This is a genomic window from Candidatus Omnitrophota bacterium (assembly GCA_040755155.1).
GTDB lineage: Bacteria > Hinthialibacterota > Hinthialibacteria > Hinthialibacterales > Hinthialibacteraceae > JBFMBP01.
In genome coordinates, this window is record JBFMBP010000149.1 from 1 (window position 1) to 57,671 (window position 57,671).

40 protein-coding genes (1 of these 40 running past the window's edge) are annotated in these 57,671 nt (G+C 51.4%); 12 read left to right on the forward strand and 28 right to left on the reverse strand.

Features of this window, described 5'->3' with window-relative positions; genetic code table 11:
* The 3 genes from AB1656_22630 to AB1656_22640 all read left to right on the forward strand — a co-directional run.
* Window positions 1–956: hypothetical protein (locus AB1656_22630; GenBank protein ID MEW6238195.1), on the forward strand; the 956-nt coding region annotated here is incomplete at its 5' end.
* A 28-nt stretch (window positions 957–984) separates the two neighbouring features.
* Window positions 985–1,602: a hypothetical protein gene (locus AB1656_22635; GenBank protein ID MEW6238196.1), complete on the forward strand. Its 618-nt coding sequence runs from the start codon at window positions 985–987 to the stop codon at window positions 1,600–1,602.
* Between the two features lie 33 nt (window positions 1,603–1,635).
* Complete coding sequence (locus tag AB1656_22640; protein ID MEW6238197.1) at window positions 1,636–2,388, forward strand: hypothetical protein; 753 nt, start codon at window positions 1,636–1,638, stop codon at window positions 2,386–2,388.
* A gap of 110 nt (window positions 2,389–2,498) precedes the next feature.
* Here the strand turns inward: AB1656_22640 and AB1656_22645 are convergent, their stop codons facing one another.
* The 18 genes from AB1656_22645 to AB1656_22730 form a co-directional block, all read right to left on the reverse strand.
* Window positions 2,499–3,956 (reverse strand): hypothetical protein, encoded by a 1,458-nt coding sequence (locus AB1656_22645; GenBank protein MEW6238198.1) that lies wholly within the window; start codon window positions 3,954–3,956, stop codon window positions 2,499–2,501.
* On the reverse strand, window positions 3,946–5,559 hold the full coding sequence (gene groL / locus AB1656_22650; GenBank protein MEW6238199.1) for a chaperonin GroEL: 1,614 nt from the start codon (window positions 5,557–5,559) through the stop codon (window positions 3,946–3,948). The genes AB1656_22645 and groL overlap by 11 nt, the downstream gene beginning before the upstream one ends.
* 280 nt (window positions 5,560–5,839) lie before the next feature.
* Window positions 5,840–6,628 carry a tetratricopeptide repeat protein gene (locus AB1656_22655; protein MEW6238200.1) on the reverse strand — a complete coding sequence of 263 codons (789 nt, stop codon included), beginning with the start codon at window positions 6,626–6,628 and terminating at the stop codon, window positions 5,840–5,842.
* 342 nt (window positions 6,629–6,970) lie between these two features.
* Window positions 6,971–8,791 (reverse strand): BatD family protein, encoded by a 1,821-nt coding sequence (locus AB1656_22660; GenBank protein ID MEW6238201.1) that lies wholly within the window; start codon window positions 8,789–8,791, stop codon window positions 6,971–6,973.
* A 14-nt stretch (window positions 8,792–8,805) separates the two neighbouring features.
* Window positions 8,806–9,636: a tetratricopeptide repeat protein gene (locus AB1656_22665; protein ID MEW6238202.1), complete on the reverse strand. Its 831-nt coding sequence runs from the start codon at window positions 9,634–9,636 to the stop codon at window positions 8,806–8,808.
* A gap of 407 nt (window positions 9,637–10,043) precedes the next feature.
* Window positions 10,044–11,093: a VWA domain-containing protein gene (locus tag AB1656_22670; protein MEW6238203.1), complete on the reverse strand. Its 1,050-nt coding sequence runs from the start codon at window positions 11,091–11,093 to the stop codon at window positions 10,044–10,046.
* Window positions 11,090–12,106, reverse strand: coding sequence for a VWA domain-containing protein (locus AB1656_22675; GenBank protein MEW6238204.1), 1,017 nt, complete (start codon window positions 12,104–12,106; stop codon window positions 11,090–11,092). Before AB1656_22675 ends, AB1656_22670 begins: the two co-directional genes overlap by 4 nt.
* A gap of 43 nt (window positions 12,107–12,149) precedes the next feature.
* Window positions 12,150–13,562: a BatD family protein gene (locus AB1656_22680; protein ID MEW6238205.1), complete on the reverse strand. Its 1,413-nt coding sequence runs from the start codon at window positions 13,560–13,562 to the stop codon at window positions 12,150–12,152.
* Between the two features lie 124 nt (window positions 13,563–13,686).
* Window positions 13,687–14,961, reverse strand: coding sequence for a peptidyl-prolyl cis-trans isomerase (locus AB1656_22685; GenBank protein MEW6238206.1), 1,275 nt, complete (start codon window positions 14,959–14,961; stop codon window positions 13,687–13,689).
* 355 nt (window positions 14,962–15,316) lie between these two features.
* Complete coding sequence (locus AB1656_22690; GenBank protein MEW6238207.1) at window positions 15,317–16,192, reverse strand: DUF58 domain-containing protein; 876 nt, start codon at window positions 16,190–16,192, stop codon at window positions 15,317–15,319.
* Window positions 16,189–17,091 (reverse strand): glycosyltransferase, encoded by a 903-nt coding sequence (locus tag AB1656_22695; protein MEW6238208.1) that lies wholly within the window; start codon window positions 17,089–17,091, stop codon window positions 16,189–16,191. The genes AB1656_22690 and AB1656_22695 overlap by 4 nt, the downstream gene beginning before the upstream one ends.
* A 263-nt stretch (window positions 17,092–17,354) precedes the next feature.
* A complete protein-coding gene (locus tag AB1656_22700; protein ID MEW6238209.1) occupies window positions 17,355–18,359 on the reverse strand; it encodes a MoxR family ATPase in 1,005 nt (334 codons plus the stop codon).
* Between the two features lie 450 nt (window positions 18,360–18,809).
* Complete coding sequence (locus AB1656_22705; GenBank protein MEW6238210.1) at window positions 18,810–19,793, reverse strand: BatD family protein; 984 nt, start codon at window positions 19,791–19,793, stop codon at window positions 18,810–18,812.
* The gene (locus AB1656_22710) at window positions 19,762–20,190 is read right to left on the reverse strand and encodes a hypothetical protein (GenBank protein MEW6238211.1); all 429 of its coding nucleotides are present in this window, start codon (window positions 20,188–20,190) and stop codon (window positions 19,762–19,764) included. The genes AB1656_22705 and AB1656_22710 overlap by 32 nt, the downstream gene beginning before the upstream one ends.
* A 140-nt stretch (window positions 20,191–20,330) precedes the next feature.
* Window positions 20,331–20,636, reverse strand: a complete 306-nt coding sequence (locus AB1656_22715; GenBank protein MEW6238212.1) for a zinc ribbon domain-containing protein — start codon at window positions 20,634–20,636, stop codon at window positions 20,331–20,333.
* A 223-nt stretch (window positions 20,637–20,859) separates the two neighbouring features.
* The gene (dnaK, locus tag AB1656_22720) at window positions 20,860–22,794 is read right to left on the reverse strand and encodes a molecular chaperone DnaK (protein ID MEW6238213.1); all 1,935 of its coding nucleotides are present in this window, start codon (window positions 22,792–22,794) and stop codon (window positions 20,860–20,862) included.
* A gap of 17 nt (window positions 22,795–22,811) precedes the next feature.
* Window positions 22,812–23,552, reverse strand: coding sequence for a nucleotide exchange factor GrpE (grpE, locus tag AB1656_22725; GenBank protein ID MEW6238214.1), 741 nt, complete (start codon window positions 23,550–23,552; stop codon window positions 22,812–22,814).
* A 27-nt stretch (window positions 23,553–23,579) separates the two neighbouring features.
* The gene (locus AB1656_22730; protein MEW6238215.1) at window positions 23,580–24,953 is read right to left on the reverse strand and encodes a trypsin-like peptidase domain-containing protein; all 1,374 of its coding nucleotides are present in this window, start codon (window positions 24,951–24,953) and stop codon (window positions 23,580–23,582) included.
* A 458-nt stretch (window positions 24,954–25,411) separates the two neighbouring features.
* Between AB1656_22730 and AB1656_22735 the strand changes: the two genes are divergently transcribed.
* Entirely contained in the window at window positions 25,412–30,565 is a 5,154-nt protein-coding gene (locus tag AB1656_22735) for an alpha-2-macroglobulin family protein (protein ID MEW6238216.1), read from the forward strand.
* 95 nt (window positions 30,566–30,660) lie between these two features.
* Here AB1656_22735 and AB1656_22740 read toward each other — a convergent pair whose 3' ends face one another.
* From AB1656_22740 to AB1656_22755, 4 genes are all read right to left on the reverse strand, one after another.
* The gene (locus AB1656_22740; GenBank protein ID MEW6238217.1) at window positions 30,661–32,700 is read right to left on the reverse strand and encodes a hypothetical protein; all 2,040 of its coding nucleotides are present in this window, start codon (window positions 32,698–32,700) and stop codon (window positions 30,661–30,663) included.
* Window positions 32,701–32,911: 211 nt separating this feature from the next.
* The gene (locus AB1656_22745; protein ID MEW6238218.1) at window positions 32,912–33,076 is read right to left on the reverse strand and encodes a hypothetical protein; all 165 of its coding nucleotides are present in this window, start codon (window positions 33,074–33,076) and stop codon (window positions 32,912–32,914) included.
* Window positions 33,077–33,101: 25 nt separating this feature from the next.
* Entirely contained in the window at window positions 33,102–34,028 is a 927-nt protein-coding gene (locus AB1656_22750) for an ABC transporter ATP-binding protein (protein ID MEW6238219.1), read from the reverse strand.
* 208 nt (window positions 34,029–34,236) lie between these two features.
* Window positions 34,237–36,951, reverse strand: coding sequence for a hypothetical protein (locus AB1656_22755; GenBank protein ID MEW6238220.1), 2,715 nt, complete (start codon window positions 36,949–36,951; stop codon window positions 34,237–34,239).
* A gap of 186 nt (window positions 36,952–37,137) precedes the next feature.
* On the opposite strand from AB1656_22755, the gene AB1656_22760 reads away from it, so the two are divergent.
* The 4 genes from AB1656_22760 (at window position 37,138) to AB1656_22775 (ending at window position 44,151) form a co-directional block, all read left to right on the forward strand.
* Complete coding sequence (locus AB1656_22760) at window positions 37,138–39,027, forward strand: ABC transporter permease subunit (GenBank protein MEW6238221.1); 1,890 nt, start codon at window positions 37,138–37,140, stop codon at window positions 39,025–39,027.
* An 87-nt stretch (window positions 39,028–39,114) separates the two neighbouring features.
* Window positions 39,115–40,995, forward strand: coding sequence for an ABC transporter permease subunit (locus AB1656_22765; protein MEW6238222.1), 1,881 nt, complete (start codon window positions 39,115–39,117; stop codon window positions 40,993–40,995).
* A 66-nt stretch (window positions 40,996–41,061) separates the two neighbouring features.
* Complete coding sequence (locus AB1656_22770; GenBank protein MEW6238223.1) at window positions 41,062–41,697, forward strand: lysophospholipid acyltransferase family protein; 636 nt, start codon at window positions 41,062–41,064, stop codon at window positions 41,695–41,697.
* Between the two features lie 165 nt (window positions 41,698–41,862).
* Complete coding sequence (locus AB1656_22775) at window positions 41,863–44,151, forward strand: 30S ribosomal protein S1 (GenBank protein ID MEW6238224.1); 2,289 nt, start codon at window positions 41,863–41,865, stop codon at window positions 44,149–44,151.
* A gap of 195 nt (window positions 44,152–44,346) precedes the next feature.
* On the opposite strand, the gene proB is transcribed toward AB1656_22775, so the two are convergent.
* Both proB and obgE read right to left on the reverse strand, forming a co-directional pair.
* Complete coding sequence (gene proB / locus AB1656_22780) at window positions 44,347–45,510, reverse strand: glutamate 5-kinase (protein MEW6238225.1); 1,164 nt, start codon at window positions 45,508–45,510, stop codon at window positions 44,347–44,349.
* 40 nt (window positions 45,511–45,550) lie between these two features.
* Window positions 45,551–46,636, reverse strand: a complete 1,086-nt coding sequence (obgE, locus tag AB1656_22785; GenBank protein MEW6238226.1) for a GTPase ObgE — start codon at window positions 46,634–46,636, stop codon at window positions 45,551–45,553.
* A 234-nt stretch (window positions 46,637–46,870) separates the two neighbouring features.
* Between obgE and AB1656_22790 the strand changes: the two genes are divergently transcribed.
* Window positions 46,871–47,980, forward strand: coding sequence for an NAD-dependent epimerase/dehydratase family protein (locus AB1656_22790; protein MEW6238227.1), 1,110 nt, complete (start codon window positions 46,871–46,873; stop codon window positions 47,978–47,980).
* 1 nt (window position 47,981) lies between these two features.
* Complete coding sequence (locus AB1656_22795) at window positions 47,982–48,608, forward strand: methyltransferase domain-containing protein (GenBank protein ID MEW6238228.1); 627 nt, start codon at window positions 47,982–47,984, stop codon at window positions 48,606–48,608.
* A 58-nt stretch (window positions 48,609–48,666) separates the two neighbouring features.
* Here the strand turns inward: AB1656_22795 and AB1656_22800 are convergent, their stop codons facing one another.
* The 4 genes from AB1656_22800 to AB1656_22815 form a co-directional block, all read right to left on the reverse strand.
* Complete coding sequence (locus tag AB1656_22800; protein MEW6238229.1) at window positions 48,667–49,014, reverse strand: hypothetical protein; 348 nt, start codon at window positions 49,012–49,014, stop codon at window positions 48,667–48,669.
* 1,543 nt (window positions 49,015–50,557) lie between these two features.
* Complete coding sequence (locus tag AB1656_22805) at window positions 50,558–51,502, reverse strand: UDP-glucuronic acid decarboxylase family protein (GenBank protein MEW6238230.1); 945 nt, start codon at window positions 51,500–51,502, stop codon at window positions 50,558–50,560.
* 250 nt (window positions 51,503–51,752) lie between these two features.
* On the reverse strand, window positions 51,753–52,904 hold the full coding sequence (locus AB1656_22810) for a tetratricopeptide repeat protein (protein ID MEW6238231.1): 1,152 nt from the start codon (window positions 52,902–52,904) through the stop codon (window positions 51,753–51,755).
* Between the two features lie 128 nt (window positions 52,905–53,032).
* The gene (locus AB1656_22815) at window positions 53,033–54,688 is read right to left on the reverse strand and encodes a CRTAC1 family protein (protein MEW6238232.1); all 1,656 of its coding nucleotides are present in this window, start codon (window positions 54,686–54,688) and stop codon (window positions 53,033–53,035) included.
* A 404-nt stretch (window positions 54,689–55,092) separates the two neighbouring features.
* Here AB1656_22815 and AB1656_22820 point away from each other — a divergent pair, with 404 nt between their 5' ends.
* Together AB1656_22820 and AB1656_22825 are read left to right on the forward strand one after the other, a co-directional pair.
* Window positions 55,093–56,493, forward strand: a complete 1,401-nt coding sequence (locus tag AB1656_22820) for a hypothetical protein (protein MEW6238233.1) — start codon at window positions 55,093–55,095, stop codon at window positions 56,491–56,493.
* 32 nt (window positions 56,494–56,525) lie between these two features.
* Window positions 56,526–57,671: the 5' portion of a hypothetical protein gene (locus AB1656_22825; GenBank protein ID MEW6238234.1), read on the forward strand. 462 nt of this gene lie beyond the right edge of the window; 1,146 of the gene's 1,608 nt are visible here — the first part of the coding sequence; it begins with the start codon at window positions 56,526–56,528; its stop codon lies off the right edge, out of view.

A 57,671-nucleotide genomic window follows, 5' to 3' on the forward strand; every position in this document is an offset into this window, starting at 1 on the left:
TCGCCGAAGAGCCGTATGCGTTCTATCGCGGCGAGCAGGAGGACTTTTTCATCTTCATCACGCTGCTGAAACTGATGAAGAGCGACAATGCCGGAGCGATGGCGATGGATTCTGTCTATCGTCCGCTTGCGCCGTCCGCCAAGCATCCGCAAGCGCAAATGATCGCGCGGGCGCTCTGCTTGGCGAATGATGGCCTTTACGCCGAAGCGGTAAGCGCGCTGCAAGAGGCCGACGCCGAGTTGGCGCAGGGACGCGAGGCGCGGCAGGACAAGAGCCTGGACGAATACCGTAACGTCCCGCTCTATCTTACGTCCGCACGGCTGGGAATGGGGGATACAGTCGTGGCGGGAGCCGATTTTACCGAATTTATGAAGCGCAACGCCGGCGACTGGAAATACATCTACCCCCGCGCCATGCGCGTCGTGCGCGACCTGGAAATGGATGTGCATCATGACCTACCCAAAGCGCAAGTCATCACCAAACAGCTGCTGGACAGCGACATGATTACGAACGAAGAGATCAAAGCGCAATTTTCCGCCGACGATATCGCCGGACTCTACGACTTACATCAACAAAGTATGGCTTGGGGCGTCGATCTGGACGGCTCGGCGAAAATCTGCAAGTTCGTCATGGACAATTATTATCCTCAGACCTTAGCGGGCGCCGATTGCGCGATGAACTGGGCGAGATACATCTCCGGCGTTGAAAAGAGAGTGGATGAAGCGGAACAAATATTGTTGGGAATCCTCGAAAAATCCCCATTCTCAGAAATAAGACCTTGGACGTACTTCAGCTTAGCGGAGATTGCGGTTTACAAAAAGCAGCCCTACGCCGCGCTCAACTATATTTCCGAAGTCCTGAACCTAATCACGAAAGACGCCAAAGGCGCAGTAGTCCGCGTCCGCGAAGTTTCGCTGGAATTAAGAGACAAAATCCTCAACTCCGAAGCGTACTAAACAAAAACCCCATTGAAAGGAGGAATCAATGATGGCAAAATTATCTAAAGACAAACGGGAAATGGTATCTTTTGTTTCCGTTGTGATAATGTTAGGAATAATGATTGTCTGGATGTTTATGATGCAGGTTGACGATAATCCCAATATGTTGGCGTACGCGACGGGAGCGAATCCGACGCCGACAGTTACGCCTTTACCTACGCCAACATCTACGCCAAGGCCATTTAATTATTGCTGTCAAAAAGCTGTTGAAGATTTTAACTTTGATAACTCACATGGAGCATGGTACTATTGTGTATTTAATTCATCTGACTGCACAACTACTGGACAATGTGCTGAAGCAAAGTGGATTTTAAATCCAAATGCCCAAGCTCTTGCAGATCAAATATCTAAAGACTGGGATAAAAATGATGCATTAAGACATACAATTTGGTCATTAATGATGACTGAAGCATTTAGTTCTTGTACTGCAAAGCAAATAGCCGATGCATATGAAGTGGATGAACCCAATGCTTGTAATGAAATGTACAAAGATCTATATAATAATCAAGTGGGAAGAAGTCTTGCTAATCAACCTGGTACAATAGAAGAGAGGGTAAGGAATGCACTAAGTAGTGGTTTAATACATACAGTTGAAGGTTGTTAATATAATTTAAATATGTGAAAGGAAAACATAACCATGAATAAAAAATATTCGAAAATTTTATATTATCTTTTTGTTATAATTACAATACCGATAAACACTTTTACGAAAAATAATATGGATCAAATAAGTAAAATTGTTTATCTTGGTGATATTATTCCACCATTTTCATGGATATCCAAAGAAGATTATGAAATAATTAAGGAATTATATATTGGTATGAATCACGATAAATTTGTCAGTATTACGAAAAATATTCATAATTTAAGGAGTAAATATCATCGCATATCTTTTGATGCTGAATTACCACCTGAAATATACATAAAGAAGTATGACAATATTACTGATTCGCCAAGTATAAATTTAGTTTTCAGAATTGATGATAATTACATTATGAATGGCATAGATTTTTATTATAAGGACTTATATTCTTCAAAAATAAACGCATCTCGCAGTAACATAGTACATTCAATACATTTACTTTTAAAAAATTTAGGAGAACCTACGAAATATTTCCATACAATTCTTAATCCAGAACATAGAAACATAAGAGAGTCATTGGTAGTTATGGAATGGGATGTTAATGCGTTGGTTAAATTAGTATATTCATTTTCTCCAATAGAAGATTTACAAGGTAATCCATTATTAATTAATATTCAAGTATCTCCTATTGAGAAAGAATATATTTCAACGAAAATGCATAAAAATATTATTAATGGTAAAGACACTCCTTATAAAACGTATATTGAGGAAGCAAGAAAATTAGTCAAAGAAAGTAATAAGCAGTGAAATATTTCATATAGATAATTTGAATTCATATATCAATTTAATGAGCTGAGCGGGCAACAATGGTAAGTTTTTTTTGCCCTTGAGATTTCCCCATTCAAAGTCGAGATGCTCTAGGGCGTGTTGTCATTCGGCGAAATGCTTTCTGCCCCTCCATCGGGAGACGCCGCGCTCTTCGGAACGATCGAACCTCGTCCTTGATTGGGACCGATGGCAAGCGATATCTCCGTCGTCTGGCCGGGAACGACGGCAATACAGAAATCGTGCACCCGCGATTCGTCGTTGTTGATGAACTTCGCGATGTAAACGCCTTCGCGGATGGCGGGTATCGTAAGGTCTTTCTTATGCCCGTTGAGGGTAAAGTTATTGACGACGGCTTTGGATGGCTTTAATTCGACGCCGCCGTACCCCCGCTGGTAAAAACGAGCTTCCGCAAGATAGGAAGAATAGACAATCAGCATGGACGCCGACGCCGCAACGGCTAGCGCTGTCCACCGGAACGAGGAGTCGAGAAAGACAGGAAGGTACGTTAACAATAAGAGCAGGCAAGGCGCCGCCTCGATGGCGAACAAATCCCAATCCTGCCCCATTCCCAAATTTGGATGCCAGACTAAAGTAAAAACCGTGAAGCAAAGCGTATACGCCAGAAGAAAAAGGCGTGCGGGTTGGCGCAGGCTGGAAAAACCAAACGCGGCGATCGACCAGAAAATCGCCGGCCAAAAAATCCACGACCGCATGATCCAGGCATAGAGAATATCGGCGAGATGCCCCCATTCGAACATTCCATAAAATTGCGCTCCGTCCGGCTCCAAAACCAGGGGAACGAAATTACTCTGCGGCGATAAGCCCAGCACGGTGATTTTCAACAGAGAATCGAAGCGTTTCACGATATAAGCGATTAGCGTAGGAATTTGTCCCCGCATCAAGGGGCCGAAATCCCTCGGTTGTCCCTTGAGCCAGGGGAGAATCAGCAAGGAAGGCAGCGCGAACAAGATGCCCAAGTGCATCCACAAGGCGGCGGAAAAAGCCAGCGAAGCGTGAAGCATGGAAAACCGCCCCCGCAGATATCCTACGCCCGCATATCCATAATAGAACAGCGTCATGAGAAAAAGAGTGTAATACTCCGTATGCCCATTGCAAAACAAAGCCAGGCCGGAGGAAAAGAATAGCAGCAGCGTCCATAGCGGATCGGCGCTGACGAAAAAGAGGCTGAATTTCAACAAGACGTATACCGATATCGCTCCGGCGGCGCTGGAAACGAGATTCATCACGCTCAATCCGTCCCATCCCCAAGGAAAAAGCAGCTGGTAGACGAGTTTAAAAACGGCCTGGGACGCCAATTCGGTCTGCACCAGCCAAACCGCCGGTTCCCGGCTCTCGATCATCCGGCTCAATTGATCACCGTCGCCGGAATAATATTGGGAGCGATAGACCCAAAAAAACAAGAAGAAAACGGCGCCCGTCATAACAGGATGGCGGGAAATAAAGCAGCCCGTGGAACTCCACGGGCTGCCAGGGGCTTGCTCGAATGATTTCGTCTCGGAGCAAGAAGAAAGGATATTAATGGGCATGGCTTGCAGCGCCTTCGGCTTCTTTATCCTTCGGAAGTTCATAGACGATGGATTCGGTGGTGAGAAGCAGGCCCGCGATGCTGGCCGCATTCTGCAGAGCCGTCCGCACCACCTTGGCGGGATCGATGATTCCCGCCGCGGACAAATCTTCCATTTCGCCAGTTAGGGCGTTGTAGCCGACGGCGCCTTTTTCCTTCAGGATTTTCTGAACGATCACTTTCCCTTCGGCGCCGGCGTTCTGAGCGATATTCCTCGCCGGTTCCTGCAGCGCGTCCTTCAGAATTTGCCCGCCCACCGCTTCGTCGCCGGTCAACTTGAGTTTATCGATGGCCGAAGAAGCCCGCAACAGCGCCACGCCGCCGCCGGGGACGATGCCTTCTTCGATCGCGGCGCGGGTGGCGTGCAAAGCGTCTTCCACGCGGGCTTTGATTTCCTTCATCTGCGTTTCCGTCGCCGCCCCGACGCGGATGACGGCGATTCCGCCCGCCATCTTCGCCAGGCGTTCCTGGTATTTCTCGCGGTCGTAGTCGGAAGTGGTCTCGATGATCATCGTCCGCAACTGATCCATGCGGTTCTTGATTTCTTTGGGTTTGCCCATCCCCTCGATGATCGTGGCGTGATCTTTGTCGATGACGACTTTCTTGGCTTCGCCAAGATCTTTGAGCGAAAGACTCTCCAACTTGATGCCCAATTCTTCCGATACCACTTGGCCGCCGGTGAAGACGCCGATATCGATCAACATGGCCTTGCGCCGATCGCCGAAGCCGGGCGCCTTGATGGCGGCGACGTTCAACATGCCCCGAATGCGGTTGACGACGAGGGTGGCCAACGCTTCGCCTTCTACATCCTCCGCGATGATGAGCAGGGACCGGCCGCTCTGCGCCACGCGCTCCAACAGGGGAAGAAGATCGTTCATCGAGGAGAGTTTCTTCTCGTGCAGCAGAATCAGCGGATTTTCCAGTATGCACTCCATCCGCTCCGCATCGGTGACGAAATAGGGAGAAAGATAGCCCCGGTCGAACTGCATTCCTTCCACGACAGCCAGTTCCATCTCGATGCTTTTGCCTTCTTCGACGGTGATGACGCCGTCCTGGCCCACTTTTTCCATCGCATCCGCGATGAGATCGCCGATTTTATCCTCGTTGTTGGCGGAGATGGAGGCGACTTGGGAGACTTCATGTTTATCCTTCACGCGCTTGGCGGAAGAAAGAACTTTATCCACAACGGCTTCGACGGATTGATCGATGCCCCGCTTCAAAGCCATGGGATGATGTCCGGCGGAAACCATGCGCAGTCCGTTGCGGTAAATCGCCTCGGCGAGCACCGTCGCCGTCGTGGTGCCGTCACCCGCGATGTCGCTCGTCTTGGAAGCGACTTCCCGCACCAGCCGCGCGCCCATGTTCGCCAACGGGCATTCCAATTCGATCTCCTTGGCCACGGTAACGCCGTCTTTCGTCACAGTGGGCGAACCGAACTTTTTTTCGATGACGACGTTGCGGCCTTTAGGACCCAGAGTCGCTTTGACGGCCTGCGCCAATGTTTCTATTCCCTTGAGAAGGGCCAGCCGAGCCTCTCCTTCATATATGATGCCTTTTGCTGCCATATCCGTTTGGCTCCTTTATAAAGATATAATGAATAACTGCGTAGGGCGTGCTTAAAGCGAAGCGCAGCCCGCCATTTTCTTGACTTATGATTCCCTCGCCCTCTGGGAGAGGGTTAGGGTGAGGGTATTATAAGTTTAATATTATCAACCCTCACCTAACCTCTCCCATCTTGGGAGAGGGATTTTAAAAGCGACAAATTCAAATATGATAGGTATCAAATATCCCAACAAAAAACATATAAATTAATCAAAGGCGCCGCGAACCGCCAAAAGCGATTCTCTATATTGTTTCTATCGCCTCTTTGAGCAGCCAGCCGTTGAAAGCGGAATTTCCCGGCAGCGATATGCGCGCCCAACCGCCTTGCTCCCGCAGTACGTCGACTTTCGTTCCTTCATGCAGCGTAAACGCCGTCTTCATATCTGCGTTCGGACCCGTTTTAATGTCGACGGCTTGCGCCATCACGATCGCTTCAGCAGACCGTTCGTAATCGTAAATTTTCCAACTCGCAGACAAAGAAAGTAGTATAAACGCAATACCCAACGTCCAGCAAGGGATTCGAAGCCAGCCTCGCGCCGTTTCCGTCCGCACTTGCCAAAGCAGAAGGAGGGAGAGCGTCCATAACCAGAAGGCGGCCAAAGCGCAGAGAAGGCTTTCCCTCATATTCAAGTAATGATGGATGCTGCGCAGCATATCCACGGTTCCGCCATACTTCGCCTGTTGAAATTCCTCATCGGCGAGCTGGTTGCGCGCATAGACGTAATTCACAAACAAATCGCGATGGCGGGGCAGCAGCCGCAACGCCCGTTCGTACCATAGAATAGCGTCGCCGAGACGGCCCAAGCGAAAATGCGTATTTCCCAAATTGTAATAAAGATATCCGTTGCGAACGCCCAATCCCAACAAATATAAATACCCATCCAACGCCTTAATCAACTCCCCCTGGGTATAATGTTCATTGGCCTGCGACAGCACTCCGTTGAGGTCCAGTCCCGTATTGTATCCTTCCGGAAGCGCCGGAGCCGCCCCCTCGCCCCGGCACAGCGAGGGAGAGACGAAGGACAACATCATAAGCATTCCAAGAATTGCTCGGCGCCGCCGAGGCATTTTATTTTCTTTTATCATTCGTTGCGCCATTCTTCCCTGTATAATGCTTTACGCGAATTCAAGCCTAATCCCGCCGTTGAAACGGCGGGCTATTACCGTTTGCCCCTTTAAAGGGGCATTTGGCAATAGCCCAGCCTTTTAAGGCTGGGAGAAGAAATTTCGCGGCTTTCGATTCTTTTCGCGTTTCGATAGAGCAATAATTATGGAAGCCTCAACGTCTCTTTTGAAAGATATTTCCAATGGCCTGAAAGTATTTGTTGCGTACCATGAGTTGAGAATATTAAGTACTCACTTTCCGGATGAACCTCATCTCTGCTTCATCATCTCGCTTAAAATCCGTTCGGTTTTGAAAAAGTCCGATTGCATCCGCCCGGAATCCCGAGCGGCGCCGGAAAAGCGCGCGGCGTCCAACTCTTCTAACGCTAGAATCACCCGCCCGGCGCAATCTTCCTCCACGCCGCGTCCGCAAAGCGTTTGCTTGATCTCCAGGCTTGTCATCCCGGCGCTGGAGAAATTCCAGCGGTGGGAAATATAGTCCGTAATCGCTTTTCCCAGATGAGAATAAAGGCGCTCCGGATCGCCGCCCGACAGCGCTTTCCGCGCATCCGCCAGCAGTTTTCTCGCCAGGCGCGGCGCTTTTTTGCTTTTGACGACGTCGGGATTGCCTTCGAGATACCGCCGGCGATTCTTTCTATAATGTCCCAGCGCCAGCAGTAAAATGGGAAGGATAAGCGCCATCCAGAATTTCCGCCTGCGGTAGATGGGCATATAAACGATGGAAAGCGCCAAGGGCGAGGTTTCGATGTATCGAAAATCGTCGCCGACGCGGTTGATGATCCGCCGGTCGTTCAAGAATCCCCCGCCCCGCTGTCCGCTCACAGCCTGGATGTTCAAATCGATAGGCTGGGTTTGGAGGACGAAATATTGCTTTTTGGCGGGATCGAAATAGGCGAAGCGTATGGGATCGATATGGTTCGCGTTCGCATCTCGGGGCATGAGAACATAGGTATATTCCACTCTTCCGCTCGCCCCGTCTTTCGTTACGCGGATATCTTCTTTTTTCGTGGAAGGAAATTCGTCGAATTTCGTCAGGTCCGGCAGTACGGGCGACGGCGCGTTGCGGATGTTTCCCATTCCTTCCAAGGCGACTTTCAAGGTAACGGTGTCCCCGGCGCGGATGTCCGTATTCTCCGCGCGTCCCGTCAGTTTGAACGTCCCCACGGCGCCTTGAAAGATATCCGGCTTGCCTTCTTCCGGCAGAGGAATCGCCTTGATCTTCACTTCTCCGGAAGCGACGGAGACTCGCTGCGTCCTGCCGAAGGGAAATCCGAAGACGTCGCTCCTCTCCGGAACCTGGCAGATTAACGACAACGGCTCGATACTCTGTTCGCCGGGCTTCAGCGGATAAAGGATATAGACGATCAGGGGCAGGCGATCGGCGATAGTATTGTTGGCCAGCCGCAATCGTTGGATGTTGCGGTCCTGGCCGTAGTCGAAGATTTCCGTCCAAAAACCTTGAAACTGGCCGCGCCGGTCTTCCAATTTCTCGGCGCGAATGTTCCGGTTGGAAGGAAAATAAGCGTCGTAAGAAAGAATGATTTCCTCGCCCACATAGGCTTCCTTTTTCGAGCATTCCGCCGTAATGAAGATGCCGTAAGGATTCGTTTGAGGAGCGGAAGCCGCGCCGGGCTGCTGCGTTGGCGTCGGCGCGCCGGGCGCCAGCACCGTCAGGATCAGCGGCTGCGCGCCGCCGCCTGCGCCTGCCGATTGAACGTTGGCGATGGAATATTTCCCTTCCGCCAGCGCGATCACTTCGTATTCCCACTCCAAAGAACGGGAGGAAGTCATCTGTCCGTTAATCCAGGAAAAACTGCTTTCGTTTTTTGTTTGTCCCAGATAATTGATGCTCAAGCCATTGATTTGAGAAAATTGCGGCGGATTGAGTTCCTCTCCAGCGTTGGAATTGGCGCTGACGGTCAGCCGCGTCGTCTCGCCCGCGCGGATGACGTTCTTTTCCAAGCTCGCCGTATAGGTCGCCGCCGCCTGGCTCAACGGCGCGCTCAGCGCCAGCCAGAGTACGATTCCCAGCAAGCCGCCGTAAAATTTCCTGCGGGACGACGCCTTCACAATCCGCTCCCCCCTCACCAATCCTTATCGACTTTCGCCTGGCCGGAGGACGGATGGCGCTGGAATTTCTTCCTTTGCTCTTTCTCGTCTTCTTCCAGGTTATTCAATAGTTGCATCGCCTGCTCTTTGGACATTTGTTGATCGAGATTTTCTTCCTGTTTCGCTTGTTCTGGCTGTTGTTCTTGTTGTTGATCTTCTTTAGGCTTCTCTTGTTGTTGTTGCTGTTGGTCTTTCTTTTCTTGATCTTTCTTCTCTTGTTCCTGTTGATCCTGTTGCTGCTCGTTTTGTTTTTGTTGATCCTGCTTTTGTTGATCCTGATTTTGCTGCGATTGTTGGTTTTGCTGTTGATCTTGCTGCTGTTGTTGTTGATTTTGTTGTTGGTCTTTATTTTTATCCATCTGATCTTTCAACTTGCGGCGGGCGACTTCGAGGTTGTATTTGGCGTCTTCATCGTCGGGATTGAGTTGCAGAGAACGGATATAGGATTCAATGGCTTTGACATAATCGTTTTTGCGAAAATGGCTGTTGCCGATGGAATAATGGGCTTTCGCCGCCAGTTTCTCGTCGGGAGACCCAATGGCTTGCTGGTATTCCTCCACAGCCTTTTCGTAGTTTTCCTGGCGGAAATAGGCGTTGCCGATGTTGAAACGCAGTTCTTCCGATTCCGGCGCATACGTCGCGGAGATATCCGTATATTGCTGGATGGCTTTTTCGTAATCGCCGCTTTCGTAGATTTTATTGGCGGCGGCGACCTTGTCGCGCAAGGGATTGAACAATCCCATCTGGAATACCGAAACCACGGCAAGCAGCGTTAATGCAATCCTTTTATGGTTCAACATCTTCATGAGATATTTGCCTTATCCAAACACATTCAAGATAACTTAACGAGAGCTTCGCTTTTAGCCCACCCTACTATTCTTTGAGCCTACCCTACCATTCAACATTCCTAAGAAAACAGAAAGCTGGCAGGCTCATCACGGCTCTGTCATGCTGCGACTCTGTCATTTCGAGCGATAGCGAGAAATCCTTCCACACGCGGATTGAAGATTTCTCGGTCGCTGCGCTCCCTCGAAATGACATGCCGCGATGCCGGACACAGGGGGAAAAACGGAGATTCGCCCTCCCGCAATTCACCTTCGAACAAGAAGAGAGGGCGAGGCTCCTGCCGAGCCAAGGCTACTCTGTCCTTTTTCTTTCTGCTATCGCTGAATTCCTCGGTGTGGCGGCTCATCATTCATCATTCATCATTCGACTAGGATTGTATCTCGTTTCTCCGGTATCCGCCCACGGTACGCTTCGGGGCGCGCTTCCGGTCCGACAGCAGCATCTCCGCAATCAAGAGAACCAGCGCCGGGAGCAGGAAAAATTCGAAACGCTCCTCGTATTGAGTAACGAACCGCGTCTCCAACAGTTTCTGCTGGCGGCGCTGTTCCATGTGCTCGTAAATTTTATTCAAGCCGAATTCCACAGAGCGTACGGGATAGTAAGCCCCGCCCGTGGTCAAGCAGATGTTTCGCAGCGATTCTTCGTCCAACTTGCTGGTGATGACGTTGCCGTTCTTATCTTCGACGTAGCCCTGCAGATCGCCTTTTTCGTCCCGGAGAGGAATCGGCTGCCCCATCGGATCGCCGATGCCGATGGCGTAGATGAGCACCCCTTCCTCCGCCGCCATCTCCGCCGCCTTCTTGGGGTCCTCCACCGTATCTTCTCCATCCGTAATCAGGATGACCACCCGAGATTCCCTATCGCCAGGCGGAAAAGAATCCAGCGATTTCTCGATCGCCTTGGAAATGGCCGTGCCGGGAACCGGGATCGAACCCACTTCCACTTCGTCCAGTAAAATTTTTGCGGCGGCGTAATCCAGCGTCAATGGACACTGGACGAAAGGCTCGCCCGAAAAGACAACCAACCCGATGCGGTTTCCTTTCATCTTGTCGATCAGGTTGGATATTTCGAATTTGGCCCGCGTCAGCCGGTTGGGCTTGATGTCTTCCGCCAACATGCTGCGGGATACGTCCAAGGCGATGATAATGTCATGGCCGCGCGACAGCAGCATTTGTTCCTTTTGGCCCCACATCGGGCGCGCTAAAGCGGCAAGCGAGAAGGCGAAAACGAAGAAAAGCAAGACGAGCTTCGACTTCTGATTCTTGCGGCTGACGCCTTCCATCAGCCGTTCGATCAATTCCAGATTCCCGAAGCGCCGCAGCGCCGATATCCTCCGCTTCCACGCCCAGCGCAGAAAGAAATAGAGCGGAATCAGCAATAACAATAAGTTTAATGTTTCGTACGAACCGAAGATCATGGCAGTTTTCGGAACCTTGTCTGCGATAGAATCATCTCAATCAACAAAAGGACCAGCGCTGGGATGAGGAAATAGGGAAACAATTCCAGGAAACGGCGATGGCCTTCGGAGAGAACCTTCGTTTTCTCCAGCGAATCGATCTCTTTGAAAATATCCAAAAATCCTTGCGTATCCGTAGCCCGGAAATATTTCCCCTGCGTCGTTTCCGCCATCTTGCGCAAGGAAACTTCGTCCACGCGCTCCGCATCGGGATAAGGAACCATGTGCTTGCCGAAGATGTCCTCCCGAATGATGAACGGCGTTCCCAGGCCGCCCACGCCGATCGAATAGATTTTCGCCCCCAGCGCCTTGGCCATTTCCGAGGCGGTGAAAGGATCGATCTGGCCCGCGTTGTTGGCCCCATCGGTGATGAGAACGATGATTTTGCTTTTCGCTTCCGTAAAGCGCAGCCGATTCAGCGCGGAGGCGATGGCGTTTCCGATCGCCGTGCTGCGCTCATCGATCATGCCGATATGGACGTCGTCGAGAAAATTCTTCACGATCCCGTAATCTACCGTCAGAGGGCATTGCAAAAACGCTTCCGACGCGAAGACGGTCATGCCGATGCGGTCGTTTCGCCGTCCGTCCACGAAGGTCTTGACGGCTTCCTTGGTCACTTCCAGGCGAGTACGCTTGTTTTGCACGTCCAGGTCGATGAAATTCATGCTGCCGGATACGTCCACAGTCAGCAGGATGTCCACGCCTTCCGTATAAATTTCGCTGCTCGTCAATTCCGCCTGCGGACGGGCGATGGAGAGAATGAAAAGGGTCAAAACCGCCAGCCGCAAGCCGAAGAGAAAATGGCGGATGGCGTGGGAGGCGGGGGGCCGCGTTCCTTGAACGCCGAAGACTTTCTTGATCCGGCTGATGTCGGAATAAAGCAGCGGCGCCGATCCCTTCCAATAAATATAGCGCCAGATCAGGAAGGGAACGAATGCAATCAACGATAAGTACCAGTAATAAGCGAAACGCATTTTGAACCAACAGCCCCTTTTATCTCTATCCCGGCGATGGGGATCAATGAAGATCGTCCCAATTCAAATAAGCGAATACGATCGGCGTCGCCAAAAATAGCATGACGGCGCCTAGCAATAGAAAACTCTCGAAACGAAAACCGTTCCACCATATCAACGCCAACCCGATGCAGGAAAAAACGGCGTCTTTGGCGATGTAGGAAACCGCGATGCGGTATCCAAAGCTCAATCCCCGCCCAAACCAAAAAAGGAAAAGCCCCAAGGCGGCCTGGACGATTCCCGTCCAGTCGCGAGAGGAGATGGCGGATGCGATTCCATTCAGAACGAGAAACAATGCGGCGGCTTGCGCCAGCGCTGCGCCGATCTTGACCTCCGCCGGAGTTTCCAAAGCGCCCCAGAAAGAGGAAAACAGAGACGGCGGGCGTTCGTCTTTCGGTTTTTCTTCCACTGGCCCGGCGGATTCTTCTCCTTCTTGCAACTTCGTCTGTTCGACGACGGCTTCGGCGTCTCGAATCAGCTTTTCCAATTCCTCCACAGGAGGTTCGTATTTGGCGAATTTGATTAAGTCGCATTCTTCAATGACGTCCTGAAACAAATCGAGAGCGGGTTTCTCCAAAGCGACGCCCCGGAGTTCGCGCAGGATTTCGCTAGTCGTAAAGTCCATCGCCAAAATGCTCCAACGCCGGTAAATGTAGAGGCGAACGATATCGCTTAGGATCGTAGAAAATTCCTTGCATTTCCCTTGTTCGATCAGTTCCTTGTTTTGGCGCAGTTTCCCCAGCGCCGCTAAAGCGCGCTCATGCGCCTGCCCCGGCGGGACATATTCCACAACCTCCCGCTTAGGATAAAGCTGACGCAGAAACCGCCAACAGAAAACGAGAATGAGAATGAGATCGAGCGCACCCAACGCGATCAGCGAGAGTAGCAGCATCCTTCCCGGCGTTTCGATGACTACCGGCGTCTTGATGTCCCGGATGTCGAGACCTTCCGACTCCTCCGGCGTCAGGCTGCGCACGTTGATCTTGATGGACGGCGTATCGATCTCGCCGATCCGGCCGTCTTCCGTTTTGAATCGGAACGCGAAGGAGGGAATGGTGAACTCGCCGGTGAAATAAGTGGAAATCACGTATTCGATGGAACGCCGTTTCTTGCCGTCGGCTAAAGTCTCTTCCTTGGCGGGATTGACTTCCTTAAGTTCGAACTGGCCGAGATTGAGCGCCTCGTTCCGCTCCAAAATCGAGACGGAGGGATCGTGAGTGATGGACACCGCCAGCCGGATATTGTCGCCGATGAGGATATCGTTGCGATCCACGCGGGCTTCCACGTCGGGCTTCAGCGAATCTTCAATTTGCGAAGAGGATGCAGATACAACCCTCGCAGCGGCGAAAGGCGCCGGCGAGATGGCGGAAGTGGAATCGATAGCTGGCGCCGCCGTAGCCGCCCATATCATGGTCATCGAATAAAAAATCGCTCCAGTCATCATTTTCCTATATATATGGGGATATTGCAGTCCTGTAGGGTAGGCTCAAAGCGAAGCGCAGCCCACCAATCTCTCTTTTCATCGTAGATAAGCGAATTCGCTATTTCTTCTCTTGCGGCTCCGTCTTCGATTCCTCGCTGGGAGCGGATGCGCCAAAAACCTGGTCATTGATCTTAACGTTCTCGGCTTTCAGCAATTCGTCCAAAAGTTGCTGCTGTCTCTCCTGTTCTTTCATGGAGCGTACGCGCGCCTCCACCTGAGATTTAACCTCTTCCAAAGGGCGCTGCCGTTCCGGCGTCTTTTGCGCGATGCGGAAGATGTGATAGCCGGACGGCCCTTTCATCGGCGCGCCGACGGCGCCTTCCTCCATCTCCAGCAACGCGCTGGCGATTTCCGGCGCCTTGCCCAAGCGGGGAACGCTATCCACGCCTTTGCGAACGTCGCCCAAAACGCCTCCCGCATCCTTCGTACTGTTATCGGTGGAAAACTCCTTGACCGCTTTTTCGAATTCCATTCCCTCGTCCAATTTTTTCTTCGCTTCGTCCGCTTTTTCCTGTGAATCGAGTTGGATATGCGCAATTTTCACGGTCAGTGGATCGATGTAATCTTCTTTGTGGGCTTGATAATAGAGATCGATGTCGCTGGGAGAAACGGCGACTTTTTCGCGCACTTCCTCCTCGTATATTTTCGAAGCCAAAAGGCTTTTTTCCATTTGCCGCAGTTGCTTGCGTACTTCCGCATCTTTGTTGTATTCCTTGCGCAGAGCTTTGTCGTAGAGCAAATCCTGAAAGATTTTGCTGCGCAGATATTCTTTCTTCTTTTCCGGCGACTCGTAATTCTTCCGCATATAGTCGGGCATCTGCGCGATTTCGCGTTCGATCTGATCGAGGGTGATCGTCTTCTCCCCGATTTGAGCAGCGACGGGGCCGGTTCCCGGCTTCTCTTCCGGTTCCAGATCAGTAACCTGTTGCAACTTTTTCTGAGCGTCGAAGCCGCGCTTAAGCGCTTCGTAGCATTTCACCATTCGCTTCTCCGCCGTTGGCGCCGCCTTGGTCTGCGGGTAGAGTTGGCTGATTTGCAGAAACGTTCCCAACGCTTTTTCGTATTGTTCCAGATTGTCCAGATAGATGTTCCCGATCGTGTAGAGAATATTCGCCCGTTGTTCGACGGGAATCTTGGCGACGTTCAAGTATTGTTGGTATTCGTCGATGGCTTGTTCGTAAAGTCCCTGGCTAGAATATGTCGCCGCCAACTCCCGCATCTTTTCCACGGGAATAGGAGAAGGAGCCTCTTTTCCTCCCATAGAAAAAAGCAGTAGAAAAACAATAAAAATCAATAAAACAAGGTTAAGCGCTGAAAAGACAATATCACGCATTATTCAAACTCCAAAATTCGAACTGTCTCTGGTGGGCTACGCTTCGCTTTGAGCCCACCCTACACAACTTTTTTTAAACCCTCACCCTAACCCTCTCCCAATGGGCGAGGGAATGGTTTTACATGAGATTCATCACTCCTAAGAAAACACTTTGTAAGTCGAATAAAATGTGCTATATACGATTATTACTATTCTCTCAATTCATGCCACCTTGATCCCACAGTTTTCTTCCTGCAATCGCCGAGAGCCTTTCCTCGGTAGGGCGGCTCATCACTCATCACTCATCACTCATCACTCATCACTCATCACTCATCACTCAAAACTCAAAATTCAAAATTCAAAATTCAAAATTCTTTCAAAACCTTCTTGCCCGCAATTGGAAAAACCGCACTAAGGGATCGACGGCGGATTGATCCGTGCGCACGGGCACGTGATCCACCTTCATCCGCTTGAACTCGTAAGTCAGCCGCTCGATGTCCTGCGCGGCGGCGTCGGAGAAGCGGCGGCGCACTCCGGCGTCGTAAGTGTCGATGATGACGATCTCGCCCGTTTCCGCGTCCTGCAATTCGAGAAATCCAATGGGAGGCATTTCCACTTCGCGGGGATCGGTAATGCTGATCGTTATCAAATCGTGCTTCTTATTGGCCACCCGCAACGCATCGGCAAAGCCGCTGCTCATGAAGTCGGAGAGAAGGAAAATTACGCTTTTTCTCGTAAGGACGTTGCCCAAAAAATCCAGCGCCGCCTTGATGTCCGTATTTCCTCCCGCCGGTTCGAACATGAGCAACTCGCGAATCAACCGCAGCACGTGCTTCTTGCCCTTTTTGGGCGGAATGAATTTCTCCACGCGATCCGTAAAGAGCATCAGTCCTACGCGGTCGTTGTTCTTAATGGCCGAGAAGGCGAGTACGGCGCTCAGCTCCACCGCCAGCTCGCCTTTCATCTTCTCCGCCGTGCCGAACAAACTGGAGGAGGAAGCGTCGACCATCAGCATGACGGTCAATTCGCGCTCTTCCCGGTAGCGCTTGACGAACGGTTCGCCCATGCGGGCGGTGACGTTCCAATCGATGGTGCGGATATCGTCGCCATGCTGGTATTCCCGCACCTCTTCGAATTCCACGCCCCGCCCTTTGAAGACGGAATGGTATTCGCCCGCCAGCACGTCGTTGACCATGCGGTTAGTTCGAATCTCGATGCGCCGGATCTGGCGGATCAACTCGCGGGGGATCATGATGGCTTCTCCCTGCGCAGCAGGCTGTTTTCCCGCTGCAACTGCAAAATGATTTTTTGGGCTTCCGCCAGCTGGATTTGCAAATGATTGGCCTGGCGCAGCAGCTGCTCGAATTGCGCCTCTCGTTGGCGGATTTCCCGCTGCTGCTGAAACGTTCTTTTAAATATCTCGTCGAAGACGCCGTCGCGTTGGTCGCGGTAGCGCCGCTTCACGACTCGTTCGTTGATGGGGTAACTCTCTTGTTCGAGAATATTGGAATTGTCGTCACGTCGGCGGTATTCTCCCGTAACGGCGCGCACATGCTTAAAGGGAAACATCTGCGAAAGCCGGATGAGAAATTCCCAGTCCTCGTAAATCGAAAGCGATTCGTCGAAGGGGCCGGCGGCGTCGAAGCAATCCCGCCGGATCAACAGGCAGTTGATGGGAATGTAATTCGCCAAGAGAAAATTGTTGCGCTCGAAATCGAAGGAATAGATCAGCTGCTCTTTCACTCGCCGCCACGCCTGCGTCCGGGGATCGCGCTCGAAGGTAACGTTGAGCACGTCGGAATAAACGACGGGCAGCCCTTGCGGCGCCGCCGCTTCCACCAACGTCCGGATGTGATGGGGAAGCGCGCCGTCGTCATCGTCCAGAAAAGCGATATAATCGCCCTTCGCCGCTTCGACGCCGATATTCAACGCCGCCGTCCGCCCCATGTTTTCGGGATTGCGAATGTACCGATAATCCAATCCGCCCAGTTCCACCGGCAGCAGATGTTCGACGTCCGCGCCGCCGTCGTTGACAACGACGATTTCGATCCGCCGATAGTCTTGCTTTTGCAAGCATTGCAAACATTCCTGCAAGCGCTCCGGCCGGTTGTAGGTTCGAACGATTATGGATACTAGCGGTTGTTCGTTCATTCCAAATCAATGTTCGCTTCAATTCTCATTTATTAACCTAATATTTGTAGGATGGGCTACACTTCGCTTCGATCCCACCCTCCCCAGCTCGCGAAAAAATCAAAGGCAAGCTACGCCTTGCCTTTGCCACCCCGACATAGGATGGGTTGCATCGTTTGATCCATCACTCTTCCAAAACACCTTCAGAAGGGGTTGGTGGGCTATGCTTCGCTTTGAGCCCACCCTACGAATCTCATTCATCATTCATCATTCATCATTAAATATTACGGCACTTCGACGTGATCGAAGATGCGCTGAACTACCTGTTCGGAAGTCATTTCCTCCGCCTCTGCTTCGTAACTAAGAATGACGCGATGCCGCAGCACGTCCATACCGATCGATTTCACGTCTTCCGGCGTTACGTAGCCCCGCCCTCGGATGAAGGCGTGCGCCTTCGCCGCCGTAGTCAGGTAGATCGAGGCGCGGGGCGAGGCGCCGTATTCGATCAGCTCGCCGATATCGAGGCCGTACAGCTTCGGCTCACGAGTGGCGAAGACGATGTTCACGATGTAATCGCGCACTTTGCTGTCCACGTAGACCTGGCGCGCAATGCTCTGCGCCCGCAGAATCTGCTCAGGATCGAGGATGGCGTCGGGTTCGGCGACCTTGTCGCCGGTCATGCGGTCGAGAATCTCCCGCTCTTCCGTTTTCGAGGGATAGTTCACTTTCAACTTGAGCATGAACCGGTCCACTTGGGCTTCGGGCAGGGGATACGTGCCTTCCTGCTCGATGGGATTCTGCGTCGCCAAGACCAGGAACGGCGCGGGCAGGGGATACGTTTCGCTGCCGATCGTAACCTGCCGCTCCTGCATGGCTTCCAGGAGCGCGCTTTGCACTTTCGCCGGTGCGCGGTTGATTTCGTCCGCCAGAATAATCTGCGCGAAGATGGGGCCTTTTTTGGGGACGAATTCGCCTGTCTGTTGGTTGTAAATCATCGTGCCGATTAAATCCGCGGGTAACAGGTCCGGCGTAAATTGAATGCGCTGGAAGGAAGCGCGGATGGTCTTAGAGAGCGTGGACACGGTCAGCGTCTTCGCCAAACCCGGCACGCCTTCCAAGAGCACATGGCCTCCCGTGAGCATCCCGATTATTAGGCGCTCTACCATATAATTTTGACCGACGATCACTTTTTCGATTTGTTTCAATAGCGAGGGAATGAAAGCGCTCTCTTCTTTTATGCGCTCGGAAATCGCTCGAATATCCTGACTGGGGGCGGCTGCCTCTAACACGAATCCAAACCTCCTTCATTAAGTAAAAGTTTCATATAGGAAAAATGGTTAAATGAATTCACTCCAGTTACGCGCAATGGGAAAATAGAGGAATTTATTTCCCTTCTCGATTGAATCACGAAAACGCGAAAGGAAAATGAAATCCGCGAAAAAGGAATCCATTCCTAATCCCGCCGTTGAAACGGCGGGCTATTATCGTTTGCCCCTTTAAAGGGGCATTTGGCAATAGCCCAGCCTTTCAAGGCTGGGAGAAGAAAATTCGCAGTTTTCGACTCTTTTCGAGTTTCAAAAGAGTGATAATCATGAAAGCCTCAAGGTCTCTTTTGAATGATATTTCCAATGGCCTGAAAGTATTTGCTGTGTAACATAAGACTAATTAATTTGTTTCAAAAGCCTCGTAAAAATGGCTAAATGAATTCATTTCCGAGGAAAAACCTCAGGATGCTTTTCCTATTTCCCCGCCAATCGTTTCGCATCGTCCCATATTCGGTCCAAAGCGTCGGGCGAGGGAGCCGAGGGGGCGTATTTCATCTCTTCGCAACGTTCTCCAAACCGTTTCAAAACCGGTTGCAATTCCTGTTCCACGAGATCGAGATACGTTATCAACTGTTCTCTTCTCTCCGCGGGAAATCGTTCCTGAAAACGAATCCATACTGCTTGCTCAAGCGTCCGGATGCAGTTGGGGATTTCGCCTTCGATCCGGCGGCGGCGCGCCGCTTCGAACATCTCCTCCACGGGATCGGTTTTCTCTTCCGCATCTTGCGAAACCAAACTTTTACGCGAACGTTTTCGATAAATTAGAGTAACGCAGGCGAGGATAAAAATCAGTACAATCGCTATCCCCCAAAAATAAGAATTTTTTACGATTTTTTTTAGAAACGGCTCCCAGCGGAATGGGACGGGCGCCGCCGTTATCGCCGTGGAAGCTGTGGGAATCGTCTGTTCCGTTTCCTCTCCCGCAATGGTATAAGCGACGACGGCGGAACCGATATGGGCTTCGCCTTCGGCGTTGGCCATAAGGCGATAAGAAAAGATCATATCGGAATATCGGCGTCCATCCTCGCTGCCGGTGCGGATCGTGGTGGAAGGCGCCAGCACTTGCAAACCATCGAAGGCGGGGGGCTTCTTCAACGAGGGAGAAACCTTTTGCATTTCGCCGAACCAGCGGATGGCGATGCGCCATTCGAAGGGAGACTGCGCATAGACTTTTTCCGGAAAAGGCCCTTCCGTCCGCACTGTGATTTCCAGGTTGGCCTTCTCGGAACCGGAAGTATCGGCGAGAGGCTGCGTCTGAGCGAGAGAATATGCGGAAACAATGGCGGCAATAGCCAAAGGCAGGAACAATAAAACGAATCGATATTTTTTTAACGGACGGCGGACGGTGTTTTCAAAGAATCGAATATTAGGATCGAACTCCATTATTCTGCGCCTCAATCCGCGTCATCCTTTCCTCGATCGCCCGCAGCGATTCTCGATAGGGTTGATAAAAGGAGCGGATGGAATAAAACGCGGCTTGCGCGTCCCGCAACGCCAACTCTTCTTCGGCGGTTTTCCCTTCCGCACGATAGGCGTCGATCAATCCCAGCGATTTTTGCGCGGACCAATAGGAATAAGGACTGCCGGGGTAATAATTTTTTATCGCCTCATTATACGATTTCAGCGCGGTCTCGTAACGTCCGTTTTTTTTCGCCGCTTCCGCATCGCGATAATGTTGGGCGGATAGAACCGTCAAACGGCCCAGCAGCAGTAGAATGGAAATCCCCGCAAAAAGAACGGCGTTCCGAAAAACGCGCCTCCACCCCATTTGAGCCGTTGCGCCATCCGAGAACATAGCTGTCTTCCATAAAAAACGTTCAGGATCGCAGGATGGTCGCGTTGTTTAACCCATCGATAATTACATCTCATAAATGATGATGGGTCAAAAAACGCGACCTATCCTACTTTTCTCATCATTCATAATTAAAAATTCATTCACGCCGCCGCTTCTTTGGCTTTCTTCTCCGTTTTCTTTCCAGCGCCGGAATCCGCAGCGGACGCGGCGGCGGGGATAGACTCTTTTTTCGTTTCCTTATGAGAGGTTCCCGAAGCGGATTTTCTCTTATAGTCCGTCTCGTAGAAGCCGGAGCCTTTAAAAATAATCCCCGCGCCGTTGCCAATCATGCGGCGTACTTTGTTGGCTTTGCATTCGGGACATTTCTTGATTGGCTCATCCTTCATGGATTGAAAAAGTTCGAATTCATGACCGCACTTATCGCAAACATATTCATACGTCGGCATTCGTTGGCGACCTCCCTTTTTTTATAACGAAACCTATCCACCTTACGCTCCATTCCCTCAACGATCAAGCGCCTCGCGAATGGTTTGACCTCTTTGGAAACCGCTTGACTCCTCCCCCAAGTTTTGGGGGAGGTTGGGAGGGGGTTGTCGGCGCGCTCTATCAACCCCCACTGTATCTCCCCCATCTTGGGGGAGAAAAAGCGTCCAGACGCCTAATGAACTATTATTTTTCCACGGTATATTCCGCGTCCACGACATCTTCGCCGTCGGCCTTTTTCGACGGCTCCGGCCCTGGCTCGCCGGAAGGCTTCGCCCCGGCGTCTTTCGCACCGGCGGCTTGGCTGGCGGCCTGCTGTTTCGCCAGGTGTTCGTAGATGGCTTGTCCCACCTTCTGGCCGGCCGTTTCCAGCGCTTCTTTCTTTTTGCGAATCGTTTCGATGTCGCCGCCTTCCAGCGCTTTTTTCATTTCCTGGATGGCGGTTTCGACGGCGGCTTTGTCTTCGGGAGAGACTTTATCGCCGTATTCCTTAAGGGATTTCTCCGAAGCGTAAACGAGGGAATCCGCTTCGTTTTTCAGCATCGATTCTTCTTTTTTCTTCTTGTCTTCTTCCGCATGCAATTCAGCGTCTTTTACCATCTTTTGGATATCGTTTTCCGACAATCCGCTGGATGATTCGATCCGGATTTTCTGCTCCTTCCCCGTTCCCAAATCCTTAGCGGAAACATGCAGGATGCCGTTGGGATCGATATCGAACGCCACTTCGATCTGCGGCATTCCGCGCGGCGCCGGGGGAATCCCCACCAGGTCGAAGCGTCCGATGGTGCGGTTGTGGGAAGCGATTTCCCGCTCCCCTTGCAGCACGTGAATCGAAACCGCCGGTTGATTGTCCGCGGCGGTGGAAAAGATTTGGCTCTTGCGCGTGGGGATGGTGGTATTGCGTTCGATCAACCGCGTGAAAACGTCGCCCAGCGTTTCGATGCCCAGAGAGAGCGGCGTTACGTCGAGCAGCAGAACGTCTTTCACTTCCTTGCTCAAAACGCCCGCCTGGATAGCCGCGCCGATGGCCACGACCTCGTCGGGATTGACGCCCTTATGCGGTTCTTTGGCGAAGAGGTCTTTGACGATCTTCTGCACCATGGGAATGCGCGTCGAACCGCCGACCAAAATGACTTCGTCGATCTCGGAGGGTTGCAGTTTGGCGTCGGCCAAGGCTTTCTTGCAGGGCATGATGGTGCGCTCCATGATCGATCCAGCCAGCTGTTCGAATTTCGAGCGCGAGAGTTTCATCTGCAAGTGCTTCGGTCCCGAAGCGTCGGCGGTGATGAACGGAATGTCGATCGAAGTCTCCATCGTTGTGGATAGTTCGCATTTCGCTTTTTCCGCCGCGTCTTTCAGGCGCTGCAACGCCATCGGGTCTCGGCGGATGTCGATGCCCGTATCCTTCATGAATTCCACGGCGAGATAATCGATGAGCACCTGGTCGATGTCGTCGCCGCCAAGATGCGTATCGCCGTTGGTGGATTTCACTTCGAAGACGCCTTCGCCCAGTTCGAGGATGGAGATGTCGAAAGTGCCGCCGCCGAAATCGTAGACGGCAATCTTCTCGTCCTTCTTCCGATCCAGCCCGTAAGCAAGCGCGGCGGCCGTCGGTTCGTTGATAATGCGCAGCACTTCCAAACCCGCGATCCGGCCCGCGTCCTTCGTGGATTGCCGCTGGCTGTCGTTGAAATAGGCGGGCACGGTGATGACGGCCTGCGTCACTTTCTGGCCGAGATAGTCTTCCGCCGTCTGCTTCATTTTCTGCAACACGCGCGCGGAAATTTCCTCTGGTTTGTAAGATTTTCCGTCGATCTCGAACATGGCGGCGCCGGTGTTGTCGGGGACGACTTTATAGGGAACTTTGGATGTTTCGTTCTTTACTTCGCCGATTTTATTGCCGATAAAACGCTTGGCGGAAAATATCGTGCGTTTGGGATTGGTGATGGCCTGGCGCTTGGCGACCTGCCCTACCAGCCGCTCGCCGCTGTCGGTGAACGCTACAACCGATGGCGTAGTACGGGCGCCTTCGGAATTCGTAATAACGATAGGCTCTCCGCCTTCGATCACCGCGACGACGGAATTGGTGGTGCCCAAATCGATGCCGATGACTTTTCCCATGATCCGGTCTCCTATGGTTATAGACTCTTATCTATATTCCTTTTTATAAAATGTCCGAACGGCGGACGAAGGTTCTTCTCCTCGCTGATGGCGTCGCCGTCCTCTTTCGCTTCTTTATCCTTATTCGCCGGCTCGCAAGCCGCCGCCACTTGCACCTTGGGCGCCCGCAAGACGCGATCTTTCAACCTATAACCCGGCGAGATTTCCGCCAGAATGATTCCCGGCTCGCGCTCCGCCGTTTTCACTTGCGAGATGGCTTCGTGAAAATGGGGATCGAACTTCTCGCCCACCGTTTCCACCCGCGTCAATCCATAATCCTTCAATACCCCCAAAAATTGTTGATAGACCATCCGCACTCCCGCTCGATGCGATTCCGCATCGACGGCGTGGTTTTGCGGATTTAGTGCGCGCTCCATATTTTCCGCCACATCCAAGAGACGGACCAGGAATTCCTGCAAGAGATATTCCCGCATTTCCGTCCGTTCTTTCAGAACGCGCTTGCGGTAATTGTCGAACTCCGCTTGCAGCCGCTTCAAATGATCGAGATACTCGTCTCTTTCCGCCATAACGTTTTGAATTTCAGCGGAAAGCGGCGCCTCCCGGCCTTCGGGAGCTTTTTCAATTTCCGTGCGATCTTCGCTTGGCTCGGTTTCGGATTCCTTTTCCCAAAGCTCCTCCAAAGCGAGTTTGACCTCTTTCTGTTTCTGTTCCTTGGATTCGGGGGAATCGAAATCCGGAAACGATGCGCTTTCAACCATTTTCAACTACCTGCTTTTATCCTTTTTTTAAATTGAATCCGTTCGTAAACGGTATCGCCGGATTTTTTTATCCACCCGGCTAATCACGTCAATGAGGACAAAATCCACGCGCCGAAGAGATTTTCTTGCCTCGTTGAGTTGCTCCAACGTAGAAACGTAGGTCATATTCACGGCGATGAGAATATCGCCCCGTTGAATCTCCGCTTTCTGCGCCTGACTGCCTTCTTTCACGGAAAGGACGACTAGTCCTTGTTGGTTGTCTTGGTAATCGCACCAACGCCGCCAAGGATTGTCGATCTTTTGCAGTTCCATTCCCAGCCAACTGACGATTTCGATATTCTTATCGGGAATGCTTAATTCACAAGTACTTTTCTTGCCGTCTCGGATAATCCCCAATGTCAATTTTTTTCCTTGGTGCGCTTCCAGGTTGGCGATGAATTCTTTCGAATCCTTGAAATTATTCCCATCGACGCTGCAAATGATGTCTCTCCGCGCCAATTTTCCGGCGCACAATCCATCGGGACTCGTCTTCAGCGTTACGACGCCATCTAGCGGTTCATTTTTCAAGGATGGATAGTTCGATTGAAAAAAGTGCTTTAACGGGGCGTTCATATCCTGAATTTCGATTCCCAGCCGGTCTTCCAGCGATGGGATGTGGTTGATCCAATAGTCGTATACTTGCTTTACCCGCGAAATAGGGATGGCGAATCCCAATCCCACGGAACCGCCCGAAGGGGAAATGATGGCCGTATTCAGGCCGATGAAATCGCCATTGATATTGACCAGCGGACCGCCGCTATTTCCTTGGTTGATATCCGCATTGGTTTGGATCAGCGTGTTCAGCCTGCTTCCTTCTTTGTCTTCGATAGTCCGGTTCAAGGCGCTGATAATGCCGTCCGTAACCGTAAACGATTGCCCCAGCGCGTTGCCCAGGGCGATGACCGTCTCGCCGATCATCAAATCGTCCGAACGCCCCCATGCCAAAAATTTCGCCGGAGGTTCGCCTTTGATTTGCAGAATGGCCACGTCCGCCCGGGGATCGACGCCGATAATCGCCGCCTCTAGCTGCCGGTTTCCTTCGTAAAAAGTAATAAAGATTTTATCGGCGTAGCCATAATCGTACTTCACGACATGGTTGTTGGTAACTATATATCCCCCCTCGACGACTACGCCCGATCCCAATCCTTGCAACCGATAAATTTTTTCGAACAATTCGTCGAACGGAGTGGAAAAAAGCGCTTTCACGTCCTTCGTCGTGCTGATATCCACCACGGCGGGCAAGACTTTTTCCACCGCTTGCACGATAGGAGTCCGCCGTTCGTAAGACGAAGCCGCATCGGCGCCAGCCATAAGCAACAGACCGGCGGAAAACAAAGCTATACTTTTTAAGGATGGATTCATTATTCCTCTTCCTTAAAACAATTCCACTATATCGTTAATTATCGAGGGGAAGCAAGTTGTATTCCATATGACCTATTTTAATTTAACTTATTTATTTTATTAAGGTTATAAATCTATTTCCTCATTATATCCATCGATTTCCCTACCATTTCATGCGCCATATTGGCGCGCAAATAGGACAGCCATAAATACATTCTGCGCCAAAAATTCATCAAAACTCCATCGTAGGCTAGGCTCAGACCAACAAAAGAGACGGGGAGACGGGGAGACAGGGAGACAGGGAGACAGGGAGAAAAATAAAGTAGGTTGGGGCACGTTTTTTGACCCATCAATCTTTTTCATCATTCATCATTCATCATTTAAATGTATCGAACGAATTTATTTGGGAACGTTATCGCCAAAATTTGATATATAGTGTATAAGGCGCCATCAATTCCTATATCCAGGAGAGAACAATCATGAAGCGTATGTTTGCGTGGAATTTTTCAACTTTACTCATCCTTCTGACGGCGGTTTGCGTTCAAGCCCAACCCATCGCCTCCTTTTTATTCGCATCCGGCTCTGTGGAAAGCGGTCATTTTTCGTTAACTCCGGTTGCCGGCTATCAATCGCCCTCCATGTCAGGGGGAACGTTTCCCGCAGGAGGCGCGATTCGAGACGGCTATCGCGTCACGCTGCTCCCGGGACAAGCGGCGCTGTTGTCGGCGAAAATCCCGGTAACCGCAGCGGGGCCGGTTGTCATCACGCTGGAATACGGCGTCGCATCCGGCGCTCCGCAGATCGCCGTAGCGGCGCTAAATGCCGAGAACGGAGAAGCGGACGGACAACTGGCCTATACACAATTCACTCATCCTGCGGAATATGCCTCCACCGCTGTGCAGCGTCTGCACGTAATCTATTCGCCGCCTTCAGGCGCGTTTCTTCCTGCAGTTCAGCCTTCGCTCTTTCCTAGCGCCAGCCAAAGCGCGGAAATTATTCTCTATTCCCTCAGTGTTTATTCTTTGGACCTCAAAGAAGCGCTTCTCCTGACTACCATCCCCAATGGAACCTTCGATTCTCCTTCCAACCAATTGATCGAAAACATTAATTTGGATAAGGGCGATGTCTTGCAGGATGGCGGCAATGGCCGCCTGATTCTCAAAACCATCGGCGGTGGAGAAGCCGCTAACGCCGCCGTACAAACCTTGAACGCCGCGGGATTGGATCAAGAAACGCTGTTGCTGGCAAAGGCCGATGTCTCCCGGCTCAGCGGAAACGACGGCATGACCGCGCTGGTTTTGACGGATGGCGCTTGGACTACGGCGTTGTTCGTCAAGAACGAAAACATTCCTCTCGCTCCCGCTTCCATCAAGTTGATGGCGGCGGGCCTTTATACCCCCCATGAGGCGCCGATTTACGCCGTCATTCAGAACGGCGGCGGCCAGAACCCTTCCGAACTGGCGGTGGATAATCTCATTTTGCAAGCCGAAACCTTGAATTCCATCGTAGGTCTGCCTGAATTAACTCCCGATAGCGCGCCGAAGTCGCTATCCGCCGCTTTGGTAATGCCTAAGGAACTATATACCGGCGGCAAAGGCTCCTTCTCGCTGACAACCGTCGAATCCGGCGAGCAAAAACCAGTGGATATGCCTTTCGATGTATTTCTCGTCAAAGACCGCGAGCAAATCCTCTTGGATCAAGGCCGCACCGGCGCCAAGGGATTCGCCAATAAAACCTTCACCGTTCCCAATCTCGCGTCCGGCGCTTGGAAGGTGGAAGCGCGCTCCTTCGGCGAAACGCTGCTTCTCGGCGATGTAGCTGTGAAGAATGGCGGGGTTTTATTCATCGAAACCGATAAGCCAATCTATAAACCCGGCCAGACCATTCAAGGCCGCGTTCTTTATCTCAACAACGAACTATCGCCACTTCAAGGCGACGTGGAAATTTCCGTTTCCGACGCCAAAGGAATCCGGATTTTTAAGGAAACGAAAACGGCCAACGAATACGGCGTCGCCCCCTTCAATCTGCCTCTCGCTGCGGAATTGAACTTTGGAACATGGAAAATAACCGCCAAATGCGGAACGGATATTCAAACGGAATCCGATATTGAAGTCGACCGTTACGTTCTTCCTTCTTTCGAAATCAGCCTTAATTCCTCTAAAACCTGGTTTCTCGTGGACGAGCGCGTAACTGGAAGCGTGGACAGCCGCTATTTCTTCGGCAAACCGGTGGAAGGAATCGCGCATATCGAAGCCTTGAAGTATGTCGGCGAGTGGCAAACCTACGCCACGGCGGATGGCCGGCTAGTGGACGGTAAATTCGCCTACGATCTGCCGCCCGTCGTCTATGTCGCCGGAACTACGGGCGCGGAGGGCGCGGGAACGCTGCAACTCAAAGTTACCGTAACCGACGATGCCGGGCATGAAGAGAAAACCGACCAAATTTTGAAAATCGTCGATTCCGGCGCAACCTTGAAATTGATCCCCGAAGCTCCCGTCATCAAGCCCGGCCTCAACCAGGAAATCCTGATAACGGCGGAAACGCCCGGCGGCGCTCCGCTGGATTTAAAAGCGGAAATAGACATTATTTTCTTAAGTGAAGATGGAAGTTCGTTAGGAGAAGTGAAGGATTCCGTCCTTACGGAAAACGGTCTCGCCATTTATCGCTTCGACGTCCCCGAAAAAACCATCATGGCGACGATAACTGCCAGCGCCGAACTGGATGGCAAAAAAACCGAAGAATCGCTGTTGCTTCATGCCGCCTATTCGCCTGGCGCTCATTTCATCCATCTGCGCCAACGCAACGAAGGAACCATCGCCGTCGGCGAGGAGGCCGTATTCGACGTTTTCGCCACTAATCCCGGCAGCGTCTTTTTCGACGTTTACGCCAATGGCCGCACCGTCTTCTCCAACGCCATCGACGGGCGGGAAATCCGTTTTACCGCTGCCGCCGCCATGAGCGGAGAAGCGAAGATCGCCGCGTATATGATCCAGCCGGATAACGAAGTATCCGCCGACGTGCTGCCTTTCAATGTAGAATTAACGGCTCCTGTTAATCTGGATGTAAAATTCAACGCCGAGGAAGTTAAGCCGGGCGATCCCGTAACGCTCTCCGTGCAAGCGGATGGCATATCGATGGTGGGTCTTGCCATCGTAGACGAATCCGTCTTCGCCCTGGCGGCGGGGCGGCTCAATCTCCGCAACGTCTTCGCCGAACTCGAACGCATCTTCATGGAGCCGCAGATAGAAACGCATCCCGGCGAGGGCGACATTATAGGACGAACGCCCTTTTACGGCGGCAAAGGAACGCAAGACGTTCTCGACGATAACAATCTGCAAATCATCGCAACGAAAGATATGCTGGTTCCCAAAGCCGCCGAGCTCAATCCTTGGCTCTTTTGGGGCAACGAAAAAATGCGCAATAACTTGCCCCCAATTCTCTTCCCCGCGCCTGGAATTTTTGAGGACGTCGCTGCGGGCGGCGAGGATCAAAGCGGGCAGACCTACCAAGAGCCTGATCGCGTTCGCACTTATTTCCCCGAAACCTGGCTCTGGAATCCCGAATGGCTTACCGGCGCCGATGGCGCTGGATCGCTCGATCTAACGGCGCCGGACAGCATCACGACATGGAAATTGCACGCCGTATCTACTTCGCCCCAAGGTCTGGGCATCGCTGAAGGATCGCTGCGCGTTTTCCAGGATTTCTTCGCCGAGCCGGATCTGCCCTATTCCGTCATTCGCGGCGACCGCTTCCCGCTCAAGGTTCGCGTCTTCAATTACATCGATGAAGACCAGCTCATCCGCGTCACTCTCGACAATGCCGAAGCGCTGGGATTACAGGACGATCCCGTGCAGGAAATCACCGTGCCCGCCAACGGCGCGGCAAGCGCCGTATTCACCTTGCAACCGAACAAAGTAGGCTTGCTCCCCATATCTCTGATTGCCCAGTCGTCCAAACGGGCGGACGCCATCCGCAAAGACCTGCTGGTCGAACCGGAAGGAGTGCGCCAGGAGGTTGTTTCAAATGGTTTCCTGAAGGATGCCACGGAAGTGGTTATCGATACGAGTCTGCCCGAACCGCTAATCTCAGACCCAGAACTTCGACCGGATACTGACGATATGATTCCCCCCGCCATCGAGATCGTCCCCGATTCCGAACGCCTGCGCGTCGCCGTAACGGCGAGCCTGGTGGGGCAGTCTCTTGATGGTCTGGACGATCTCTTAGGAATGCCTTACGGCTGCGGCGAGCAGAATATGATTTTCTTAGCTCCCGATGTGGAGGTCTTGCGCTACCTGAAGATCACCGGACAACTGGCCCCCGCTATCCGCGCCAAAGCGGAGCAATTCATTATGACCGGCTATCAGCGGGAATTGACCTACCGCCGCGACGATGGATCCTTCTCCGCCTTCGGCCAGGAGGACGACAGCGGCAGCCTTTGGTTGACAGCTTTCGTTCTTTCCACCTTCAGCAACGCCCGCGAAGTGCAAACCATCGATTCCAGCGTCCTCGACGCGGCGGCGGCGTGGATCGTCTCTCATCAATTGAAAGACGGCTCCTGGCAGCCGGTAGGATTCTTGATCCATAAGGAATTGTCTGGGGGATTGAATGGAGACCTGGCTCTCAGCGCTTTCGCCGCCAACGCGCTTCTCGAATATGGCGCAGCGGATGCGGCGGCGCTGGAAAAAGCCCTCGTCTATCTGGAAGGCCATATAAGCAACCAGCAGGTGGATTCTTACGTTCTCTCCCTGATCGCCTACGCTCTTGCGCGGGCGCAGCGCCCTTCCGCCGCGCAAGCTATAGACGAATTGCTGAAGCAAGGCATCGCCGATTCCAAGGGACTGCATTGGGAGCCTCACGCCATCGAAGCGACGGGTTACGCCGCCATGGCGTTAGCGCTGCTCGACCGCTTGGAAGCCCAACCCGCCCTCGAATGGCTAGCGGCTCAGCGCAACAGCCTCGGCGGCTATGGTTCCACGCAGGATACCGTTGTCGCCTTCAAAGCCTTGACGCAGGCGGCGGCGGGACAAAGCCGCGAGTTGAACGCTTCGATCGACGTTTTAGCCGACGGCCAACTCGTTCATACCTTCACCCTCAATTCGCAAAATTTCGACGTGCTGCAAACCGTGGAATTGCCGCTTGCCAAAGAATTGACGCTCAAGTCGACCGGCGTCGGCAAGGTAATGTACCAAGCCGTTCACTCATTCAACATCCCCTCTTTCCCTGAAACCGTGGGCGAAGACATGCTGCTGAAAGTCAAATATTCCGCCGAGCATGTCGCCGTGGACGATATAGTCGACATCTTCGTAACGGTCAATTACTTCGGCGCCGAGAAAGAGACGGGCATGTCGATCGTGGATGTTTCCGTCCCCACCGGCTTTAGCGTAGTGCAAGAATCGCTGGAGAAAGCGAAAACCCTGGATAACGTCAAGCGCATCGAACAAGCGGGCCGCAAAGTCATTTTCTACCTCGACAAATTAACCAGCGGCGAGCCGTTCGAATTCTCCTTCCAGGTCAAGGCGCTCTTTCCCGTCAAAGCGGATGGAGGGACCAGTTCCGCTTATCTCTACTACAAACCGGAAACTCGCGCCGACGCGGGAGGAATCCAATTGACCATCGAAGGCGATAACGGATGAAATATACGCAAGTCCTCCGTTGATCGCCTATCAACGGTTTATCAGGCGCCGGGGAAAAAATATCTTCTCCGGCGCCTGTTTTATTTCATCATTCATTAATAAACCGGTTTTATCGCCGCTTTAATTTTAAATTGCCGCTCGTCCAGCATTTGGCTTTCCGCCGTGAAGTTATATCGCGAATCCTCCATGCTGCCTCGCCAATAATATTTCCGATCACGTCCCTCCAGGTTGCCGCCGGAAGTGGATTCGCTTCCGCCGTTTTCCTGCATCCGTAGGCGCAATGCGTAGGGAGATTCACTGTCCAGCAACGGATTGGGAATCATGAAAGCCGATAATACGAAGACCTTGCCGTCTTCGCCGATTCGGTAAAATGCCAACGGTTGACCAGCTTCCACGACGGCTTCCATTTCCATCTTTCCCTCATTCGGCATCGGTTTTACTCCTAGAGACTCGTAAATCTCAGCCGTCTTTACAGCGGGAACGAAATCGGGATGCTTCTTCGTAAATTCTTTTTGCGCATATTCGATTTGGCTCCGATTCGCGTCTTCCCCGCCGATGATTTTCTCCATCGCTTCCGCTTTCTTTAAAGCGATCCATTGTTGTTCCGCATCGCCCATCGATTCCCATATCGCCGCCAGTTCCAAAAACGTCATGGCGGATTTGACCGGACTTTCCTCCAACGCCTTTTTATATTGATCCCTTATAGAAGGATCGTTCCATATCCAACCTTTCATCATCAATAAAAAATCAATAGAACAACCGCGATCCATTATCCCTTTCAATTTCGCGCGAACTTCGTCTGAATTCATCCAGATTTCATGATTAACAACAAATCTTGTTGCGTTAGAAATATCCTTATCCGAACTTACTTTTGTCCCATAAGAAGAAAACGGCTCGGTTTCGACGAATCCTTCGATGCGTTCTTGGCCCGTGGCGTAGCGCAGGTAGGGAGAATGTCCCTGCGGCGAAAAATCCTGCTTCCGCCAACCGGCGGCTTCCAATTCTTGAGCGAGGCGCGCGAATAATTTCTTGTCTCTATTCCCCGCATCGATGACTCGGCAGGACTGGTAAACCGTAAGCGGTCGCGTCCCATGCGCCGCCGGTTCGATTTCCGCAAGCATGGGAACAAGGTTTGCCGGAGCGGATTCCACCGAAGGCGTAAGTTCGTCCATCTCCTTCGGAGGCAATTGGTATTTCGCCCGGTATTCTTTCATTAGATCGACTACCGGCTTCGCCAGTTCCGCCCCAATGTCCTTGGCCGCCGAATGGTATTTGGCGCTGGAGGTTCGAATCTCCGCAGCCTGGCTGGAGTATTGCAAGTCCGTTTTCATAAGATAATGGACTGCGGGAACGGAGTAGGTTTCGACGTATCCGTGATTGGATCGGGCGAATTGCGAAGAGACTTGCATGACAATCTGCGCCTCGATTTTCGTCCGGGGAGGAAAATACGATTCCTTGTAGTCCCGCATTCCAATGCGAATCCACATATCGGGCAATAAGCCTCCGGAAGGGACAGGCGCGCCAGCGGGTAGAATCTCGATCGCATCCAGAAATGGAAATTCTCGCAGAGATTCCGCCATTCGTTTGGCGGATTCCCATAACAAGAGATGATCGTTTTCCAATAAAACTATAACGCGATGGCAGGCGAACTTGGCGAAAGAACCGCTGTTGCTTGACGTTGTCGTCGTTTTGTTATTGGAAGAAGCATATACGCCGTAATGCGCTTCGAATTGGAACAAAGGCTGAAAAAACTCTTCGTCAGTGGTTGAAGTATAGAGGCTCGACATCTCTACCCAATCGCCCATATTGTTTTTTTTCCACGTGACCGGATATGGAGTTTGAGAGTCGAGAAAGAATAGAATCGCCAGACAAAATAAGACCGCCAAACTGAGCGCGGCGAAGCCATGCGCAATAGCGCCCCGCGATTCCTTATGTTTGAGAATCAAGCCGAAGGGTATATACGCCAATAACGCGAAAGGGGAAGATGTCAGAAAATAAGCCGCCCAAATCGCCTTCATAAGCCAGGCCGGTATATTGAAGGGACGATAAATTTCTTTTTGCCGCCAGCAATGAATCAAACAGAAAAGCCATATAACCAAGTAGAGAATTACCGCCGCCCAAGGAATCCAAACCATTTTCAATCCCCCTTTACGATTGCGATTTCGTTTATTCAATCAACGCGCCATCGTTTTTTTTGTTTCAAACGGCGAGCGCTGCATCAAGGATCAGACATAAAAGGTTAGGGGGAAAAATGCAAGCCGAGATTAAGACGTATAATCTAAATTATGCCTTTTACTTATTTGATAATTACTCTTCTCGTATGTCAAAAGTCAAGAATCATTGTTTTTAGGAAAAAAATAAGACGAATACCGCCGTATGAAAAAGGATAAGCAGCAAAGGCCAGCGGGGCAGAGAAAAGACGCGGCGGCGGAGCGAGAAAACGATTTTGTCTTCCTCGTTGGGGATGGAAGCGGGAGATGTCTCGCTCAGAACAGAGCCAGGGATGTTCATCCGATGTTGGAATTCCTTTCTGGCGTCAGGCGACCTCGCCTTTGGTAACTTTCATGAAGACTTCTTCCAGATCCGCCGGAAGCTCGCGGAAGTAGAGGATATCGAGACCCTTTTCGAGAAGATGGCGGTGGAGCTTCACGACCTCGCGGATGTCGCCGACGTATTCCACGCGGGTGATCTGGCCCATCGCTTCCACGTTTTGCACGCCGGGGAAGTCCCAGAGGATTTTTTCCAGGCGTGAGTCCGGCTCCAGCATCTCGATCTCGAGGATCATGTTTTCGCGGACCTGACTCATGATGGTCTTGATATCGCCCGCCGCCAAGAGAACGCCGCGCTCGATGATGCCGATCTTATTGCAGCAATCGGCCAATTCGGCGAGGATGTGGGAAGAGATGAAAATCGTCTTGCCCATGCGCTGCAATTCTTTGAGCAGTTCCTTGATGTAATGGCGGGCGCGGGGATCGAGGCCGGAAGCGGGTTCGTCGAGAATGAGGACTTGGGGATCGTGGACTAACGTTTTCGCCAGGCAAAGCCGCTGCTTCATGCCGCGGGAGAGACCCTCGACGAAGTCGTCGCGCTTGTTGTTGAGGTCGAGCAATTCGATCACGTCGCGGATGATGTTTTTGCGCTTGTCCTTTTTAATGTTGTAGGCGGCGGCGAAGAAATCGAGATATTCCCAGACTCTCATGCCTTCGTAAACGCCGAAGGCGTCGGGCATGTAGCCCATAGAGCGCCGGACTTCCATCGGTTCGCGGGTAACGCTGTGGTTGTTGATCCAGGCTTCGCCCGTCGTGGGTTTGAGAAGCGTGGCGAGGAAGCGGATCGTTGTCGTTTTGCCCGCGCCGTTGGGGCCGATGAAGCCGAATATGTCCCCCTTTTCAACGTGAAGATTGAAATCCTTCACCGCCGAGGTGTCGCCGTAATGCTTGGAAAAACCTTCAATCCGGATCATTTTGCGCTCCTTGAATGGATGAACTTCCATGCATAATTCCATTATTCCTCCCCCAAGCCTGGGGGAGGTTAGGAGGGGGTTGTCGTAAGTCTGCTAAAATCAACCCCCCTCTAACTCCCCCCAAGCTTGGGGGGAGAATACGAAACGGATTTTATCATTATTGCATGAACCTCAGATGATTCGCCCTAAAACCGCCGACGATCGGCGGCTACCACTGAATCTCGTTCTCATGCGATTCGCCGCCGTCATCCAGCAAGCGTCCGAGGAAACGGGCAGCCTTCTGGCTCCCGAATTCCAGGGAGAGGTTGATGCCGATGCTGCCTTGATGGACGGTGACGCCCCAATCGCTTCCCGTTTTCATCTTGAAGCCGATCTTTCCCGTATTCTTGTCCACATAAACGAATGGATTCTTAATCCAACCGTTAAGATCGGACGCCTTCGAGAGCCATTCGTATTGGCCGGTCAGCCGATTTTTGATTTGGAGTTGGTTTTCCAGCGGCGGAGAGTTTTTCCCTTTTTCGAAAATTCGGGAAAAGCCGTCTCCGCGCGGCGGTTGTCCTATGTTGATAGGAACTCCTCCCATTCCATACCTCGCATTGCCAGGAAGGACGTTGCCGAAAAACATTTGGCGGTAGTTCGCCGCAATGTTCAGCGATCGGATTTTCGCGTCTTTCATGGGGATGGGGGCGACCATATGCCACTCTTTTTCGGCATTGTTTTCGATGCTGATCTGGCTTTGGAAATCGCCGCTAGGAATGGGTCTAAGTTGGTTGGAGGCTTGGCGCCAGGTCCTGCTCCAGGGAGCGGCTAAGATTTGCCAGGATGATGAAGGAACTTCGACAATACCGTGACTTTTGGAAGATAAAGGCAGAATGACGCAAAGAAGGGAATCGCCTTGGGGAACGATTTCGTCCTCGTTGATTTTGAACGGAAAGATGGAGCGCCCCATTTCCGCCGCCAAGACGGCGAAAGGTTCCGTTGGATAGAATTCGAAAAACGAAGCGGCGTAGAAACGCTTCAATTGGTCGTTGAGAAAGCGATCGAAGGAAATACTTTGGTTCGGTGAGTAGCCGCGCCGCTGGACGGCGTAGATCATATTGCGGTTGGCGAGTTCGTTTTGGGGTAGAAAATTCATGCCGCCGCCCGCTTTTTCTACGTCGATCGATTCTCCATCCGCCAGGTCGGCGAAAGAAAAGAAATTATTTTTCGTAAAAAGCGCGGGGCGGCGCAGAACGGCGCCCGTGCGGTTGGTAATAATGCCCAAGACGCGGCTGCCGTCCCATTCCAGATTCGCCGTAACGCCCTGGCCGATTTCCGCCGTTTGCGTTGTTTTGATCTGGCGCGACGACCAGTGATAGATGAGGAAATCCTCTACATTCGGTCCGTTCTCGTCATAGAGAATATGAAGTGAGTCTCCAGAAGTTTTACTCTCAGCCGGGAATTGCATAGACGAATAGTTGGGATTCTGGGGAAACGCGATGGGATGGTCGAATGCGAGGGAATACCACTGACGGACGGGCGAATAGATGGAACTGAAGGCATAGGAAGGAGCGACGGAGGCGCCGGGATAGGTTTCCACGACGCCGATTTCGTTGACGGCGATGCGGCTTTGTTGGCGCAGAGCGCCGATGTAATAAACGCCCACGGCGAATAAGACGGCCCAGACGGGAACGGTAAGCCATGCCCATTCCAAACGGCCGATTTTCTTGAAAACGAAATAATTGATGGGGACGACGAGAAGGATATAGCATCCCAGATAGAGAGCGATAAACCACGTGCTGGGCAGCTCCGCTTGAAAAGCCCATTTAAGAAAACCGCCGATATCCGGCTCGATATTGCCGATAACCTTGGATGTGATTGCGGGAAGCGGTTCCGTGAGGAAATCGGCGAAGACTTCGCGTTGAGCTTCGTCGTCGAAAATGGGATTGACGAGCGAAACGGCGGAGAAAACGATGCGGCCCGCTCCCCATTTCCGTTCTACCAATAACGGCGATCCGTCCGCCTCGATGAAAACCTCGATTTGGGGATCGTCGATCAAATCGCCCTCGGCGGCGATCGATTTCGTTTTCAAAACCGGATGGACGGCGCCGTCCTTGACCTGAAGCGGGGTTCCGGCCTCCAGAACCTTCGAACCGGTCATGGTTATAGGAACGAAGAGTTTGAAGGCGGAATCGCCGAGGCGCTGCCAGTTCTCTCCCGCCGCCAAAATGAGCGTCCCGCCCATTTGAATCCATTCTTCCAGGGCTTTCTGTTGAACCGAATTGAGAGCCGCGTCCGGTCCCCCATCCCAGAGAAGGGCGTCGATATTGCGGTAAGCGATCCAATACCGGGGAAGATAAGCTGGAGCCGTGTAGACGACGCGGCGGAAACGATCGACGTCCAATTCGGGGCGATGGGCCAGGCTGTCGTGGGTTCCCCGTTCGGCGCTCATCACGGCGACGACGCGGTCGGTTTCGCTGTAAACGGCGCTGACGGTGACCAGCGCGAGGGGAATCTGCATACGGCTGGTCAAAATGGAGAATTCCAACTCGTTGAGGGTTTGTTCGATAAAGACGCATAGGTCGTAAATTTTCGGCGTTTTGGTGGGCAGATCGACCGGCATACGATAAATGACATCGCCGTCTTTCAACTGTATCAGAAGCTCGCCCTTCATCGGATCGACGTTATTGGTCAATTCGACGCGGAGAGGCAGCCATGTCTCGTCACGGCGGAAGGGAAGATCGGGATCGAAGCCGGCGTAGATTTTCGCCGAGACCAATTCTTCTTGATCGGCGGGCGGCCCGAATCCAGCGCAGGAAAGCAGAAAAAGAGGGGCGATAAAAAGCATACCCCTCAAGACGCAGGAGAAAATCCAGCGTCCGCGATCCCGCCGGGAATGCGGAATGGAAGAATATAATTTGACTAGAGCGTTAACGGTCGGCAATCTCTTTTCCTCCCCCCTTGGATTGAAAGCAGTCTCGAAAATCTCCAACGGAACGTTATGCGCTGGGGCTTCGCTCCGTTATATTTTTTGGGATATTATTTTTTTCGCCGTTTAATGACATCCTGTTCGCATGTTATATATTATATTTATAAAGATAGATCAAACATCCTTGGCTGTCAGGTATCGATGCGTCATTTTTCTTCCATCCTCATTTGGAAAATTGTATATTCGCCCCTGCTGTGGAGAGAAGTGCGGCGGATATTGAGAAGCAAGAAATCTTTTCTCGCCTTCTTTGCTCTCCTGGCGCTTCTTCTGGTCATTTTTCAACGGAATTGGGATTTCATTCTTCAGTCTTGGAAATTGGCGCGGGATATATCGCAATCCAATCGATGGCTGTTTTACGGGATAGCGCAGGCTCATCTCTATTTTCTCGCGATCTTCGCGCCTTTCCTTTTCGCGCCGCTCATCGCGGAAGAACGAGAGCGCGGAACCTTCGAATTGTTGGCGGCGTCTCCCTTGCCGATTTTCCACATCCTCGCCGCGAAGCAGCTGGCGGGATCGTTTTATTTTCTTTTGCTGCTGGCGGGAACGCTGCCGGTTTTATCGCTGGCTCTTTTCGGGGGCGGCGTTTCCCCGCCGGAGATCGCGAGAATCTATCTTCTCATCGCCGCCGCGTTTTTCTTCTTCGGGGGTTTGGGCGCGTTTTGTTCCACGTTATCCGATAGAATCAGCCGCGTTTATATCTATACCGGATTAGCAGTATTCTTTTTTATTGTCGTTCTTCCCCATCTATTAACGATCATCGTTTTTCTTTATAACGGTTTTTACTTCGGCGTCGATAGTCAATTTCGCGACGATCCTTTTTTCCAATTTCTGCATCGATGTTTAGAAAATGTCAATCCATTCGCCGCGATGCGGATGGAGTTTTTCCCCGAGAGAACGATGTTGAGCATAGGCATCCCGGGAACGCCCGTCTCTACCCATGCGGCTTTCTATTTTTATATTGTTTGGAGCGTAAGCATGGCGATCGCGTTCTATGCGTTAGCGTTGGCGCGCATGAATCGGCTCGCGCGCCTCGATCCCCGGTCGAGAAAAAAGAAGAACCCAAACGCAGCAAAGAAAGGGAAACTGTGGGACTATCTCTCTCGCGACGTGGCGAACGATCTATCGCAAGCCATCGAACGGCGACGCGATCTGCTGGGCAAGGCGGCGCAGCGGTTTCAATGGTTTTTCCATTATGGAACGTTGATCCGGATATCATATATCGGGATCATTTTTTCCTTGTTGACGATTCCGATCTGCACGACGACGTTTTTGTTCCTCATGCCGCTGCTATTGCCGATTCCCTTCGCCTTGCCGATGGCGGCGTCCGGCGTCAGTTCCGAGAAGGAGCGGGGAACGTGGGAATTGTTGCGGACGACGTTGCTTCCAGCGCGGCATATCGTAGAGTCGAAGATTCGAATTTATCATCAATACGGCTTGGCTCTGGCGTTGTCCTTTTATGCGCCGGGAATGGTATTCCGCCTTTTTCATCCATTCAACGCTCAAGATATCGCCCGCGGCGGGAGCAGCCGCGCCGAAATCCTCCTGCTCTTGGCGATTTATCCCGTCGTGATCTTCCTAGCTTTGAAGGCCATCACGGCGTTTTCTTTTTTCTGTTCGGCGCGGATGCGCCGATCGCATTGGGCGTTGACGGCCTCTTTGGCTTGTTATCTCTTTATCCTATTCGCATCGCCGGGAATGGAGATCGTTCCGCATCGCTTGCCTATATCGTATTTCCTCGGAATCAGAATGCTTCCCGGATGGAGCCTTATCGAAGAGAATCGTTTTTTCTCCTGCGCTTGGGCGATCGAATCCGTCCTAGGCTTATTGGCTTATGGCGCTGGATTTCTATCGCCGTTGTACGCCGTAAAGAAGATTCTTCCTTCCGCAAATTCCGGTTTCGCGGCGCCGATATCCGCCATTCCTTTCGCTCAAAATCCTTTTCTTATCCTTTTGATTCAACTCGCCATTTATGGCGTTGTAACGGAATGGCTTTTGAGACGGACGTCCAGCTCATTGGAAAAACCGGAATAAGAGTATAATCGAATGGGGGATGGCGCGGCGCATCGAAGCGAATAAATATTCATTCATTGAAGACGCAAAAGAAATAAGGATTGTCTATTGAATTTCCATTGGATCGAATTTTTTCGCGCCGTTAAGGAGATCGCCGTCTCGCCTTTGTTGGGACGCGAATTGAGGGTTTTTCTGCGCAGCGGCAAGTCGTTTCTCGCTCTGCTTCTTTTTCTCCTGGCGTTGCTGGCGGTGGTCAGCCAGAACTGGGCGGCGTTCGTGCGGCATTGGGCGCCGGGCGGAGATATTGCGGGCGGAGCGCGCGAGTTGTTCTTCGCTTTATCGCAAGGACATCTCTTGTTTCTGATGATCGCTACCCCATTCCTGATGACGCCGCTGATCGCGGGAGAGCGGGAGCAATCCACCTTGCCTCTCCTGCTTTCCTCTCCGATTTCCGTAATGCATCTCATATTAGCCAAAGGATTGATTCCCCTTTTGTTCGTGGTTTTGTTGTTGACGGCGGCTATGCCGGTACTGTCGCTAAGTTTTCTCGGCGGCGGCTTGTCCGGAATGGATCTGCTGCGGGTTTATTTGATCTTGTTGTCGGCTGCTTTGAGCTACGGCAGTTTAGGATTCTTTTGTTCCACTTTGCGGACGCGCATTTATGAAGTGTACTTTTTGGCGGCGCTCCTGGTTTTGTTCTACGGCTTCCTTCTGCCGTTTCACGGAACGATATGGCATTACCTCGGAACCATGAAATGGGAAGGCGTGAGCGTATTCAATCACGGCTTTCACTATTTGAGTCCCTACGCCGCGTTGCGGGAAGAGATCGCCGCTTCGCGGTCGAAGGGCGGCGGCGGCTTTACCATCTCTTTCGTCAATTTGGCGCCTTTTTTTTCGAGCGGCGCGCCGCCAACGATCCAGCTGCATCCAGGCCAATTGTTTCATCTGGCGCTATCCGGATGCGCCAGCCTGTTGTTTTTCTTTCTATCCGCCTGGCGCATAAATCGGATCGCCTTGGGAGAAGAGACGGCGGCCTGGGCCGAAGAAGAATGGGAAGAAGAGGAGGGGGAAAGCCGTTTGCGGGATTACGACGTTATCCTTCATGGCGCCTCGGAGGAAAAGAATCCCGGTCTGTTTCTGGAGAGGAAGGCGCAATGGTTCGCCAGAGCATCGATGCTGCTGCGGCTGTTTTATATATCGTTGATGATTTCCATTTTGGCGCTGCCGTTGTCATCGTTTCAAGGTTCCTGGTTGTTCCTTTCCCTTCCCTTCATGGCGGCGGCGCTATTCACTCTGCCGCTGGCGGCCACGAGCATCAGCGGCGACCGGGAACGGGAAACGCTCGATCTGTTGCGTACTTCGCTGTTGACTACAGAACAAATCGTATGGGCGAAGTTCGTAACCAATCTTCAATATAGCTTCATCGTCGCCATCGCCCTCTATGCGCCGGGAATGCTGGCGCAACTCGTTTGCGGCTGGTTTTTCGAATTGGAAGTCGACCTGGCGAACGACGCGGCGAATGCGTTGGCCATCGTATGGTGTCCGATCCTTCTTTTTTGCGCCTTGTCAGTTTATACCTCCTTAGGATTATATTGTTCGGCCCGTTTCCGCCGGACGAACCGCGCGTTGATCGTATCCGGCGCGGCGATTTTCACGACCTTGATTTTGCCGTTTTTGTTGCCGGACGCGGGATCTTTCGCTTTGCGGAGTTTTTCGACATGGGCGCTTCTGGGATTTTCTTTTTTGAGTCCGCTGGCGGGAGTTTCCATTGTGTTTCCCGAAGGAAGCATCAATATGCCCGGCATCGCCGAATGGGCGAATGGCGTTTTGAATCGAATCTGCCTCGACCTCTTTCCGGCGGCGGGGAATGGTCTATCGGCGGGGCCTTATGCAGGATATTTTTTTGCGGCGGCGCAAGGGATATTATGTTTGGGGCTGTGCTGCAGCCTGTTGCGAGGGACGATTCGCGCGATGGAGAACAAGGATTAGCCTTCTCATGCGCTCCTTCTCAATTCCTTCAAGAAGTGATAATGTTAAAGGGATATGGCTGGAAAGATGGAACCCTTTTATCGCATTCAATGGCATTTGTTAAGGCTGGTTGCTCGAGTCTACTTTCGGTTCGCCATCCGCGGAGAAGAAAATGTGCCTCCAACGGGAGCGGTTCTATTCGCGGTTAACCATAACAGTTTTCTTGACCCGCCCATCGTCGCCATCGGGCTTCCCCGGCAAGCGGCTTTCCTCGCCAAAGAGGAGATGTTCAAATTCCCTCTCTTCCGATGGTGGTTTCGGAGCGTAGGCGTATATCCGGTTGGCCGCCATCGAGGCGACGCGAAAGCCGTAAAATTGGCTGTGCGCTTGCTGAAGGAAGGAAATGGGCTGGCATTGTTTCCGGAAGGAACGCGAAGTTTGGACGGGAATCTGCTGCCTTTCGAGAACGGCCTCTCGTGGCTTTCATTGAAATTGGATGCGCCTATCGTTCCGATCTATCTCGACGGGACATTTAATGCGATGCCGAAAGGGAATTGGTTTCCACGGCCCTATCGGATTGTAATGACGATCGGGAAGCCTATCGCTCCGCAAGAGAAAAAGAACATTGACGATTTCGACGAGGCCTTAAATAAATTGACGGAGCGGCTGAAAAACGAAATCGAAAGCATGAAAATCGAATTCAAGAGAAAAACAGGAAGTTGAAAAATCCTTTAACTTCCCGTTGAGAGAGACTTAACACGATTTAAATTTCTTGTAGAATCCGTTGGGCGTTTTTGTTACGGATCGAAAGAAAATAAATCGAGCCGACAAAATCGGAATGGATGACTATAATTATCCTCAACACCTAAACCGGAGGAGTTGAAGTAGATGTTGGATCGCGAACGAGTGCAAGCGGATGTTAAATCCGCCCATGACCATGCTATATCGGAAAGCCGCAACGCCGCTGCCAGCGTTGAAACTCCCGATTACAACGAAGACATCGACATGGACATGGCTATGTTAATGGAAGAATCGATGTCTTCCGAAATTGAATCCGGCCAGATTGTGACCGGATCCGTGCTGAAAGTAACATCCGAAGATGTTGTCGTGGATATCGGATCGAAATCCGAAGGGGTGATCCCGCTTCGAGAATTTCTGGAAGATGGCAAAGACCCGAACGTCTTTGTCGGCATGGATGTGGACGTCATGGTCATCAGCCGGGAAGGGCGGGACGGATTGCCGATTCTCTCCCGGCAGAAGGCGAAAGAGCGGAAAGCGCGGGATATGGTGCGCGACGCCTTCAAGGATGGAACCTCCGTCCGTTGCGTAGTGCGCTCCATCCTGCGGGGCGGCTTCCAGGTCGATGTGGACGGCCTGCGCGGCTTTATCCCCTTCTCGCAAATGGGGCCGGGAGCGCGGACGCCTGAAGATCAAAAGGCGTTGATCGGGCAAACCATCGAGGCCAAAATCCTGGAAATGCGCAGAAAACGGGACTTGATTCTCTCCCAGCGCCAATACATCGAAGAGCGCCGCGAAGCGCTGCGCCAGGAAACGATGGAATCGCTCCAGACGGGGAATTGGGTGCGGGGCATCGTGAAAAATCTTACCGATTTCGGCGCGTTTGTGGATCTGGGCGGCGTGGACGGGTTGTTGCACGTCAACGACATGTCCTGGGGACACGTCAATCATCCCCGCGAAGTAGTCGGCGTAGGAAACGAGATCGAGGTCATGGTCCTCAATATGGAGGGCGAAAGAATCTCTCTAGGCCTCAAACAGAAATATCCCGACCCCTGGCTGCGCGTACAGGAAAAATTCCCGCCGGCAACCGTGCACGGCGGCAAGGTTACCAGTTTGACGAAATATGGGGCTTTCGTCGGTCTGGAAGAGGGCGTCGAAGGATTGATTCATATTTCCGAAATGTCCTGGACCAAACGGGTGAATCACCCCTCCGAAATCTTAAAACAAGGCGAAGAAGTGCGCGTGAAAGTGCTAAGCATCGATATGGAGCGCAAGCGCATTTCCCTCAGTTTGCGCCAAACGACAGTCGATCCGTGGACGCTGGCCAAGGCGAACTATCCTCCGGGATCGGAGATCGAAGGCGAGGTGACGGGCATGACCGATTTCGGCGCCTTCGTTCGCTTGCCGGAAGGCGTGGACGGCATGATCCACGTATCCGACCTTTCCTGGGGCGAAAAGATCAATCATCCCAAGCAGGTTTTGAAAAAAGGCGAGAAGATTCGAGTCAAAGTTCTGGAGATCGATCCCTTGCAACAGCGGATATCTTTGGGTCTGAAGCAGTTGGAACCCGATCCCTGGAACGCCGCCGCCAAGAAGTACAAAGTGGGAACCGCCGTAGAAGTCAAAGTAACCCGCATGACCGAATTCGGCGCTTTCGTCGAACTCGAACAGGGGATGGAAGGATTAGCGCATTCCTCGACGCTGGTTACGGAAAAGGGACAACGTCCTGAAGATGTTCTCCGAGTCGGCGACATCGTCGTCATGAAGATCGTCAAATTCGATAAAGAGAATCGTAAAATCAGTCTGTCGCTGAAGGACTTCATCAAAGAACAAGAAGCCGAAGAAGTAAAGAAATACTTGACTTCGGAATCCGGCGGCAACGCCACGCTCGGCGAATTGCTGGGCGAGCAGATGCACCGCTTGATGCAGAAGAAAAAACAAGCGGCGGCGGAAGCGGATATGCCAAGAGCCGAAGAACCGCCCATTGTAGAAGCATCGCCGGAGGCGCAAGAACCAGCAGCGATTGAGCCGGAAATGCCAGTCCAACCGCAAGAACCAGCAGCGATTGAACCGGAAATGCCAGTCCAACCGCAAGAATCAGCAGCGATTGAGCCGGAAATGCCAGTCCAACCGCAAGAACCAGCAGCGATTGAGCCGGAAATGTCAGTCCAACCGCAAGAACCAGCAACGATTGAGCCGGAAATGTCAGTCCAACCGGAAGAACCAGCAGCGATTGAGCCGGAAATGTCAGTCCAACCGCAAGAACCGGCTGCGGTTGAACCGGAAATCCAAATAACGCCGGAAGAACCAACGGCATTGGAATCGATGGAAGAACCCGCTCCTTCCGAACCAATGGAAACGCCTGCCGAAGAGGTGAATGTTTCCGTTAGCGAAGAGCCGAAAGAAATGGCTTCCGAGGAAGAATTGCGCCAGGAATAATGCTGAAAATATAATATCGCCATCGAAGCGGGGATAGTCGAAAACTTTCCCCGCTTTCTTATTATTTCATGTTACGCAATTCCATCCCCTCGCTTTCTGGGAGAGGATTAGGGTGAGGGGATTATTAGTAGGGTGGGTCGAACGAAGCGAGCCCCACTATTCATCATTCATCATTCACCCTTCATCATTTCGTTTCTATTCCAAGACAACGAGATTATCCCGGTGAACGACTTCGATGGCTTTGCGGCCGTTAAGGATTTCGCCGATCTCCTGGCTAGAGCGGCCTAATACCTGGCGCAGCTCGTCCGAGTTGTAGTTGACAAGCCCGCGGGCGAATTCTACGCCCTGTAAATCGTCGATGCGGACAAGGTCCTTGATTTGGAAGGAGCCGGAGACGGCGCGTACTCCCGACGCCAGCAAACTCTTCCCTTTCCGGCGCAATGCTTCCACGGCGCCGTCGTCGACGATAATCCGGCCGCCGCAGGGCCGTTTGGCGAAAGCGAGGTAATATTTCCAGGCGGCCATTCTTTTTTTGGAGGGAATGATCCAAGTGCCTTTGCCCTTACCCGAAAAGAGGCCGTCGATTATCCCGATTTTGCGGCCGTTGGCGATGACGGCGAGTACGCCCCGCGAACTGGCGCTTTTTCCCGCTTCCAGTTTCGAACGCATTCCGCCCATCGATAGCGGATCCGCTTTATCTTTGACGAGCGACGACGCTTCCTCGAAATTGTCGTCGATCGTTTCGATCAATTCGCCGCCTTTGCCGTTTTCGAATGTCCGATACAGGCCGTCAACAGTCGTCAGAAGAATTATAAGCCCGGCGTCCATTTTCCCCGCCAACAGCGCGGCGAGATAATCGTTGTCGCCGAAGCGCAATTCGTCGGTGGAGACGGTGTCGTTTTCGTTGATGATGGGCAGAACGCCAATAGTCAATAAATGTTGAAGCGTTTCGCGGGCGTTGAGGTAGGAATCGCGCCGGTCTAGGTCTGTCCGAGTGAGCAAAACTTGCGCTGTGATGATGCCGTATTGGCCGAAGAGTTCGCTATAGAGGTTCATAAGCCGTCCCTGGCCGATGGCGGCGTAGGCCTGGCGCAAATGGATGGATGGGGGACGGCGCGACATGCCCAAAGCGCGCAAGCCTGCGCCGACGGCGCCGGATGAAACCAGTATGACTTCTATGCCGTTGGACTTAAGCGCAGCGATTTCCTTGACAAGAGATTCCATCACTGGGCGGTTGAAATGAGTCTTCTCGTCGTCGATGACGCGGGTGCCGATCTTGACGACGATCCGCTTCATCTTGTCCATCATGCCTTGAATGATTCCCGGCGCCGTTTCCGATCGATTGATTTCTTTTCCCATGATTATCCAGTATTTCAGCGTGTTTTTGCGCTGCGGAGCGTTATGGATGAAACGAGAGTCCTTGTTCTTCGGAGCGAATTTTCGCGCCAGATTGCATCTGCTCCAGGCAAGTGGATACAATCCTTTCCTTCAATTCGTTCGTCCCTTTTTTTTGGAGGGCGGAAATGAGGAAAATCGAATCGCGCGGGATATCCGGGCAATGGCGATGGAAAGTCTCCCATACGAGTTGAATCTCCTCCTCGTCGTCCAGCAAATCGATTTTATTGAGAGCGATCAAAGAAGGCCGTTGCAAAATCGCCGCATCGTATTCTTGTATTTCATGCCGAAGGTCTTTCAACGTAACGGCAGGCAGGTCGGGATCGTGGGGCGAGACTTCGATGACGTAGACAAGCATTTTGGTGCGTTCGATATGGCGGAGAAACTCCAATCCCAGCCCGACGCCGCTGTGCGCGCCCTGAATGATTCCGGGGATGTCCGCAATAACGAGGGAAGAGTCGTCTTCCAGCGGAACGGCGCCGAGAATCGGCTGCAGCGTAGTGAAGGGATAATCGGCGATGCGGGGCCGGGCGGCGGTAATGGAGGAAATCAACGTAGATTTCCCTGCGTTGGGCAGTCCGATAAGACCGGCGTGAGCCACAAGTTTCAATTCGAAGAGAGCGGTTAATTCCTCGCCCGGCTTTCCCGGCGTAGTTTTGCGGGGCGCCTGGTTCGTAGGAGTAGCGAAGCGGGCGTTGCCTTTGCCGCCCGCGCCCCCCCGCGCGATGACATATTCCCCGTTCGTTTCTTCCATATCGACGATCAGTTCGCGCGTATCCGCGTCGTATACAACGGTTCCTGGCGGAGATTCGAGAACGAAATCTTCGCCATTGGCTCCGGAACGGTTGTTTTTTCCGCCGCGATGGGCGTTTTCCGCTTTATAGAAAGGTTGGGAGTGCAGTTTTTCCAACGTATTCAATCCCGGATTGATCCGCAGAATAATGGAGCCGCCCCGTCCGCCATCGCCGCCGTCCGGCCCTCCCAAAGGAACGTACTTTTCATGGCGAAAGGAAACTGCGCCGTTGCCGCCGTCGCCTGCTTTCAGGCGCAGTTTAACGCGATCGATAAATGCTCCTTCCATCATCGGCATGGCGTCATTCCTTATTTGGCTCGATCATACTCTTTGGAATCGATAATCGATAATTAGACTTGATTAAGCATCATTTATTCTACAAAGGGAAGAAGGTTCCTGAAGAGCCGTATTCGAAGATAGAACGAATGATGCTAAACTTATTTTTTTATTAACGGCATTTCTATAGATTCTATGCCAACATCCTCCAGTTTAAACGCTGTTGGCGGCTATATTCGATAAAAGGAGCATTTCATGAAAGTACTCGTAACGGGCGGGGCCGGATTTATCGGATCCTACATTGCAGATGAATTGATTCGGCGCGGGCATACGGTGAGAATTTTCGATTCGTTGGACCCCCAGGTTCATCCCAATGGGGAAAGACCCGTCTATCTCAATCCCAAAGCGGAATTCGTCTACGGCGACGTGCGCGATATCGGCGCCTTTCGCCAGGCGCTGGCCGATCAGGAAATCGTATTCCACGAAGCGGCCGCCGTAGGCATGGGACAGTCCATGTATAAAGTCAAGCATTATGTGGATGTCAACGTCGGCGGCACGGCGAATCTGTTGGATTTGCTGGCGAACGAAAAGCATAGCGTCAAGAAAGTCATCGTTGCCGCGTCGCAGTCCAGCTACGGCGAAGGCTGCTGCTTATGCCCCCGCCGGGGCGTCATCAAGGCGGACTTCCGCAGCGAAGAGCAACTCAAAGCGGGACGATGGGAATATCTCTCTCCGGAAGGCGAGGTCATGGAGCCTTCCGCGACGCCGGAAAGCGCGCCGAGAGATTGCCAGGCGATTTATGCGCTGAACAAGCGCGACCAGGAAGATATGCTGCTCAGCATCGGTCAGACCTATGGCATCCCCGCTGTCGCTTTGCGCTATTATAACGTGTATGGGCCGCGCCAATCGTTGTCCAATCCCTATACCGGCGTGCTGGCCATCTTCATGAGCCGGTTGGCGAACGGCAAGCCGCCGGTCATCTACGAGGACGGCTTGCAATCGCGCGATTTCATCTCCGTGCATGACGTAGTTCAGGGGAATATGCTGGCGATGGAGAATGATAAGGCGAACGGGCAAGCCTTCAACCTGGGCACGGGAATACCCACGTCCATTAAAGACATCGCCTTGATGCTGGCGAAAACTTACGGCGTATCCATCGAGCCGGAAATCACCGGCAAATACCGCAAAGGCGATACGCGCCATTGCTTCGCCGACATAACTAAAATCAAGACGATGCTGGGCTTCGAGCCGAAAGTTTCTCTGCAAGAAGGAATGCGGGAACTGGTGGAATGGTCGCGCTCGACGGACGCACGCGATCTTTTCGATCAAGCGGCCAAAGAACTGGCGGAAAAGGGACTCGCCTGAAATGCAGGAAGATTGGCCGCCGATTTTCGACCGGCTGCGCCCATCCCGCGAAACGCAATTGTTGGCGGAATACGCCGAAATCAAGCCAGGGGAAAGGGCGTTGGAGGTTGGTTGCGGTTCTGGGTATATAACGTTGCGGCTGGCCTGGCGCTTTCCCGGCCATCGAACGATCATTGGCTTCGATTTGCAGCGCGATAAGATCGCCGAAGCCCTGAATTGGAAAAAACGGATTGAGGAGTTATTGTTAAAACCTCTGACAAATGTTCATTTTCTGGTTTGGGATGCAGTCTCTCCAGCGCGCTTAGGCAACGGCTTCGACGTTCTCGTCTGCAATCCGCCATTCTTCGCGAAGCAAGCGTCGCGACCGGCGCATCAAGCCGATAGGCGCTTAGCGCGGCGGGATGACGCATTGCCGCCGGATACGCTGCTGGATTGCGCCGCTGCGCAGTTAGTCCCAAGCGGTAGACTATATCTGGTCTATCCCCAAAACCGCCTCAATGAAATCGCCGCCATTGCTCAGCGTAAAGGATTCGCCATCGCCGCTGCGGAGACGCATGAGAACATCCGCCGCCGCAGCGGCGGAATTTGTTTGATGCAATGCCAAACCGAACCATGCAGTAAAGGATAAAATATCGATCGGAAAGTTACATTGGATTGCAATCGCGCTTCCGTTAAGCAACAGAAACCTACTTGGAATTTGCGTTCATGCAATAAACCGTAAATTGAAATTGGGAATCTCGGATATTGAATACTCGCTTTTGATAGGACAACATATCCATCAAAGGAGCTACGCTTCGTAAAAAATACCTATCCGCTCCGGGAACAACCAGGATGCATTGAAAACGCTGGTTGCTAACATCAATATTACTTTCTACGATTGGATTCTCTTCCTGCAAACCTTTACTTATGCGCAAGGCTCCGGATTCGGTAATGATGCAAGGGAATAAATTCTTTCGATTGGCGGCGTAATGCAGATACCGTTGGGGGGAAAACCACCATTCAAGGGCGGGATTGTCTTGGTTCGAAACGATCATGATCGTTTCGTCAATAGATACGTTGTCTTGAATGAAGCGGAAAAATTCTTGCGTGTTTCTTCCTTCTCGAGAAAAACTCAAGATAGGCTTTAAAACGTAGGAATAGCCGGTTAAGAGTAAATAAACGATAGATGCGCTAAGCATGATGCTTAGAACATGTTTATAATGAATCGCAATGTATCGGTATATCCAAATGGCGAGAAAAGATAAACCAAACGTGGCAGGGAGAAAATACCGGCCGAACATGTTGCTTTTAGTATATAAGGTGGTTTGAGAAATAACGAAAAGCGCCGCGAATAAAATTATCCAGAACAAGTGCCGGAGAAATACTAGCGACGATAAATCAAATCTCTTCTTGCTTTCGACGTTGCAAATTAAGATTGTATATAATCCAATGAGAATAATCCAGAAACAATTTGTCAATAAGAATGACAAAAGGATTTTGATGTAATCTTTCAAACCAATATGGCTATCAAGTCCCGCGTAATTCAAGGTTTGAACGCCGATTAACGAATAGATGAAATATAATCCGACTAAGAAGAAAGGTATAGACGCCGCAAGGCAGAGACGGTTTTTCTTCAATCCGTCGTAAAGAGAGCAATAGGCGCCCAAACTGCATCCCAATATGATTTTTAGAAAGATAAAAAACGGAATCGTGATAAGAAAACTTTCCTTCGAGAGAGCGGCGAGGAAGAGAAATAGCAAAAAAAGAATATCGTACACAAGCCGTAAATTCGCTTTTTTCAAACTAAGAGCCATAAATATTAGGGCGATTGATAATAAGGGCATTCCCGTCGCTTCATTAGGAGCCTTTCGCCACCATATCTCGGTTTGGGGGCCGATTAAAGTCAATAAGGAGAAGAGAAGAGATTGAGAGAAACTAAAACTCAGGAAGACGCAAAACAAGTAAAGAAAAAACGATGTAAAAACAACGAGAATACCTTTATGAATGGACAAAAGAAGAAAATTATCTCCTAGAAAATACGTTTCGGTCACGCGAAAAAAATAGTAGAAAGGACGAAAACGTATTTTCAGATCGTCGCCCAATAACTTATGAAGAGCCGAAGAAAAAGACCCTTCGGTAATTAAATTATTTATTCTCAATATATCATGATCGTCGGTTAAATGGCCTCCGGAGAAAAGAGAACCGGATAGAATGAACAAAGAAAACCAAAAAATAAGGAAAAAGAGAAAAGCAGTTATATGAGGATGATTTTTCGATGCTCTTTTAATTATCGGCATTTTTTTTACTCCGTAAAAAAGCATTGTCAAACTGAACAGTGCATTTAAACGATTTTTTACATGTTGGGATGATACATTCTAAAACGCGCATGATAGCGGCTGGAGATATGGGATAAGATTATCTCCCCTATGATCTCCTCCAAGGCCACTTTCGCCTTCATCGTTCCATCATAACTTTTGCGCATTCTTTTTATTGGATTCACCCCATCTTCCTGTCTTCGGCATCGAGGTTTCCCACCTTAAGCGTCAGTCCGAATTTTGGGGTGCATTATTGTATTTGCTATATAAATTGCTTGTTAAATCATACCGCCGGGGATAGTACTTGTTTGAAATAGTCAATGGTCTTTTGCAGTCCCTCGCGCAAGACAACCTTCGGCTCCCAGTTCAGCTGTTTCCGCGCCGTAGCGATATCCGGTTGACGTACTTTGGGATCGTCTTCTGGAAGAGGCTTGTAAACGATCTCGCTCTTCGATCCCGTCAGTTCCCGCACCGCTTCGCTCAATTCGCGCACCGTCATTTCGGTGGGATTGCCGATATTGACGGGATGCGTGATGTCCGATTCGAGCAACTTGATGATTCCATCCACCTCGTCTGAAACGTAGCAGAAGGAACGAGTCTGGCTTCCATCCCCGAAAAGGGTCATCGACTCGCCCAAGAGCGCTTGCGTAATCAGAGTAGAAACCACCCGTCCGTCTTTGACTCTCATGCGGGGGCCGTAGGTATTGAAGATGCGCACGATGCGCGTTTCGACGCCGTGATAGCGATGATAGGCCATGGTAATCGCTTCGGCGAAGCGCTTGGCTTCGTCATAGACGCCGCGCGGCCCGATGGGATTTACGTTGCCCCAATACGTTTCCTGCTGGGGATGAATGAGAGGATCGCCGTAGACTTCCGATGTGGAAGCGAGAAGCAGCCGCGCTCCCTTTTCCTTCGCCAAGCCTAGAGCCTTATGAGTGCCCAGAGAACCGACTTTTAAGGTTTGAATGGGGAGCTTTAGGTAGTCGATAGGGCTGGCGGGAGAAGCGAAATGGAGAATGTTGTCGATGGATCCTGGAACATGGATGAAATTGGTTACGTCGTGTTGGATATAGAGAAATCCTTTGCGTCCAAAAAGATGCTCGATGTTGGAAAGGCTGCCCGTAATCAGATTGTCCATGCAGATTATTTCATGGTCTCGCTCCAACAGCGCATCCGCCAAATGCGACCCTAAAAAACCCGCCCCGCCTGTGATGAGTGTTCTTGGCATTCTGAAACTCTTTTCCTTCTTCCTAATGTATCCGCGCCGCATTCTGTTCCCAAATGGAATGGGCTATTCATTCCTCTCCCAAGATTGGGAGAGGTTAGGTGAGGGTTGATAAAACTAATCGTAAATTCCCTCACCCTGACCCTCTCCCAGTGGGAGAGGGAAATGATGCGCAGCAATCTTAATTGGAATCGGCGCTATTCATCGTACCAATCAATCCCTCGCCAAACAAGCATTATGGGCGAAATCCGCCTTATTTGACGGATTCGGCGGAAGGGATTCTTCGTTTTTGCACTTGAAGCAGTCCCTGCTGAGCGATGGAAAATGCGGGATTTAATTGCAGCGCTTGGTTGTAAAGCTGCTCCGCTTCATCCAAATTTCCCGTTTGCAATTCCAAAGAAGCAAGATTGACGATGGCTTGAATATTGCGCTCGTCCTTCTGGATCGCGGATAGGAAAGCGTCGCGGGCGGCGTCGAGTTTCTGGTTTTTGATGTAGACAAGTCCAAGATAATTGAAGGCGTGGGAATTGCCGGGATGGCGATCCAACGCGGTAAGCAAGACGTTTTCCGCGCTGCGCAGATCGCCCAGGGAAAGATACAGCTGGCCTAACGCAATGTAAGGCGTGGCGCTTTGGGGGGAACGAGCGGCGGCATCTTTGACCTGGATGATTTTTTTGTTGATTTCCTTGATTCGCTTGAAGGAATCGAGCCATTGACGGCTTTCTTGCGCTTGTCCCGTACGCGCCAGGATCATACCCAATTGATATTGGGGATTTTCGCTCCAAGGAGAGGCCTGGATAGCTTTCCGCAAATAGGAAACCGCTTTTTCGAGATCGTTTTTGGATTGATAGATCATGCCGATTTGATAATAGAGCATAGAGTGGAATTCAGGAGGAACTTCTTGTTTCTTGCGCAATAGCAGGTCTTGGACTTTGAAGAGACTATCTAGAGCGGCGTCGAGTTGATTCGTTTCGCGTTGGGAGGTTCCCAGGTTGTACCAGGCGAGTTCGTCGTTGGGATCGTTTTTGAGAATGGCATTGAAAATATAGATGGCGGCGTCTTGTTTGCCTTGTTTAGAGAGGATGGAGCCTTTGGCAAGCAGGGCGTCGCGATGATTCGCTTGAATGGCCAAGACTTTATCGAGTTCGCCGAGCGCTTCCGTCTCCCGGTCGAGCCGCGACAGGCAGCGCGCCTTGCCGATGCGGGCGGCGAGAATGGACGGCGAGGCATCCAGCACCTGGCTGTAAGCGGCGACGGCTTTCGCCATATCGCCCTGGTAAAAATATTGCTCCGCCTGGTTAAAAAGAGACTCCGCTGACTGCGCCCCAAAAGAATTAACAGGAACGATGGCGGCGAAGGCAAAATCCAAGTAAATAAAAATAGCGAACCAAAGGCTTTTTTTCACGATCAATCTCCCAATCTCCCAATCTCCCAATCTCCCAATCTCCCAATCTCCCAGTCTCCCAGTCTCCCAGTCTCCCAGTCTCCCAGTCTCCCAGTCTCTCAGTCTCCCAGTCTCAAAGTCTCAAAGTCTCAAAGTCTTCCTTCCGTAACGGAAAGAATGCAATCGGCGGCGATATTTTTTAAAACATCCACCTTGCCGCTAGGCCACTGGATCTTAATTTCGTCGATGCGTTCCGCTTGCCCCAAACCGAAGTGGACGCGGGGATCGTTCATGCTGGCGTAGCTGCCTCCGGCGCGGACATCGTCGATGCGCGTCTTGCCGTTGGCCGTAACGCTGATGCGCGCGCCCACGCCGTCGCGGTTGCTTTGTACGCCTACGGTCCGAATTTGAATCCAATGGTTTTTATTCTTCGAATCGTTGCGCAAGATATCTGCGCGGTTTCTAGCGTTGGTTACGACGATGTCGATATCGCCGTCATTGTCGAGATCGCCGAAAGCGCAGCCTCGGCTGGATTTGCGGATCAGCAATCCGGGACCGGAACGATCCGAAACGTCTTCGAAAACTCCCTTACCGCGCTGGATGAATAGAAAATTCGTATTTTCGTAGCTGGTGGATTTGTCGTAAGTTTCGATATTGTCCTGCAAATGTCCCGCCGCTATGTAGCTATCGCGCATCCCGTCGTTATTGAAATCGTAGAACCCTACTCCCCACGTAACGTAAGGCGTAGTGGGCGGTCCGACTTGACTTTCGAGACATACGTCCTGAAAGAGAACGCCGCCCAAGTTGCGGTAGACGGCGACCATCTGCTGCTGGTAATTGGTGGAGATGAGATCGATGAAGCCGTCGTCGTCATAATCGCGGAAATCGGCGCCCATGTTGCCTTGGGAAGCTCCATTGAGATCATAAGCAACGCCGGTATAAAGGCCGACTTCCTCAAATTTTCCCTTCCCTAAATTATGAAACATATAGTTGGGACGGGCGTCGTTGACGACGAAGAGGTCCTGCCAGCCGTCATTGTCGTAATCCGTTGTAACGACGGACATGCCTGTGGAGGCTGGGACATCCATCCCTGCTTCTTTCGTGGCGTCAGCGAAAGTTCCGTCGCCGTTGTTGCGGTAGAGAATGTCTTTTTCGAATGCGAATTCCAGACGCGAACAATAAATGGGGATTTTGCCGTGGAAGCAAGCCTGGTTCTTCTCGATATCGACTTTGAGGTAATTGGTCACATAGAGATCGAGATCGCCGTCGTTGTCGATATCGAAGAAAACGGCGGCGGCGCCTTGGCGGGGATCGTCGACGCCCGCCTGCTTGGCGACGTCGGTAAAGGTCCCGCCGCCGTTGTTGCGGAAGAGTTTGTTGGGGCCGAAATTGACGACGTAGAGATCAAGGTCGCCGTCATTGTCGTAATCTCCCGCAACGCAGCCATAACCGTAGTTGCGATCGCCCACTCCGGCTTTTTCGGTAACGTCGGTGAAGGTCAAATCGCCGTTGTTGCGGTAGAGAACATCGGGCGGAGAAACGGTCTCCGAGGCGCCGGGCAAGATGGCGCCGTTGACGAAATAGATATCCAGAAAGCCGTCGTTGTCGTAGTCGAACAATCCCAAGCCCGAACAGGTGGTTTCCATGACGAATTTCCGGCCGGTACTGCCGTCGTAATGGCGGAACGTTACGCCGCTTTGATCGGTGACGTCCGTAAATACGATTTCCTGTCCATGAACGGCGGCGCAAAGCAGGCAAAAGAAAACAGTGAAACCAAAGGAGGCGGAACAGCAAAACTTACGCAAAATTCTCTCCCTCAACGCGTTTTGATTTGGTATTTGATTCGATCTCCATCGCTTAATCATCATACAATCATTCCGCTCCGTCAACATCCAAAAGCGGACATAACGGCCTTCTCCCGAAAACCACCTTGACGCATATCCCCCCCAACCAAACCAAGGCGTTACGCCCAATTCATCATTCTTCATTTACAAAGTACAACCCGCCATATTTTTCCTATTTCCATACATTATATAAAATATATATAGTATAAAGTTGATTATTTCCTTGATATATTGAATATATGTTTTGAAGAACGCATTTATTTATTTCCTATTAAATTTTCATTAATTATGAGTAGAATACTTGACGTTATTTTTTTTTGTTATTATCACCTTTGTATATATCTTTTCGTTAGGAGGCGATAGACATGAGAAGGTTGCAACGTTTTCTGCTCGCTGGTTCGCTTTTGCTTCTCTTGGCTAGTGGGGAAGCGGCGAAAGCGGCGCAAATGTACGAAGGGCCTATTTCCGCCGATTTTCGCGATTTGGCGCTCAACGCCGTTGCAAAATCCAACGACGCCGACGCCGTGAATAAGGGATTGGACGATCTAGTGAAATATTCCAACACGCCGGACGAAAATTCTCAAGCGTTATCGGCGGTGGAAGCGCTATTGGGGGATGTGGACGCGAATTCCTACCTCTTCAGCCAGGCATCGCTGACCAAAGCCAAGTTTCTCAAGCGGCTGGGACGCGGCGGAGAAGCCATCGCCCTCTTCAACGACGGCATCGCCCGCCATTGGAAAAACGCCCTGCTGCGCTATTCCGAAAGCTTGATCGAAAGCGGCGAGCTGGCGGACGCCTGCGCCCTCGAATACCGCCGCGTCGTCGCCGAAGAGCCGTATGCGTTCTACCGCGGCGAGCAGGAGGACTTGATTGTCTTTCTAACTCAGTTGCGGTTATTAAAAAGCGACAAGCCGTATGAGAAAGCGATGGATTCGGTGTATGCGAAGTTGCCAGCGTCTACGTTTTATCCACATGCGCAAACAATCGCCGAAATTCTTTGCTTGATGGTGGACGAGCGTTTCGACGAGGCCATCGAACGGATTCAAAAAGCTGACGCGGAATTGGCGCAAAACCGCAACGCGAGTTATGACGAGTACCGCAATATGCCGCTTTATCTCGCATCCGCCCGGCTGGGCAAGGGCGACTTGCAAGCGGCGGGGGACGACTATGCCGAGTTTTTGCGGCGCAATTATGGAGAATGGGAGTACATTCGTTCGCATTCCATGCGCACCGTCCACGACATGGAACTCAACGTTCAACGCGATTTGCCCAAAGCGCAAGTGATTCTCAACCAACTGCTAGCCAGCGAAATGATTACCGATGAAAAGGTAAGAGCGCAATTTTCCGACGACAAGATTTCCGGAATTTACGACATGCTCCAACAAAGTTTGGCGTGGGGCGGGGATTTGGATAAGTCGGCGGAAATCTGCAAGTTCGCTATGGACAACTATTATCCCCAAACCCTGGCAGGAGCCAACTGCGCCATGAACTGGGCGCGGTATATTTCATGGCATGATAAGAATTTCACAGGAGCCGAGCAAATATTGCTCGGCATCCTCAATGATGCGCCCTTTCCCGAAATTCGTCCTTGGGCGAACTTCAGCCTGGCGGAGATTGCGAAATTGCGATATCAGCCTTACATCGCTTTAAATTACCTTTCGGAAGTATTGAATTTGATTCCGGAATCCGCCAAAGGGGGGACTGTACGCTGCCGCGAGGACGCGTTGCAGTTGAAAAACGAAATTCTTGCATCTCTAAGCGAATAGCGGTATTTCACCATAGAAAGGAGGAGCATAAGATGTCAAAATTATCCAAGGAAAAACGAGAAATAGTTTCTTTTGTTACTGTAGTATTGTTGTTTGGAGTAATGTTTGTTTGGTTGTTCACAATGCAAGTAAAAGATAATCCTAGAACTATGGCCTTTGCAACGGGCGGGAATCCCACCCCCACGCCGATGCTTCGCTTTGGGGCGGATGTTGGCATTGCAACTGTTAATCCAACTCCAGGTTCAATTACAGATCGTATGTCCCGATTAGCAAATGACAATTTACCTATAGTAAGATATTTCTATGTTGCAGGGGCTGACTCTATCAATGATTTTCTCAGTCATGCTTATTCAAACGGCCGAAAAGTGTCAGTAGTTTTCGAGGCGAAAACATATTATATGGCATCGAAAACGGCTGCGCAATACGCCTCTGACGTAGAAAGCGCCTTAACTACTGCGCAAGCTTATATTACAGGAAATTATGCAGGTACAATTATTGCGGTTGAATTAGGAAATGAAGAAGATGAATGCAATGATACACGTCCACTATTCAACAATAACGCAACCGATGCTCGACCTTCAAATTTTTGGGTGGCAGGCGTTAATTATTCAACGTATTATATCGCTGCTTACGATGCCATAAAAGATAATTGGCCGAATTTGACCATCATATCTCCGAATATTTCTTGCCAAGATACTCTATCTTATCCAAGCATAGACGAATGTCCAAATTACGGCCAACGCGCTCAAACGTTTCTTCACGGTTTTATTGCCGGAGCAACAGAAAGCGCTCAAGGAATAAGTAAACTTCCTAATATCATTTCTATTCACGGCTATAAGGAGCATAGACAACCCGAAAATTATGAAGATGCAACTGATGGAACGCAATATTGGATTAAAAGAATTACAAAATTAAGAGATATCTGCTCTGCTCATAGCTATTATCCAGAATTTGCGAATACGGAATACGGATTCAGTCACACCTCGAACAAGAGTTGGGCGCCAACGAGCTCTGATGAGAAAATCCAAGCGATATATTACATGCGGCGCGATTTGATGGATGCGACGATGAAATCCAGCGCGGGCAGTAAAAATTGGAAATACAGTCTTTATTGGCAACATGCGTTTAATGATTATGGAAGTGATCCGACAGCTTACACAAGCTGGTTCACAGACGGC

Excerpts from the sequence above, each read along its gene's own strand:
- AB1656_22635 (MEW6238196.1), top strand. The coding sequence starts at position 985 with ATGATGGCAAAATTATCTAAAGACAAACGGGAAATGGTATCTTTTGTT.
- AB1656_22640 (MEW6238197.1), top strand. The coding sequence starts at position 1,636 with ATGAATAAAAAATATTCGAAAATTTTATATTATCTTTTTGTTATAATT.
- AB1656_22645 (MEW6238198.1), bottom strand. The coding sequence starts at position 3,956 with ATGCCCATTAATATCCTTTCTTCTTGCTCCGAGACGAAATCATTCGAG.
- groL (MEW6238199.1), bottom strand. The coding sequence starts at position 5,559 with ATGGCAGCAAAAGGCATCATATATGAAGGAGAGGCTCGGCTGGCCCTT.
- AB1656_22655 (MEW6238200.1), bottom strand. The coding sequence starts at position 6,628 with ATGATGTTGTCCTTCGTCTCTCCCTCGCTGTGCCGGGGCGAGGGGGCG.
- AB1656_22665 (MEW6238202.1), bottom strand. The coding sequence starts at position 9,636 with ATGAAGATGTTGAACCATAAAAGGATTGCATTAACGCTGCTTGCCGTG.
- AB1656_22670 (MEW6238203.1), bottom strand. The coding sequence starts at position 11,093 with ATGATCTTCGGTTCGTACGAAACATTAAACTTATTGTTATTGCTGATT.
- AB1656_22675 (MEW6238204.1), bottom strand. The coding sequence starts at position 12,106 with ATGCGTTTCGCTTATTACTGGTACTTATCGTTGATTGCATTCGTTCCC.
- AB1656_22680 (MEW6238205.1), bottom strand. The coding sequence starts at position 13,562 with ATGACCATGATATGGGCGGCTACGGCGGCGCCAGCTATCGATTCCACT.
- AB1656_22685 (MEW6238206.1), bottom strand. The coding sequence starts at position 14,961 with ATGCGTGATATTGTCTTTTCAGCGCTTAACCTTGTTTTATTGATTTTT.
- AB1656_22690 (MEW6238207.1), bottom strand. The coding sequence starts at position 16,192 with ATGATCCCCCGCGAGTTGATCCGCCAGATCCGGCGCATCGAGATTCGA.
- AB1656_22695 (MEW6238208.1), bottom strand. The coding sequence starts at position 17,091 with ATGAACGAACAACCGCTAGTATCCATAATCGTTCGAACCTACAACCGG.
- AB1656_22710 (MEW6238211.1), bottom strand. The coding sequence starts at position 20,190 with ATGTTCTCGGATGGCGCAACGGCTCAAATGGGGTGGAGGCGCGTTTTT.
- AB1656_22715 (MEW6238212.1), bottom strand. The coding sequence starts at position 20,636 with ATGCCGACGTATGAATATGTTTGCGATAAGTGCGGTCATGAATTCGAA.
- dnaK (MEW6238213.1), bottom strand. The coding sequence starts at position 22,794 with ATGGGAAAAGTCATCGGCATCGATTTGGGCACCACCAATTCCGTCGTC.
- grpE (MEW6238214.1), bottom strand. The coding sequence starts at position 23,552 with ATGGTTGAAAGCGCATCGTTTCCGGATTTCGATTCCCCCGAATCCAAG.
- AB1656_22730 (MEW6238215.1), bottom strand. The coding sequence starts at position 24,953 with ATGAATCCATCCTTAAAAAGTATAGCTTTGTTTTCCGCCGGTCTGTTG.
- AB1656_22735 (MEW6238216.1), top strand. The coding sequence starts at position 25,412 with ATGAAGCGTATGTTTGCGTGGAATTTTTCAACTTTACTCATCCTTCTG.
- AB1656_22740 (MEW6238217.1), bottom strand. The coding sequence starts at position 32,700 with ATGGTTTGGATTCCTTGGGCGGCGGTAATTCTCTACTTGGTTATATGG.
- AB1656_22745 (MEW6238218.1), bottom strand. The coding sequence starts at position 33,076 with ATGAACATCCCTGGCTCTGTTCTGAGCGAGACATCTCCCGCTTCCATC.
- AB1656_22750 (MEW6238219.1), bottom strand. The coding sequence starts at position 34,028 with ATGATCCGGATTGAAGGTTTTTCCAAGCATTACGGCGACACCTCGGCG.
- AB1656_22760 (MEW6238221.1), top strand. The coding sequence starts at position 37,138 with ATGCGTCATTTTTCTTCCATCCTCATTTGGAAAATTGTATATTCGCCC.
- AB1656_22770 (MEW6238223.1), top strand. The coding sequence starts at position 41,062 with ATGGAACCCTTTTATCGCATTCAATGGCATTTGTTAAGGCTGGTTGCT.
- AB1656_22775 (MEW6238224.1), top strand. The coding sequence starts at position 41,863 with ATGTTGGATCGCGAACGAGTGCAAGCGGATGTTAAATCCGCCCATGAC.
- proB (MEW6238225.1), bottom strand. The coding sequence starts at position 45,510 with ATGGGAAAAGAAATCAATCGATCGGAAACGGCGCCGGGAATCATTCAA.
- obgE (MEW6238226.1), bottom strand. The coding sequence starts at position 46,636 with ATGCCGATGATGGAAGGAGCATTTATCGATCGCGTTAAACTGCGCCTG.
- AB1656_22790 (MEW6238227.1), top strand. The coding sequence starts at position 46,871 with ATGAAAGTACTCGTAACGGGCGGGGCCGGATTTATCGGATCCTACATT.
- AB1656_22795 (MEW6238228.1), top strand. The coding sequence starts at position 47,982 with ATGCAGGAAGATTGGCCGCCGATTTTCGACCGGCTGCGCCCATCCCGC.
- AB1656_22800 (MEW6238229.1), bottom strand. The coding sequence starts at position 49,014 with ATGATCGTTTCGAACCAAGACAATCCCGCCCTTGAATGGTGGTTTTCC.
- AB1656_22805 (MEW6238230.1), bottom strand. The coding sequence starts at position 51,502 with ATGCCAAGAACACTCATCACAGGCGGGGCGGGTTTTTTAGGGTCGCAT.
- AB1656_22820 (MEW6238233.1), top strand. The coding sequence starts at position 55,093 with ATGAGAAGGTTGCAACGTTTTCTGCTCGCTGGTTCGCTTTTGCTTCTC.